The sequence below is a fragment of the Spiroplasma sp. DGKH1 genome (assembly GCF_040940205.1).
GTDB lineage: Bacteria > Bacillota_I > Bacilli_A > Mycoplasmatales > Mycoplasmataceae > Spiroplasma.
In genome coordinates this window covers 1-57,671 of record NZ_JASTWG010000007.1, presented here as the reverse complement: position 1 = coordinate 57,671, position 57,671 = coordinate 1, and the positions used below count along the sequence as shown (strand labels likewise).

Annotated in this window: 56 protein-coding genes and 1 pseudogene (1 of these 57 running past the window's edge); 54 read left to right on the top strand and 3 right to left on the bottom strand. The window is 30.0% G+C overall.

The genetic code is table 4. From position 1 onward, the window contains the following. Window positions 1–152: the 5' portion of an ABC transporter ATP-binding protein gene (locus QPK10_RS05950; RefSeq protein ID WP_368487087.1), read on the bottom strand. Its footprint begins 556 nt before the window's first position; only the first 152 of its 708 coding nucleotides appear in the window; the start codon lies at window positions 150–152; the stop codon falls past the left edge of the window. A 331-nt stretch (window positions 153–483) separates the two neighbouring features. On the opposite strand from QPK10_RS05950, the gene QPK10_RS05945 reads away from it, so the two are divergent. From QPK10_RS05945 to QPK10_RS05845, 21 genes and pseudogenes are all read left to right on the top strand, one after another. Next, window positions 484–2,403 (top strand): hypothetical protein, encoded by a 1,920-nt coding sequence (locus QPK10_RS05945; RefSeq protein WP_368487086.1) that lies wholly within the window; start codon window positions 484–486, stop codon window positions 2,401–2,403. After that, window positions 2,387–4,081 carry a hypothetical protein gene (locus QPK10_RS05940; RefSeq protein ID WP_368487085.1) on the top strand — a complete coding sequence of 565 codons (1,695 nt, stop codon included), beginning with the start codon at window positions 2,387–2,389 and terminating at the stop codon, window positions 4,079–4,081. The genes QPK10_RS05945 and QPK10_RS05940 overlap by 17 nt, the downstream gene beginning before the upstream one ends. Before the next feature lie 23 nt (window positions 4,082–4,104). Further along, complete coding sequence (locus QPK10_RS05935; protein ID WP_368487084.1) at window positions 4,105–4,647, top strand: lipoprotein; 543 nt, start codon at window positions 4,105–4,107, stop codon at window positions 4,645–4,647. A 249-nt stretch (window positions 4,648–4,896) separates the two neighbouring features. Beyond that, on the top strand, window positions 4,897–5,412 hold the full coding sequence (locus tag QPK10_RS05930) for a lipoprotein (RefSeq protein ID WP_368487083.1): 516 nt from the start codon (window positions 4,897–4,899) through the stop codon (window positions 5,410–5,412). 195 nt (window positions 5,413–5,607) lie between these two features. Then, window positions 5,608–5,799: a hypothetical protein gene (locus QPK10_RS05925; RefSeq protein WP_368487082.1), complete on the top strand. Its 192-nt coding sequence runs from the start codon at window positions 5,608–5,610 to the stop codon at window positions 5,797–5,799. A 24-nt stretch (window positions 5,800–5,823) separates the two neighbouring features. Beyond that, window positions 5,824–6,087, top strand: a pseudogene (locus tag QPK10_RS05920) (ribonuclease III domain-containing protein); the annotation flags it as partial. A 3-nt stretch (window positions 6,088–6,090) separates the two neighbouring features. Further along, window positions 6,091–6,255 carry a hypothetical protein gene (locus tag QPK10_RS05915; protein WP_368487081.1) on the top strand — a complete coding sequence of 55 codons (165 nt, stop codon included), beginning with the start codon at window positions 6,091–6,093 and terminating at the stop codon, window positions 6,253–6,255. Window positions 6,256–6,326: 71 nt separating this feature from the next. Continuing rightward, window positions 6,327–6,851: a DUF177 domain-containing protein gene (locus tag QPK10_RS05910; protein ID WP_368487080.1), complete on the top strand. Its 525-nt coding sequence runs from the start codon at window positions 6,327–6,329 to the stop codon at window positions 6,849–6,851. Further along, on the top strand, window positions 6,851–7,027 hold the full coding sequence (rpmF, locus tag QPK10_RS05905) for a 50S ribosomal protein L32 (RefSeq protein ID WP_025317487.1): 177 nt from the start codon (window positions 6,851–6,853) through the stop codon (window positions 7,025–7,027). The genes QPK10_RS05910 and rpmF overlap by 1 nt, the downstream gene beginning before the upstream one ends. A gap of 237 nt (window positions 7,028–7,264) precedes the next feature. Further along, on the top strand, window positions 7,265–7,696 hold the full coding sequence (mraZ, locus tag QPK10_RS05900) for a division/cell wall cluster transcriptional repressor MraZ (RefSeq protein WP_368487079.1): 432 nt from the start codon (window positions 7,265–7,267) through the stop codon (window positions 7,694–7,696). A 4-nt stretch (window positions 7,697–7,700) separates the two neighbouring features. After that, on the top strand, window positions 7,701–8,642 hold the full coding sequence (rsmH, locus tag QPK10_RS05895) for a 16S rRNA (cytosine(1402)-N(4))-methyltransferase RsmH (RefSeq protein WP_368487078.1): 942 nt from the start codon (window positions 7,701–7,703) through the stop codon (window positions 8,640–8,642). A gap of 45 nt (window positions 8,643–8,687) precedes the next feature. Continuing rightward, the gene (locus tag QPK10_RS05890; RefSeq protein ID WP_368487077.1) at window positions 8,688–9,977 is read left to right on the top strand and encodes a cell division protein FtsA; all 1,290 of its coding nucleotides are present in this window, start codon (window positions 8,688–8,690) and stop codon (window positions 9,975–9,977) included. 84 nt (window positions 9,978–10,061) lie between these two features. Continuing rightward, entirely contained in the window at window positions 10,062–11,297 is a 1,236-nt protein-coding gene (gene ftsZ, locus QPK10_RS05885; RefSeq protein ID WP_368487076.1) for a cell division protein FtsZ, read from the top strand. A 2-nt stretch (window positions 11,298–11,299) separates the two neighbouring features. After that, complete coding sequence (locus QPK10_RS05880; RefSeq protein WP_368487075.1) at window positions 11,300–11,722, top strand: cell division protein SepF; 423 nt, start codon at window positions 11,300–11,302, stop codon at window positions 11,720–11,722. A 1-nt stretch (window position 11,723) separates the two neighbouring features. Continuing rightward, complete coding sequence (locus QPK10_RS05875) at window positions 11,724–12,473, top strand: hypothetical protein (RefSeq protein ID WP_368487074.1); 750 nt, start codon at window positions 11,724–11,726, stop codon at window positions 12,471–12,473. Window positions 12,474–12,486: 13 nt separating this feature from the next. Further along, a complete protein-coding gene (locus tag QPK10_RS05870) occupies window positions 12,487–12,882 on the top strand; it encodes a hypothetical protein (protein WP_368487073.1) in 396 nt (131 codons plus the stop codon). Window positions 12,883–13,112: 230 nt separating this feature from the next. Next, window positions 13,113–15,827: an isoleucine--tRNA ligase gene (gene ileS / locus QPK10_RS05865; RefSeq protein ID WP_368487072.1), complete on the top strand. Its 2,715-nt coding sequence runs from the start codon at window positions 13,113–13,115 to the stop codon at window positions 15,825–15,827. 41 nt (window positions 15,828–15,868) lie between these two features. After that, window positions 15,869–16,447, top strand: a complete 579-nt coding sequence (gene lspA / locus QPK10_RS05860) for a signal peptidase II (protein ID WP_368487071.1) — start codon at window positions 15,869–15,871, stop codon at window positions 16,445–16,447. Then, a complete protein-coding gene (locus QPK10_RS05855) occupies window positions 16,440–17,375 on the top strand; it encodes an RluA family pseudouridine synthase (RefSeq protein WP_368487070.1) in 936 nt (311 codons plus the stop codon). The genes lspA and QPK10_RS05855 overlap by 8 nt, the downstream gene beginning before the upstream one ends. Further along, the gene (locus QPK10_RS05850) at window positions 17,368–18,732 is read left to right on the top strand and encodes a rhomboid family intramembrane serine protease (protein ID WP_368487069.1); all 1,365 of its coding nucleotides are present in this window, start codon (window positions 17,368–17,370) and stop codon (window positions 18,730–18,732) included. The genes QPK10_RS05855 and QPK10_RS05850 overlap by 8 nt, the downstream gene beginning before the upstream one ends. A 2-nt stretch (window positions 18,733–18,734) precedes the next feature. Next, a complete protein-coding gene (locus tag QPK10_RS05845; RefSeq protein WP_368487068.1) occupies window positions 18,735–19,223 on the top strand; it encodes a cytidine/deoxycytidylate deaminase family protein in 489 nt (162 codons plus the stop codon). Window positions 19,224–19,233: 10 nt separating this feature from the next. On the opposite strand, the gene rnhC is transcribed toward QPK10_RS05845, so the two are convergent. After that, a complete protein-coding gene (gene rnhC, locus QPK10_RS05840) occupies window positions 19,234–20,121 on the bottom strand; it encodes a ribonuclease HIII (RefSeq protein ID WP_368487067.1) in 888 nt (295 codons plus the stop codon). 82 nt (window positions 20,122–20,203) lie between these two features. Between rnhC and QPK10_RS05835 the strand changes: the two genes are divergently transcribed. From QPK10_RS05835 to QPK10_RS05695, 29 genes are all read left to right on the top strand, one after another. Continuing rightward, the gene (locus QPK10_RS05835; protein WP_368487066.1) at window positions 20,204–20,545 is read left to right on the top strand and encodes a holo-ACP synthase; all 342 of its coding nucleotides are present in this window, start codon (window positions 20,204–20,206) and stop codon (window positions 20,543–20,545) included. Between the two features lie 165 nt (window positions 20,546–20,710). Next, window positions 20,711–21,634: a hypothetical protein gene (locus tag QPK10_RS05830; protein WP_368487065.1), complete on the top strand. Its 924-nt coding sequence runs from the start codon at window positions 20,711–20,713 to the stop codon at window positions 21,632–21,634. A 303-nt stretch (window positions 21,635–21,937) separates the two neighbouring features. Continuing rightward, on the top strand, window positions 21,938–23,050 hold the full coding sequence (rpsB, locus tag QPK10_RS05825) for a 30S ribosomal protein S2 (protein ID WP_368487064.1): 1,113 nt from the start codon (window positions 21,938–21,940) through the stop codon (window positions 23,048–23,050). Between the two features lie 70 nt (window positions 23,051–23,120). Then, window positions 23,121–24,014: a translation elongation factor Ts gene (gene tsf, locus QPK10_RS05820; protein ID WP_368487063.1), complete on the top strand. Its 894-nt coding sequence runs from the start codon at window positions 23,121–23,123 to the stop codon at window positions 24,012–24,014. Window positions 24,015–24,038: 24 nt separating this feature from the next. After that, complete coding sequence (locus tag QPK10_RS05815; RefSeq protein ID WP_368487062.1) at window positions 24,039–24,668, top strand: hypothetical protein; 630 nt, start codon at window positions 24,039–24,041, stop codon at window positions 24,666–24,668. Between the two features lie 137 nt (window positions 24,669–24,805). Further along, entirely contained in the window at window positions 24,806–25,786 is a 981-nt protein-coding gene (pfkA, locus tag QPK10_RS05810) for a 6-phosphofructokinase (RefSeq protein WP_368487061.1), read from the top strand. A gap of 59 nt (window positions 25,787–25,845) precedes the next feature. Beyond that, entirely contained in the window at window positions 25,846–27,282 is a 1,437-nt protein-coding gene (gene pyk, locus QPK10_RS05805; protein ID WP_368487060.1) for a pyruvate kinase, read from the top strand. A gap of 257 nt (window positions 27,283–27,539) precedes the next feature. Next, window positions 27,540–29,462, top strand: a complete 1,923-nt coding sequence (gene thrS, locus QPK10_RS05800) for a threonine--tRNA ligase (protein ID WP_368487059.1) — start codon at window positions 27,540–27,542, stop codon at window positions 29,460–29,462. A 290-nt stretch (window positions 29,463–29,752) separates the two neighbouring features. After that, on the top strand, window positions 29,753–30,079 hold the full coding sequence (locus QPK10_RS05795) for a hypothetical protein (protein WP_368487058.1): 327 nt from the start codon (window positions 29,753–29,755) through the stop codon (window positions 30,077–30,079). Between the two features lie 89 nt (window positions 30,080–30,168). After that, window positions 30,169–31,383, top strand: a complete 1,215-nt coding sequence (locus tag QPK10_RS05790; protein ID WP_368487057.1) for a hypothetical protein — start codon at window positions 30,169–30,171, stop codon at window positions 31,381–31,383. 251 nt (window positions 31,384–31,634) lie between these two features. Continuing rightward, entirely contained in the window at window positions 31,635–32,795 is a 1,161-nt protein-coding gene (locus QPK10_RS05785) for a hypothetical protein (protein ID WP_368487056.1), read from the top strand. A 466-nt stretch (window positions 32,796–33,261) separates the two neighbouring features. Further along, the gene (locus QPK10_RS05780; protein WP_368487055.1) at window positions 33,262–33,828 is read left to right on the top strand and encodes a hypothetical protein; all 567 of its coding nucleotides are present in this window, start codon (window positions 33,262–33,264) and stop codon (window positions 33,826–33,828) included. A gap of 312 nt (window positions 33,829–34,140) precedes the next feature. Further along, on the top strand, window positions 34,141–35,733 hold the full coding sequence (locus QPK10_RS05775; RefSeq protein ID WP_368487054.1) for a hypothetical protein: 1,593 nt from the start codon (window positions 34,141–34,143) through the stop codon (window positions 35,731–35,733). A 31-nt stretch (window positions 35,734–35,764) separates the two neighbouring features. Next, on the top strand, window positions 35,765–37,561 hold the full coding sequence (locus tag QPK10_RS05770) for an ABC transporter permease (protein ID WP_368487053.1): 1,797 nt from the start codon (window positions 35,765–35,767) through the stop codon (window positions 37,559–37,561). Between the two features lie 23 nt (window positions 37,562–37,584). Further along, on the top strand, window positions 37,585–37,911 hold the full coding sequence (locus tag QPK10_RS05765) for an ATP-binding cassette domain-containing protein (protein WP_368487052.1): 327 nt from the start codon (window positions 37,585–37,587) through the stop codon (window positions 37,909–37,911). Between the two features lie 5 nt (window positions 37,912–37,916). Next, the gene (locus QPK10_RS05760) at window positions 37,917–38,579 is read left to right on the top strand and encodes an ATP-binding cassette domain-containing protein (RefSeq protein ID WP_368487051.1); all 663 of its coding nucleotides are present in this window, start codon (window positions 37,917–37,919) and stop codon (window positions 38,577–38,579) included. Window positions 38,580–38,725: 146 nt separating this feature from the next. Then, on the top strand, window positions 38,726–39,946 hold the full coding sequence (locus QPK10_RS05755; RefSeq protein WP_368487050.1) for a hypothetical protein: 1,221 nt from the start codon (window positions 38,726–38,728) through the stop codon (window positions 39,944–39,946). 203 nt (window positions 39,947–40,149) lie between these two features. Next, window positions 40,150–41,703: a lipoprotein gene (locus QPK10_RS05750; RefSeq protein ID WP_368487049.1), complete on the top strand. Its 1,554-nt coding sequence runs from the start codon at window positions 40,150–40,152 to the stop codon at window positions 41,701–41,703. A gap of 325 nt (window positions 41,704–42,028) precedes the next feature. Then, window positions 42,029–42,592 (top strand): hypothetical protein, encoded by a 564-nt coding sequence (locus QPK10_RS05745; RefSeq protein ID WP_368487048.1) that lies wholly within the window; start codon window positions 42,029–42,031, stop codon window positions 42,590–42,592. 352 nt (window positions 42,593–42,944) lie between these two features. Then, window positions 42,945–43,097 carry a hypothetical protein gene (locus tag QPK10_RS05740; RefSeq protein WP_368487047.1) on the top strand — a complete coding sequence of 51 codons (153 nt, stop codon included), beginning with the start codon at window positions 42,945–42,947 and terminating at the stop codon, window positions 43,095–43,097. Between the two features lie 177 nt (window positions 43,098–43,274). Beyond that, on the top strand, window positions 43,275–43,754 hold the full coding sequence (locus tag QPK10_RS05735; RefSeq protein ID WP_368487046.1) for a hypothetical protein: 480 nt from the start codon (window positions 43,275–43,277) through the stop codon (window positions 43,752–43,754). Between the two features lie 158 nt (window positions 43,755–43,912). Then, the gene (locus tag QPK10_RS05730) at window positions 43,913–44,800 is read left to right on the top strand and encodes a hypothetical protein (RefSeq protein ID WP_368487045.1); all 888 of its coding nucleotides are present in this window, start codon (window positions 43,913–43,915) and stop codon (window positions 44,798–44,800) included. 258 nt (window positions 44,801–45,058) lie between these two features. Then, a complete protein-coding gene (gene infC, locus QPK10_RS05725; protein WP_047791509.1) occupies window positions 45,059–45,589 on the top strand; it encodes a translation initiation factor IF-3 in 531 nt (176 codons plus the stop codon). A gap of 40 nt (window positions 45,590–45,629) precedes the next feature. After that, entirely contained in the window at window positions 45,630–45,821 is a 192-nt protein-coding gene (gene rpmI, locus QPK10_RS05720; RefSeq protein ID WP_047791508.1) for a 50S ribosomal protein L35, read from the top strand. Window positions 45,822–45,846: 25 nt separating this feature from the next. After that, on the top strand, window positions 45,847–46,206 hold the full coding sequence (rplT, locus tag QPK10_RS05715) for a 50S ribosomal protein L20 (protein WP_047791507.1): 360 nt from the start codon (window positions 45,847–45,849) through the stop codon (window positions 46,204–46,206). A 1,081-nt stretch (window positions 46,207–47,287) separates the two neighbouring features. After that, window positions 47,288–49,069 carry an excinuclease ABC subunit UvrC gene (uvrC, locus tag QPK10_RS05710; RefSeq protein ID WP_368487044.1) on the top strand — a complete coding sequence of 594 codons (1,782 nt, stop codon included), beginning with the start codon at window positions 47,288–47,290 and terminating at the stop codon, window positions 49,067–49,069. A gap of 50 nt (window positions 49,070–49,119) precedes the next feature. Next, window positions 49,120–49,872: a DeoR/GlpR family DNA-binding transcription regulator gene (locus QPK10_RS05705; RefSeq protein ID WP_368487043.1), complete on the top strand. Its 753-nt coding sequence runs from the start codon at window positions 49,120–49,122 to the stop codon at window positions 49,870–49,872. Window positions 49,873–49,972: 100 nt separating this feature from the next. Further along, entirely contained in the window at window positions 49,973–50,095 is a 123-nt protein-coding gene (locus QPK10_RS05700; RefSeq protein WP_257787408.1) for a hypothetical protein, read from the top strand. Between the two features lie 125 nt (window positions 50,096–50,220). Then, window positions 50,221–51,027, top strand: a complete 807-nt coding sequence (locus tag QPK10_RS05695) for a MurR/RpiR family transcriptional regulator (RefSeq protein ID WP_368487042.1) — start codon at window positions 50,221–50,223, stop codon at window positions 51,025–51,027. A gap of 71 nt (window positions 51,028–51,098) precedes the next feature. Here the strand turns inward: QPK10_RS05695 and QPK10_RS05690 are convergent, their stop codons facing one another. Beyond that, a complete protein-coding gene (locus tag QPK10_RS05690) occupies window positions 51,099–51,764 on the bottom strand; it encodes a hypothetical protein (RefSeq protein WP_368487041.1) in 666 nt (221 codons plus the stop codon). A gap of 178 nt (window positions 51,765–51,942) precedes the next feature. Between QPK10_RS05690 and QPK10_RS05685 the strand changes: the two genes are divergently transcribed. The 4 genes from QPK10_RS05685 to QPK10_RS05670 all read left to right on the top strand — a co-directional run bounded on the left by QPK10_RS05685 (window position 51,943) and on the right by QPK10_RS05670 (window position 57,590). Next, window positions 51,943–53,286, top strand: a complete 1,344-nt coding sequence (locus QPK10_RS05685; RefSeq protein ID WP_368487040.1) for a hemolysin family protein — start codon at window positions 51,943–51,945, stop codon at window positions 53,284–53,286. 242 nt (window positions 53,287–53,528) lie between these two features. Continuing rightward, window positions 53,529–54,986: a lipoprotein gene (locus QPK10_RS05680; protein ID WP_368487039.1), complete on the top strand. Its 1,458-nt coding sequence runs from the start codon at window positions 53,529–53,531 to the stop codon at window positions 54,984–54,986. Window positions 54,987–55,080: 94 nt separating this feature from the next. Further along, a complete protein-coding gene (locus tag QPK10_RS05675; RefSeq protein ID WP_368487038.1) occupies window positions 55,081–55,557 on the top strand; it encodes a MarR family winged helix-turn-helix transcriptional regulator in 477 nt (158 codons plus the stop codon). 95 nt (window positions 55,558–55,652) lie between these two features. Then, window positions 55,653–57,590, top strand: coding sequence for an ABC transporter ATP-binding protein (locus QPK10_RS05670; protein WP_368487037.1), 1,938 nt, complete (start codon window positions 55,653–55,655; stop codon window positions 57,588–57,590). Window positions 57,591–57,671 lie beyond the last annotated feature (81 nt).

Sequence of the window (57,671 nt, the reverse complement as noted above, 5' to 3'; positions counted from 1 at the left end):
CAAATAATTTCAACAAGGGTGGTTTTCCCACTACCATTTGCGCCTAAAATGGCAATGTTTTCACCTTTGGAAACATTTAAGTTAATATCTTTTAAAACTTCTTTTTTTCCATAATTTTTTCTTAGATTATTAATTTCGAGAATTGTTTGCATAGTTGCTCCTTTACTATTGTTAATAAAGTTCAAACTAGTTTTTCATTAGTTGTTAGATAGTCCAAACACCATTATACTATGGAAATTTAGAAATGCAAATAAGAAAAAAATTATAAAAAAATTCAAAAAATAATTAATTTTTTTATATTTAGTTGTACAATGGAGATAAGAGAAGGAAGGTGACAGCTTTTTAAAAGGGAACATATTAAGTATTAACCAATAACTAAGGGTTGTTTTAGAAAAAATTACACTATTTTAAATGATATTTTTCTTGAAAGATGTTATTTAAAAAGAATAGAAAATATTTTGTATTAACGGAGGATATTACATAATGAAACGATTATTAAGCATATTAGCAGCGGTTATTGTGGGTGGTTCACCAGCAGCAATAACTGGTTTTCAAAGTGCTGGCTATCAATCAGCACGGAAAATAACCGAACCAGCTGTTATTGACAGTTACAGCCGCATTGTTAAATTATTAAATAATAAAGATACTACCTTTGATGAATTTATCGTTGAATATCGACAAGTACCACATATTATTTATCTTATTTTTAGTGAAGAATCATTAAATGAATACATGAGAATTGTCGACCAAATGAAAATTCGGATTGATGCCTTAGTAAAGACTAGTGCGCAAGAATATTTAGTTAATGAAATTCGGTTAGCAATTGAAAATGCTAAAAAAGACTGGCAAAATAAGGTCCCAGTTAATAAATTAGCAAGTCAACTAACTGATTTTATTGACCAAGAAAAAGAAGCTAGTGGTAAATTATTTTTTGCCTTTAACCAAGCTTCGACCCAATTGATAATGGATGATATGGCAAAGTATCAACCAATTAGGTTAGCAAATGCTAATGCTAATGCAAAAATTGGTACCTTAAAAAATCAAAAAAATTATTATGAACAATTATTAAAAGAATATGATCGCGCTCTTCAATGACAAAAAAATTTAGCCGGAATTTTTAACAATTGAATTGATAAAGCCAGAGAGTTACAAGAAGATTTTATGAGTATTGCGCGAAATTATTTTGTTAGTCCTGAGCAATTTCATGATTTTATGGAAAAACGGAAAGAAGAGGTTATTAACTGAACGGCGGGTAAATTAGTTGAATTAGTCGTGGGTAAAAACATGGCGGATCCTGTTAGCGTTGATGAAGTTACTGACCAAATTATTAATAAAGTTAAAACCCGTGTTTATAGTCCCAATAATCAAATCGCAGACTGGTTATTACAAGGAGAAACTTCGGTGACGGGTAATCCTGAGGATACGAAACCAATGACAAATGAACAAATCCGGGAAAAAGCCTGAACTGAAATTCAAGCAGAAATAGCTGCTGCTGAAAGTAAAAATTTAGCAAGAGCCTTATCATTTTCTGATATGGTTGATATTGCCAGCAAGGTAGTAGGATCAGTTTATGAACTGGATGATTTAATGTTTGGTCAAATCCAAACTGCAGCCGAAGCTTTCTTTAATTTTGTTAATGATCAAGTACCAAGTATCAGTAAAGATATTGAACAATCATTTAAAGAAAATAACATTCCAGTTGTTAGTGAATTAGATAAAAAAATGGCAGAAATTACCCAAATTATTGCTAGTGTTAGTTCAAATATCCTTGGTTTATTTGATGCAACCGGAGCAGCCGGAGCAATTGTTGATATGGCCTTTGCCACTGTTGAAGAAGTCCAAAAATGATTTACTACTTTTGAAGTTTTAAAACGTTCAGATGAAGCAATTACTGTAATGGAAAGTGTGAGAAACAGGGTCGCCAAAATCCCGGATCAAAATGCTCTTGATGTTCTTGAAGCTAAAAAAAATTTACCAAAAATAATTGCCGAATTAGCTGAAAATGAAAAAATTTTGGCAGAAACTTCTGCAGAATTAAAAAATTCAAAATATGATTTTTTAAATAATAATTTGAATATTTGACAAAGTGAATTTAAACCTTATTTAGACTATTTAGGACTAGATGGTGTATTAGACAATATACAAACGAATATTGATTTTACCTTTCCCTCAGTGGATGTCCATTTAAACATGATTAAATATTGAAATACCCAATTTAAAACTTATGACCAAATTGTTGAACAACGAAAATTTATTTTTGGCAAATTAATTAATAGTCCCGAAGCCCAAGCTATTTTAGGAGATAAACTGGTCCAATTTGGAAAAGATAACCAAATATTAAATGAAATTAATGCCATTGCCTTAAAACATAGAGAGGATTTTAATTATGAAAACATTGCTTAGTATATTAGGATCAGTTGCAGTCTTAGCCGCGGGTGGGGAAGCAGCCGTTGGTATATTATTGAATAATAATTCAAAATTTGATCCAATTGAAAAAGATGAAGTTTTTCCTGAAATGTTTGAACATTTTAATTACATGGAACAAGTTACTAAAAACCCGAACTTGATTACTAACGATAATGAATTAATGCGGGTTTTAATTCAAGCAACTTTAATGTTAGATGAAGTTTATAATAGCAGTTTCTTTTATGCTTTTAACACCAAAATTAGTGAAGTTGCCAATTTATTTAAAAACCGTTTAGAAAAAATTAACTATAATTTTAATGATACGGAAACTAACTTTTATCAGGCAATTATGAGTTATACACAAAAATTAAGTGTTGATTTTAATATTAAATTAGATAATCGCTTTAAACCTGAATTTATTAAGTATGAACAATTAAAACGCCAAGAAAGCCAATTATTTTTCCGCATTTATGACCAAAAAATTACCCAACTAACAAGTAAGTTAGCTATCTTGCAAAAAAATATTAATGATTTAAACCAAGAAAATAATACCTTACAAACGAAACTAGAAGGTAAAAGTAAAGAAAATGAAATTATTAATAAAATTTTATCGATGCTTGATGTTTCAATGGGCTTTATTAATAAAACAAGAGAAATTTTTAATAATGCAAAAGATAAAGTAGTTAGCAATTATAATTCAGCCGCATGGCATGCTAATAATTGAGGTTTAGGTTTTATTCCTTTTTATGGAATGGCTTTTAACATAACATTTAGCAATCGGATGAAAGATACTGTTGATGCTATGCAAACATATGTTGCTACTTTTGATGGCAAAGATCCTACTGCTCCTGGTTGAATGGCTATTCAAGATATGAAAAATAATCTTGATGGGTTAAGAGATAATATTTTAGAGATTGATCCAACAGAAAATGACCTTATTGGGGGCTTATTAGAAGATGCTGGTTTAAGTTCAACCGTTGCCTCTTCAATTTCCGAAGGAATTAGTGTTTTAATTGACATTGGATCAAGTGCCTTTCCAGGACTAGGGCCAGTTATTAATGCAGTTTTAGATTTCTTAGGTTCTGGTTTTAATGCCAGTAAGTTAGCTGAGAATTTCCATGATAAGTTAACGCCACATTATAAAGAATTTAAATCAGCTGCCGATAATACTGAAGGACATCTTAATGATGCCAAAGAATCAATAAGTTATGTCCAACAAAATTTAATTAATAATTACAATGCCAATAATGCACAAATGAAGGAATGACGAGATAAAATAGCAAGTAATACTAAAAAATTAGCAGAATTAGGAAAAGAAATTGAACAAGTCACAACTGAAATTAATAATATCAAAGCAATTTTATCTACTAATTTAGCTTCAACTATTTACGGTGATAATTATTACTATTGATATACTAATGAAATTGCTGATGTTAATAATAATCCAAAGATAAATTTCCAAGCACAAACTTTTTGTGCCACTCCTAAATCAAATTTAGATAAATTAAAAGACCAAATTACTTTAGTTAATAACCAAAAAATTGAAATTTTTAATAAATTAATTAATGAATTAAAACAAAATTTAAGCCAAAATCAATTTGAAGATTTTAAAAATATTTTAGAATATAAAGAAAATTTATCTAATAAAAATTATGATATAATAAAAAATATGTAAATTAGAATAGGAGACATATAGGAATGAAAAAGTTATTAACTATTTTTGGTGCGTTTGCATTAACAGCAACTGGAGCTTCTTCGGTTGTGGCATGTAATAAAAATACAAGTACAACAGATTCTAATATCACTCAGGATTCTTATACATTAGAGCAAATTTTTCCTAATAAGGATTTAGGAACTTTAGAAATTGAATTAACTCAAGATGAGATTGATCATGCTGATCAACATTTATCAGTAATTCGTACTTCAATTTTTAATCATTTAATTGGAGAAATGTATAAGTTAAATAAAAAATCAAATGAAAAAATATTTAGAAAAGCTAATATTCCATATAATTTTGATATGCTTTTTTCAGATTATTACCAAAAATATTTGGAAGAAGTTAATGATCAAGATTATTTAGGTTTAAATTTAAAGTCTAAAACATTTAGTTTACATTATAAAGCTGAAAACTTACGTCAAGAATTTGAAAAAGCTGGTGACAAACACTCTATTGAATATTTTTCAAAAATTGCAGATTCAGATATAACTTTAAACTTTATTATTAATCCTGTGCCTTATTAAAAATATAAAAAATTTTTTTCGAAAGGTATTTTCTAAATTAATTTTTGTTAAAGTTCTTAATTTTAACTAAAACTGAGAACTTAATATCCAAAAATTATATTTTTATAACTAATATCAAAAATTAAGAATTCAAATTTAGTTAATTAATTTTGAATTTAAATAAATATTATATTTACTAAAGTTCTTAATTTTGTCTAAAATTAAGAACTTTTATTTTAATATGTAAATTAGAATAGGAGACATATAGGAATGAAAAAGTTATTAACTATTTTTGGTGCGTTTGCATTAACAGCAACTGGAGCTTCTTCGGTTGTGGCATGTAATAAAAATACAAGTACAACAGATTCTAATATCACTCAAGGTCCATACTCATTAGATGAAATTTTTCCTAATAAGGATTTAGGAAAATTAGAAGGGGTGGAAATTGATCCAAAAAATGATAGTGATTATTCGATTCGTTATGCAATTATTTATAATATTTGTAAAAAAATGTATGAATTAAATCATGGTGAAAAAATTTTTAAAAAAGCTGAGTTATCACCTTCTTTTGCTAGTTTAATGACTCACTATATAGATTTCTTAGAAGAAAGTAAAGAACCAGAATATATGAAATTAAATGTTAATTCAACACAATATACATTACATTATATAGGAGAAAAATTAAGGGAAGAATTTAAAAAAAATAATCAGGAAAACTACTATAAAAGCTTTTCTAAATTAGCTGATTCTGATATTACTGTTACATTTAGTATTCCTACAAAATAAAAATTATATTTATATCAACTAATATCAAAAATTAAGAATTCAAATTTAGTTAATTAATTTTGAATTTAAATAAATATTATATTTGTTAAAGTTCTTAATTTTGTTTAAAATTAAGAACTTTTATTTTAATAAATTACAAAAATATTTTGATTTAAAATAAAATATTTTATTATGAACATAATAAGGAGGATATTAATGGATTGATCAATAGAAAAAGTTAAGAACTTTATGAAGAAATGAAATATTAAAATTAAAAATAAAGATTTATGAATAGAGGCATGTACAACCTCAGGTTATGTAAATGAAAATAAAGATTCAATAAGTTATGAAAGATTAGAATTTTTGGGAGATAGAGTTTGAAACTTAATAATAGCTGATACTTTATAACATAGTTCACAATATCCAGATCCTAAAAAATTAAATGAACAATATGAAAAATTAACAAATAATGAGAGTCAAATAAAAATTAGTACTTTTTTTGGTTTCAATGATTTGTTAAGAATGAATAATGGTGAGTATAAAAATAATCAAAGTAATAGTAATAAACCAGCAAGTGATATTTTAGAAGCTATTTGTGCTGTTATTTTTTTGGAAAATGGGTTTCCAACAGTAAAATCATTTATTAATAAAATAATAAATAATTTTTTAAATGAAAATTCCCTACAGGAGAAATAAAAAATGAAGAAATTAATTTTAATTATAAGTTTAATATCATTTTTACCATTTACCACAGTTACAAGTACAAAATGTAGTTGTACTGGTAATACTACCCAATGTAATGATGGAAGTTGAAGTAATTCTGCTGGTAGTGGGACTTGTTCTCACCATGGTGGGGTTAAATAATTTTAAAAAAAATTTAAATATTGGATATTATAGTTTATAATAATATTTGTTGATTTATGAAAAATAAGGATGTGATAATTATTGTTTTAACAGAAAAAGATCTAATCGCTAACCCACATTATACTATTAATGATCGATTTAAAGTTAATCAAACTTCTTTTAGTTACGAGCCATTAAAAGCGATTACTGATCTTCATTTACAAGGTGAAGTTGATTATGACCAGTCAACAAGAGTGATTATAGTTAATATTAAAATTGTAACTAATACAATGATCGTGGATGCTCGCACATTACGAATTATTCCATACCCACTGGTATTGGATTGAAATGATGAATATTCTTTTGAATTTAGTGAAAATCCTAATATAAATTATTTAAATGAAAATAATTTTGATATAATAAAATATGCAATTGATGAAATTATTATGAATATTCCTATTAATTTTTCAATAAATGATGATACAATAATTAGTGGTGATTCATCTTGACAGGTTATTTCTGACCAGGAACTTGATGAATATCAAGCTAATAAAGTAGATCCACGCTGAGAAGAGCTAAAAGAGCAATATGAACAGAAGAATAAGGAGGGAAAATAATGGCAGTTCCATTTCGTAAGACATCGAAACAAGCTAAAAGAAAACGTCGCACACACTTTAAATTAGCCTTGGCAACCTTAACTACATGTAGTAATTGTGGGGCAACAATTAAACCTCACCGTGTTTGTCGTGAATGTGGGTATTATAAAAATAAAGAAATTGTGAAAGTTGATTAGTTATCTTTCGAATTAATGAGAACATTAGTCTGGTGATTAATGTTTTTTTTTTTTTTTTGCGATTTTTCCTAGTTTCCACCTTTATTTTATGGTGGGAGAAAGTGGGGTAAAATTGCCTTGAAATTAAGCAGTAATCCGGTAAAAAGCGGAAAATAATGTAAAAAAACGCTAAAAAGTGTTGCATTGTGGGAGAAAGTGGAATATAATATGTGTGAAAGTGGGGTGAAGTGGGAGACAATGGCACTTCTAGGAACTTACAATCATACACTAGATGACAAGGGAAGATTAACAATTCCTTCAAAGTTACGAGAGCAATTTAAAGATAATAAGGTCTTTATTTCTCTTGGTTTTGATGGTTGTATCGATGTTCGTAACGAAGAAGAATGAAACAAGTGAACTGCGAAAATTAGTTCAACTGGCCAAGCAACTGCCGAAGGAAGGGCACTAGCGCGGAAAGTAATGTCAATGTCTGATGAAACTACTTTCGATAATGCCGGGCGCATTAAACTTTCTAGTATTTTACAAGAAAAAGTACAGATCGTAAAAGATGTCGTTATTATTGGTAATAATGATCACTTAGAATTATGAGATCCTGCTGTTTGAAACCAATATATTGATGGTGCTCCAGCAATGGAAGATGCCGCGAAAAATTTTGAAGAAAAGATTTAACGCTATGAACTTTGAACACTATTCAGTATTATTAGCAGAATCGATTGCTGGTTTAGATATTAAACCAACGGGAATCTATGTTGACTGCACATTAGGGCGTGCGGGCCATAGTATTGCGATTCTTAAGCAGCTAACAACAGGAAAACTGTATGCTTTTGAACAAGACAGTCAAGCAATTAAAGAATCTCAAACTAGATTACAAGGGCTAAACAAATCAAATTATGAGATTATTAATGCTAACTTTGCAAACATTACCGCCGAATTATTGCTGCGGGGAGTAACAAAAGTTGATGGGATTTTATATGACTTGGGAGTGTCTTCACCCCAGTTTGATGATCACCATCGGGGCTTTAGTTACCGTTATGATAGTGAACTTGACATGCGGATGAACCAAAACCAAGCATTAACAGCAAAAACAGTTGTTAATACTTATTCAGAAGCTGAATTAACCCGGATTTTCTGAGAATATGGTGAAGAAAAATTTGCACGACCAATTGCCAAAGCAATTGTCAGCGCTCGTGCTAATAACCCAATTTCCACTACCTTTGAACTAGTGGATATCATTAAAAAGGTTCTTCCCCAAAAAGTTTTAAAAAAACCAAAACATCCAGCCAAACAAGTCTTTCAAGCAATTCGCATTGAAGTAAACCAGGAGTTATTTGTGTTAAAAACATCCTTATCCCAAGCGGTAAAGTTGTTAAAACCAAATGGCCGCTTAGTGGTAATTACCTTTCATTCAATTGAAGACCGGATTGTTAAACAATTATTTACAAGTTTAACAACTGATCCAAACCAGACTGTCAATCAAAAGTTACCAATAATGAGTAACTACCAAAGTGATTATCAAATTATAACGAAAAAAGCAATTACTCCTTCCGAACAAGAAACGGGTGAAAATCGGAGAAGTAAGAGTGCCAAGTTAAGAATATTAAAACGGGTGACTTAATATTTTTAAAATTTAAAGATATTTTACACAAAGGAGGTGAAAGATATGGAATTTAAACTTAAAGAAATCTACGGGGTGTTAGAAGTTAAAAACTATGAATTAAATTTTATGGTCGGAATTTACCATGAATCACAAATTAAAGTTTTATACAAAAAGAACCTGGAGTATCGTTTTTGCACCGCCGGAACTATTATTGATGAAAAAAATGTTGCCAAAGAACTAGCATACATTATTAAAGATGCCAATAAACAGTTAGGAATTAGTTTACAACGGATTGCCGTTAGTGTTCCCAACGATCATTTGCAAATTAAAACATCAACTAAAATGTTAAATTTAACACAAGATCGGTTAATTACCAAAAATGACATTGATGCTTTAATTAGTCTCGCCAAAGAAGTTCCCGCATTAGACGACCAAACTGCTTTCTTTATCCGTCCATATCGCTATATTCTTAATGAACAAAAAGCATTATCACAACCTCCAATTGGATTTGCTGCACATAAAATTAGCATCAAATCAATTGTTTATCTTACTAAAACAAGTATTATCAAAAGCATCTTTAATATGTTAAAGTATGCTAAGGTAGAAATTATGGGTATCCTACCATCGTCATTTAGTTTAGCTTGAAATGTTGCTTCGCAATATGATTTACAAAACGGGATTATTATTGTTGACTGGGACTATGATGCAATTAAAGCACATGTTTTTGTTCGCGAAACCTTATGTGAACAAGTCGTAATTCCGGGGGGTGTTAAGAAAATTCTTAACAAACTACGAACAATCATGAATTGTGACAACAAGCAAGCCTTAAAATATTTATATAAAATAATAAATTTAAATAATGATTTGCGCGATAATTTAATTATCTATAGTAAATATAATCCGCAAACAAAACAACAAATCAAATTAACCCACGCCGATTTACGAGCAATTGTTAACCAAACAATTGCGGGGGAATTAGAACATTTGAACCACAAGCTAACCACAACCTTAGAAAAATATGACTATCCAATTGTCGTAGTCGGGACAATTTTAAAAATTAGTGGTTTTAAAGAAATGTTATTAAAAATGAATCCCGGTCAACGTCTTTCGGTGTACTTACCAGAAGTTGTCGGCGCTAAGGAAATTTGGTGTACCAGTTTACTAGGGAACATTTATTATCAACATCTCGCAAACAAAGTGAGTGGGGTTAATATTCAATCAGTGGATGAACAATACGTTAGTTTTCCGCCCCACCAATCCCAACCAAGTGTTCCAGCTGCTCGCCAACCAGAATATCGTCAACCAACCTACCAAGGTTATCAAAACCAACCAATTATTAACCAAAGCAATTAAATTAAAACAGCGTGCAAATTTAGCAAGAACATAGTACAATATATTCAAAAGAAAAAATAAAACATATATTATGGAGGTAAAATTATGGCAATCGAAAATTTTGATAATTATGAGCAAGTAGCGTCAATTAAAGTAATTGGGGTTGGAGGTGCTGGTAATAACGCAGTTAACCGGATGATTGAAGCAGGAGTACAGGGAGTAGAATTTATTGTTGCTAACACCGATGCTCAAATTATTAGTGTTTCTAAATCAAGACAAAAGATTGTCCTAGGTAAGGAAACTTCAAAAGGTTTGGGGGCCGGTGCTAACCCTGATATTGGTCGCCAAGCCGCAATTGAATCAACCGATGAAATTAAAGAAGTCTTAAAAGGAGCCGACATGGTTTTTGTGGCCGCCGGAATGGGCGGGGGAACTGGAACCGGCGCCGCGCCAATTATTGCAAAAATTGCCCGCGAAATGGGGGCTTTAACAGTTGGGATTATTACAACGCCGTTTACTTTTGAAGGACGTGCGCGGAATAGTTATGCCATTCAGGGAACTGAAGAACTCCGCCAACATGTTGATTCGTTAATTATTATTTCAAACGATCGCTTGTTAGAAGTCATTGGGGGAGTCCCTTTAAAAGATTCCTTTAAAGAAGCCGATAATATTCTGCGTCAAGGTGTTCAAACAATCACTGATTTAATTGCTGTTCCTTCGTTAATTAACTTAGATTTTGCCGATATTAAAACTGTCATGAAAAACAAGGGAAACGCCTTATTTGGAATTGGAATTGGTTCGGGAAAAGACAAGGCAATTGAAGCAGCCAATAAAGCAATTATTTCGCCATTATTAGAAGCTTCAATTCGGGGTGCGAAAGATGCCATTATTAATGTCACAGGAGGTAATACTTTAACCCTAAACGATGCTAACGATGCCGTTGATATTGTTAAACAAGCAATTGGGGGCGAAGTTAATATTATTTTTGGAACCGCTGTCAATGAACATTTAGAAGATGAGATGATTGTGACAGTTATTGCAACTGGTTTTGATGATGACTACCATAATTTTGGTGCGGAAGGAACTAATTACCGTGCTAGTGAAGAAGAGTATCACCAAGATGATGATGAACCAATTAACGATGAAGAAGAAACTGCCGGTGATCCCGAAGTGGTTCGTAAACGACCAAGTTATTTCAATTCCGAAAGTAATGGTCATGAGAATGCTAATCGTCGCATTAACGCGTGAAGAGAACATGTTTCTGGAAAAGCTTATGAAAATAGTCAAGACGACGATGATGATGACGATGACTTGCCACCATTTGTGAGAAGAAGCTGATAATTATGGGAATTTTTAAAAAGAAACGTTCAACAGTAGTTGACCAACCGGCCAACCGCATTGATTTTTCAGAAAACCCTCAGCGGGATAATAATGATCTTGACTATGAAAAAACCAATGATAATATCGAAACTAGTAACCTTAACCGCGTTGATTTTGAAAATATTGATCAGCTTAGCAAAGCTGATTTGGCAAATGGAAGTAACGATGAACTCCAAAACATTGTGATTCTTCCTGAGAGTTTTCATGACGGAGCCCAATTAGCGGACCAGTTGATTAAAAATCGCCATTTACAGGTAAAATTAACAGAGTTGTCGAAAGAAGAACGGATTCGGTTACTAGATTTTTTAAGTGGGGTAATGTATGCTTTGAATGGAAAAGTTAGTAAGTTAGCAAATAAAACTTACGAATTTGTCTTGCAAGGTTAAGATGGTTAATAAAGAAGTTTTACTAACACATTATCAAACAGAATATCAATTTATTAATAAACTAAAAGGTTGGTGTGAACAGGCAAAGCAAAACTTGGTTGTTCAGACCGATTTTCTTGATTTACGCCAAATTGAAATTCTGAAAGCTGTTTTTAAAAAAGCCGGGGTTACTAATTATTATCAGCATCCCGGCATGGTTAATAGTTTTCGTTCCACAATTACAATCAACACCCCCACACCTAATCTTGTCGTACTGGTTGCCAACCAAAATCCCAGTGCAGTTTTACAACACAATGAACTCCTTGGCTATTTATTAAATGAACTAGGTTTAGAACTCCGTGTTTTTGGAGATTTGTATGTGACTAGCGAAATAATTGCCCTTAGTTGTTTAGCAAAAGTAGCAAATGTTTTGACAACCCACCCCTTAGTAATTAATAACCAGGTTGTTATTTTTCACCCGACCAATGATCAAATTACTATTAATTACCAATTTGATGAATTTACTAAAAATGTTAAAAGTTTACGCCTTGATGCAGTAGTTAGTGCGATTTGTCATCTTTCGCGGGATAACGCCCAAGCGCTGATTCAAAAAAATAATGTTTTTGTTAATTTTTCCGTGATCAACACCAAGACATTTTTAGTATCTTATGATAATATAATATCAATAAGAAAGTATGGTCGTTTTCGGATTGCGGCAATTATCAAAAATAAAAATGATAACTATCGGCTAACAATTGCTAAATTTAAATAGATGGGAGCAGGTTATGAGTCAAGATTTAAAACAAATAATTCAAGAACAAAGTGAAATTATTGCAAAGTTAACAAAAGATAATCAGGAATTAATTCAGCAAATCCAAGAACTCCAGCATTTAGAGCATGTTTCGCGCTATAATGTGGAAAAATCTCGCGAAGCATTTGAAGTAGCCAGTCATAATGCTGGGCGGATTATTATGAAAGCGGTTGATTTTTCTTATGCTTTTAAAGAAGAAATTGCCTGGTTGTTAGATGAAATTGATGCTAATCGTCATAATCCCCAGAATGTTTTAAAAGCAATTGATGATTTTCTCGAACGAAACAAGCGAATTTATGCCTTTTCGATTAATGATGGGGAACGAATTAGTGAAATGATTAAGAAAGAAATTATTAACAAAATTAAATAATTAGTGTATATTTAATTTATAAAGTAAAAGCCACGGTTAAATCAAGTACTTATCTCAGCAAGGTTAGGATGATGGAAGCTAACTATAATTACGATTTAATTATCACTTTTATGAACAATTGCAAAAGGTTTAATTGAGATAAACAATTATATTTGTTTATGAAGTAAGATGGTACCGTGTTTTGAACACTCTTACCCCGCTTACTTTTTTTATTCAGAAAGGACTTCACAATGAATTACAAAGATACTTTATTAATGCCAACAACATTATTTGAAATGAAAGCAAATTTAAACACGAAGGAACCAACCATCCAGCAGGAATGGTTAACTACTAACCTTGTGCACCAAATTTTAACTAAAAATAAAAAACATCATCAGTTTATTTTGCATGATGGCCCTCCTTATGCTAATGGTAATCTCCATGTTGGTCATAGTTTAAACAAAATTTTAAAAGATTTTATTGTTCGCTATTACACCAACAAAGGATACTATGCGCCCTGAATTTGTGGCTGAGATACCCACGGGTTACCAATTGAAAGTGCAGTTGTTAATAGCGGTGTTGACCGGAAAGCAACGCCTCCAGGTGAATTCCGCGAAATTTGTAAGCAGTATGCCCTTAACCAAATTAATAATCAAATTAACCAGTTTAGTCGCTTAGGATTACTAACAGATTTTAATGATAAATATGTTACCTTAGATTTGGACTATGAAATTAGTCAGTTAGAGTTATTTAAAACAATGGTTGAGAAAAATTTAGTTTACCGGTATTTAAAACCAGTGTATTGATCACCAACATCAGAATCAGCCCTGGCCGAAGCGGAAATTGAATATGAAGATGTAACAACCCCCTCAATCTATGTTACTTTTAAAGTTATCAACGGTAATAAACACTTAGCAGTAAATAGTAAAATTATTATTTGAACAACAACTCCTTGAACAATCCCAATGAACCAGTTATTAGCCGTTGGTGAAAAAATTTCTTACAGTGTGGTCAAGGTTGCGGGGCAAGAATATGTGGTTGCTAGTGATTTACTAGCAACAGTAAGCGCCACAATTGGCTGAACAGACTACCATGTGGTGAAAGAAATTAGTGGGAAAGATTTAGTGGGGATTGAAACTGAACATGCTTGGAATCCTAAGCTTATTTCAAAAGTTGTTGCTGGGCACCATGTTACCACCGACAGTGGAACTGGGATTGTTCATATTGCTTCTGGGTTTGGGGAAGATGATTATTTAATTGCCAAAGCTAACGGTGTTGAAATTTATGCTCCCCTTGATGATCAGGGTAAATATAGCGCGGAAATTAATGACCCAAGTTTAGTTGGTGTCTTTTATGAAGATGCCAATAAAATTATCGGACAAAAATTAGAACACACAGGACATTTATTAAAGTTAAAATTTATTAAGCATCGCCAAGGAATTGACTGACGAACAAAAAAACCAATCATTTATCGTGCTACTGCCCAATGGTTTGTTTCAATTGAAAAATTAAAACCCCAATTATTGAAAGAAATTAAAAAAGTTAATTGAAATCCCGAATGGGCCCAAAAACGAATGTTGGATATGATTGCTAACCGGGATGACTGGTGTATTTCTCGCCAGCGATTATGGGGGGTTCCAATTATTGCTTTTTATGATGAAAATAATACTCCGCAAGTTAGTTTGGAACTAATTGACCATGTTTTAAAATTATTTAAACAAGAACAAACAACTAATATTTGGTTTACCTGGTCAGCAGATCAGTTATTACCAGCTGCTTATCAGCATCAGGGTTGGCGAAAAGAACAAGATATTATGGATGTGTGATTTGATAGTGGGGTTAGTAACTTAGCAGTCATTAAAAATCGCCATCTTAGTTATCCAGTTGATGTCTATTTAGAAGGAAATGACCAGTTCCGCGGTTGGTTCAACTCTTCGTTAATTACAGCAGTAATTGATAATAACCATGCGCCTTATAAAACAGTCCTATCCCACGGGTTTGTGAATGATGAAAAAGGACGTAAAATGTCCAAATCGCTTGGAAATACCATTTCTCCGCTTGATATTGTCGATGAATATGGTAGTGATATTTTACGAATGTGGGTGGCCTCGGTTGATTACACCGATGATGTTAAAATTGGTCCTGAAATTATCAAACAATGTGCGGAATCATACCGGAAAATTCGTAATACCTTACGTTTTATTTTAGCTAACCTAAGTGATTTTAATGTTGACAAAGATTATACTGACCAGTTAGCGGAAGTTGATTTATATACTTTGCATTTAACCCAACAATTTAAGAAAAAAGTTGATAATGCTTATGAGGATTATAATTTTAATAATGTTTATATTTTAATTAATAACTTTGTTATTAACACATTATCAAAATTTTATTTAGATTTTATTAAGGATATTTTATATATTGAAAAAGCAAAAGCCCCCCGTCGGCGTGCTGTTCAATCAACTTTATACCATATTTATCGCACTTTAATTGATGTTTTAAAACCATTGCTGCCCCATACGGTCGAAGAAGCGCACCGTTTTATTAACTATGATCACAAAGCCCCATCAGTTCATTTAGAACCAGAACATGAAATTCCAGTTGTTGTGAATGATAATTTAATTGCAAAATGAGATAAAGTCTTAAAACTTCGCGATGATGTTAATAAGGAGTTAGAAGTTCAACGGGAAGCGAAAGCAATTACCAAATCATTAGCTTGTCAATTAACAATTCACTTCCAACCAGACTACCAAGAATTACAAGATATTGAAGATTTACACCAAATCTTTATTGTCAGTGAAATTATCTTTACTAATAATAAGGAAGGGTTAACCCCATATCCAACTAGTTATTTAAAAGTTCAGGAAAAAGTTGGGCTCAAATGTGCTCGTTGCTGGATGATTGTTGATCAATTATCGGAAAATAATGAGATTTGTCAAAGATGTTTTGATGTATTATATAAGTAAAATATGAGATAATATCTTTATCAAATAAGGAGAAAACATTAATGTGAGAAAGAATTAAGCAATTTGGTATCGATCTTAAAGAACATTTTAAAACACGAGATTATCGGTGAAAGTATAAACTAGTTGTCTGCTTGCCAATTTTTATTGGTTTATTAATCATTGATATTGTTACAAAACAACTTGCTTTTAAATATCTTTCCCATGATGAATTTGCCCCCGTGGTTAAGTTTATTGATGGTTTTATTAATTTTAAATTTGTTATTAACCGGGGAATTGCCTTTGGGGCGAACAGCGATAATTTGGCCGGCACCATTACCGGAGCTGTTTTTATTACTTTAATTGCTTTTAGTTTATTTTTATATTTAAATAACAAAATTGCCACGGTGGGGTTAATTATGATCACAACCGGAGGTTTTGGAAATTTAATTGACCGCATGTGAAATGATGGGGGTGTTGTTGATTTTCTAGCATGGGAATTATTCCCCCCCTATAGTATTTTCAATTTTGCGGATATGTGTGTAACATTTGGAGTTGTCGTTTTAGTAATTGCTATTATTGTTGAAATTATTCGCTACTATTATATACGCCATCACCAAGAAGAAGAGGAAGAAAATGAATAACAAAGAAATTATTAGTGATCAAGAAATGCGAATTGATAAGTATTTACAACAATATTTTAGTACCAGCCCCGAGCCAGTATCACGTACCAAAATTCAAACATTAATTAATAACCATCAAATTTTAGTTAATAACAACATTGTTACAAATAATTATCAGCTAAAAATTGCTGATCACATTCAAATTTTAGGATCACTAGCAGAACAACCCCCAGTAATTAAACCCCAGCCAATGGCATTATCAATTATTTATGAAGATGAGGATTTAATGGTGATTGATAAACCCAACAATTTAGTTGTCCATCCGGCTCCCGGGCACTATGAAGATACTTTGGTAAATGGGTTGCTGGCGTTCGATCGTAAATGGTCAACAATTGGGGGTGCTGAACGTCCCGGAATTGTGCACCGGATTGATCGCCAAACAACAGGGTTATTGGTGGTTGCCAAAAATGACTTTGCCCACCAACATTTACAAGAACAAATTCAGCAAAAAACAATGCATCGTCAGTACTTAGCAATTGTGCACGGGGTAATTGCGGTAGATAAAGCAAAAATCACGGCTCCGATTGGCCGGGACCCCAATGATCGCAAGAAAATGAGTGTCACTAGTAAAAATTCTAAAAATGCAGTTACAAATATTGTTGTAATTCAACGATTTAAAGATTATACTTATATAGAATGTAATTTGGAAACTGGACGAACCCATCAAATTCGGGTGCATTTAAAATATATTAACCATCCAGTTCTTGGTGATCCGTTATATGGTTATCCTGAAGATAAAAACATTCCGTTTGGGCAATATTTGCATGCTTACCAATTAGTTTTAACTCAGCCCCACACGGGTGAACAGCTAACATTTACTTCCGAACTCCCGCTGGAGTTTCGCAATAAACTAGCTGAGTTAGCAGAGAAAGGAACATCATATGAATAGTTTTGATAAAGAAAAATTATCGCTAGTTGACTACTTTATAAAAGTTGAAAAGTACAATGTTTATAAGGTTAAACCGCGTAGTAATAATAATGTTTATTTATATAAAGTTGATAATAAACAGTTTCAGATCATTAAAATTGTTGATAATTTTAATAGTGATCCGGGACGTTATCAGATTGATGATGAAGTTGTCCTTTCATTACGTGAGTATTTAACGAAAAAGTTTCAGCGTGCCAAATTGAATGTGTTATCAATTGTTTTAATTGCTAATAATTCTCAGCAAGTCCGCAACGATAATGGCGATGTGACATTATTTGTTGATAATAATAATTATCAAAATAAAGTGGCGGAATTCTTCCCTAGTTTACAGCAAAGCGATAGTGGGGAAGAAGAAAACATCAAAAATATGTCCGCTGAGCAAATTTTAGAGGATATTAAAGACCCCAATAGTAAGTTAACAAAAAATTTAAAACAGTTAAGTGATAAATTAAGTATGAATAACTTAATGGTCACTTGAATTTTTGTCGTGTTATTATTAGTAATCCCGATTATTCAAGTTTTCTTTGGTAATCAACTATTTCAAACCAAGGGTCTGGATGCGGACTCGATCACTCTTGTTTATGGGGGAATTACCCGTGATTTACTTGTTTGGTCCCAACAGTGGTGACGGTTATGAACTTATCCCTTGTTTGATAGTAATATCTTTTTATTAATTTTAAATATCTTTATTTTATTTAATATTTCTCGGTATAATGAAGCAGTCTTAGGACGGTGAAAATTAGCTCTGATTGTTATTATTGGTGTTCCGCTCGCGGGATTATTCTTATCCGCAACAATGCCTAATACGATTTTTTCGGGATCATTTGTCGTGTTAGCAATTTTATGGGGAGCCTTATTTAGTTATAATTTTGGGAAAGAAGATTTAGCTTCTCTCGTTTCTAACCAACGAACAATTATTGTTCCCATTTGGTTAATTATTTTACCATTAATTACTAGCAATTTTCCTTCGTATTTAGTTGTTTTTAGTGGTTTCTTTATTGGGAGTGCACTCGGTTTCTTATTTGAATTTAAAATTAAAAAGATTAACCTCTCAATTTTATACCCAATCTTTATTTTAACAGCGGTTCTAATTATTGGCATTGTCTTATTATCAATTCACCGTTATTCACCACCATTAAATGCTCCGGTCGTCAATGCCTTAATTGTTTACTGAAACGCAGGGTTAACTTCAAAAGGAGCCATCCAGGATATGCTCCTAAATTACTACCACTATCCACGCAATGAATGACCACCGGGATTACGAACAACTGGCACTTTCTTCTCTAATTTGTTTAATCTGTTTGGAAATCGGAAATAATAATGCCGAAGCGCGCCGATTATTTAACTTGGGATGAATTCTTTTTAAGTGTTGCCCATGTTTGTGCAATGCGAAGTAAAGATCCAATGACCCAAGTTGGCAGTTGTGTAGTTAATGAAATTAAACAAATTATTGCCACCGGTTATAATGGTTTACCCCGTGGTTTAAATGATGATGAATTTCCGTGGGATCGCGAGGGGGAGTATTTGCAAACCAAGTATCCTTATGTCGCCCATGCGGAATTAAATGCTATTTTAAGTGCCAAGGTTGATTTAAGTGGTTGTCAAATTTATACCACCTTATTTCCTTGTTCAGGATGTACCAAAATTATTATCCAGGCGGGGATTACGGAAGTCATTTATGATAATGATAAGTATGACCAAACTGAAGATAACCAAGCGGCTAAATTAATGTTTAGCAAAGCAAATGTTAAATTCCGGGCAATTAGTCCCTTAGAAGTAATTATTAAAAAACCACCAGTTTCGAAATAACTCGTGGTTTTTATTTTTTGGCTAAGTTAAAATGGATCTTCATAAATTGGCGGTATTCCGCTGGTTTAAATCGTTTTTTATAAGCATTGGCCAGAAGTTTAACTTGCTCACTAGCTCCTAATGGGAGGGCAATTTGAAATTGATATTCCAACTTCATAATTGCTTCTAAGAACAAATAGCGGCTAATAATAGCACTACATGCAACAGCTAGTGATTTATCTTCACCCTTAGTAACAAAAATAACATTCTGGTTAATAACTTCACCCTGGGTTGCTAAATATTCATAATATTTTTTTTCATTAACAAACTGGTCAATAACAATTTGGCGATATTGGCAATGATATTTTTTAATTAACTGTTTAATGGCATTATTATGGGCAATCGCTTTGATCACATGGGCATTTTGATATTGATCATATCAATCATTATAAGTTTGGTTATCAATAATTTCACTATGGTAGGGAATAAGTTTTTTTAATTGTCCTCCAATTTGCATAATTTGATAATCACTTAGTTTTTTACTATCTTTAATTCCGAATGTTTTTAACTGGGGAATAACATTTTTATCAATAAAGCAACTAGTTACTACTAAGGGACCAAAAATATCGCCAACCCCAACTTCATCATTGCCAATGACATCTGGTTCATAATAATTAAGACTAGTTTTACTTGGCACTGACGGGTGATTATTAATTTGAAAAAACTTTTTAGCTTCTTGCTCACAATGTTCGCCTTGAAAAAGAACTGTTTTAGTGCGATAAATGCTAATTGTAATCTTATTAACAAAATATACTGCCATTTTATTCGGATCTTTATTAGTGATTTGATATGGTTGGTAATAAGCTTGCATATTAGCAATTGTTTTATCATCAACTTTTTTAAAACTACAACTTGTCATAACTTTCTCCCGATTTCTTTTTCTTTATTATATCGTTTTTAAATGTTATAATGTCAAAAAATATCAGAAAGTAGGAAAAAAGATGATTAAAAATGTGGGGATAGATATTATTAAAAATAAGCGGATTAAAGTTAATGATCAGTTTGCTAGTAAAATTTTAGCGGAAAAAGAATTTCAATATTATAGTAGTGTTGATAGCAAAACTCGTCAACGCGAATACTTAGCGGGAAGATGAGCAGTTAAAGAAGCCCTAATTAAGGCTTTAGAATATAACTTTCCACTTAATACTGTTTGTATTGCTACGGGGGATGACAATAAATTAAAAGTCACTGGACTAAACTTAGCGGAAAATGAGTTTTTAAACATTTCCTTAAGTCATGAAGAAGAATACAGTGTTGGAATCGCCATTTTATCTGAAAAATAGTTAACATTTGTTAACTATTTTTATATTTTTATGAAATTTTTTCTAAAAATATTTAAAAATTTTGCTTTTTTTCCTGACTTTAATCCGAAAAAGTTGTAAATTTTTAAGAAAACGATACAATAATAGCAAGAATGAATAATTGTTAACAGTAAAGTAGGTGAGGAAGTGGAGAAAGTTTTCTTAGGAGATATTTTAATCAAGAATATCTTTGATAGCCCTAACTTAGTTCATTGAATTGATAAAAACCGCTTGGAAACCGGAACTTTTAGTTTATTTTTATGAATGTTTGTGTTGGCGGGAATTTTTCTTGTTACATTATTATCATCATGAATCTTTATTTATTATAATTGTCAGTATAAACGTCACCAGTTAGTTTATGCTATTAGTAAAATAATTGCCATTATTTTTGGGTTTGGAATGTTTATTTTTGGCAATGTTATTTGAAGAATTTTAATTAATGTGGCGCTTGATAAGCAGTATTATTTTTCGCTCTTAACTTTTTATTCTTATATTCAATTGCTAATTACCTTTGCAATTTTAGCTAATAACCGCAAATTGGTGCATTCTTTATTATACATAATTTATGGGTTACCCTTTATTATTGTAGTGCCAGAAATAATTAATAATCTTTTGCGCCTTAATTCTCGGCGAATTAACTGAACTTTTGTTTTATGAACGTTAGCAGTAATGGTAGTTTTTGCCTTAATTTTACAATTATGTGGGTGAATTGCTCGCAGTGATGAAAAAAGCAATGTTTTTAAATTTGGTTATTTATTATTAATCACCACCCTGTTTGAAAAACTTGGTCGCATTAATACTTCACCGTTAATGTTTAATGAAATTAGGTTTGCCCATTTATTAAGTGAAGCAATTAGTCTTGGTTATGGAATTGCCTTTATTTATTTCTTATATACTAGCACCATGGCAATTTTAAACAAGCAAAAAGAAAATGAAGAACAACTTAACCACCTGCCGAGCGATCTTGATAATAATTTATTTGGAGAAATTAGTGCGCAAAATATCTTGCTTGTTCCAAATAAAGATATTAAAATATTTGTGAATGGGTGAAAAGAGGCGTTAAATCTATAAAATTAAATTAATATAATTATTTCAGAAAAACAAACTATTTTAAGAAAGATTTAAATAATAAGTCGGACCGAATAATAATATTAATTTAAAAAACAGCCTTTCAAAAAATGCTAACTTTTTAGCATTTTTTATTTTTACTAGGATAATTTGCTTTTTATGTTATAATGAATTTGCTTGTATTCATATATCGGGTATACAATACACATTTATGGATTCATTTACCGAGTGCTTATAGTTGAATTAATAAGTGGTAAATGTTCGAAGTAAATGGAAGTTTTAACGAAAAGGAGAATTAAATATATTATGGTAAAAGAATTGACAAGAGAAATGCTATGAGAAGCTGGAGCGCAATTTGGACATCAAACCAAACGTTGAAATCCAAAGATGAAACCATATATTTATGGTGAAAAAAATAAAATTCATATTATTGACTTGCAACAAACAATTTGACGATTAGAAGATGTTAAAAAATTAATGGCAGTTATTGCCAGCAAAAAAGGAAAAATCCTGTTTGTCGGAACTAAAAAACAAGCAAAATGAATTGTTAAAGATGCGGCAGAAAGAAGTGAAAACTTTTATGTTAACCAACGTTGACTAGGAGGAACTTTAACCAATCTAAAAACTATTCACTTACGGGTAAAAAGATTGTGAAACATTGAACGCCAAGAAAAAAGCGGTGAATTAAAGTTATTACCAAAAAAAGAACAAATCTTAATTAAAAAGGAAAAAGAAAAGTTAGAAAAATTCTTAGGGGGAATTAAAGGAATGAAAGAATTACCCCAAGCCTTATTTGTAGTTGATCCAAAAGAAGAACACATTGCTGTTCGCGAAGCACGGAAATTAAGAATTCCTGTTATTGCAATTTGTGATACCAATGTTGATCCAGACGGAATTGACTATGTGATTCCGGGAAATGATGATACTGCTCGTAGTATTGCCATTTTAACCCATTATGTTGCCGACTTATATGGTGATGCAATGGGTCTTAAAATGCCAGAACCCCAATTTAAACCTTCAGAATTTAAACGTGACTTTAATAATGATAACCGTAATAACAATGATCGCCGTGGTAATTATCAAAGATCAGAAGATCGCAATGGCAATGAACCCCGTAACAACCATCCTGCTGGTAATAACTCAGAACAACCAGCTTTAAAAGTTAACAATGAGCCACCTGTAAAGTCAGAAGTTAAACCAACTAGCGAACCACAAGCACCAGCCAAACCAGCCAATAACCAATTAAGTACAATCACTGTTATTGATAATGATTTAGAAAAAAGTTTAGCAAAATTAACAGTTGCTGAATTAGAAACAATTGGCGAACCGTTTGCTGTTAAAAAAGGGAAAAAAGCTGATATGATTAGTGCATTAATTCCCCACTTAAATCTTGTGGATGGCAAAATCACAACAAAATAATTAACAAGGGATAAATATTGTAACCTTTAACATAATATACAAGCAATTAATTAAGAAAGGAGTTGAAATAATGGCTATTTCAGCACAATTAGTAAAAGAATTACGCGAAAAAACTGGCGCTGGGATTATGGATTCTAAAAAAGCGTTAGAAGCAACAAATGGTAATATTGACGAAGCAATCAAATGACTGCGCGAAAAAGGAATTGCCAAAGCCGCTAAGAAAGCTGATCGGATTGCGGCCGAAGGGTTAACTGGCATTGTTCAAAAAGGAGACAAGGCAGTTATTTATGAATTAAATTCCGAAACTGATTTTGTCGCTAACAACCAAAAATTCTTAGATTTAGTAAAAAAAATCGGGGATGCCTTGGTTAATTCCGATGTTAAAAATATTGAAGATGCAATGCAAATTAAAATTGATGGGACAACTTTACAAGAAGTAATTACCCATGCAATTGCAACAATTGGGGAAAAAATTACCCTTCGCCGTTTTGCGATTGTTGAAAAAAACAATGACCAATCATTTGGAATTTACTGACATTCAAATAAAAGAATTGCTTCTTTAGTATTATTTGATGGGAAAGTGCAAGAAGAACACGGAAAACAAGTGGCAATGCACGTTGTGGCAATGAATCCAAAATTTGTGTCACGAGACGAAGTATCAAAAGAATACTTAGCCCAAGAAAAAGAAATCTTAACCCATGAAGCAAAAAATGACCCTAAAAATGCCGGAAAACCAGATAATATTTTGGAAAAAATGATTGAAGGTCGTTTAAACAAACAATTATCAGAAATGTCATTATTAGACCAACAATTTGTTGTTGACCCTAATTTTAAAGTTAGTGATTTTGTAAAAAATAACGGTGGTACTGTTGCCAAAGTTATTCGTTACGAAGTTGGGGAAGGGATTGAAAAATCAACTGTTGACTTTGCCGCTGAAGTTATGGCTCAAGTAAATAAAAAATAACATTACGAAAGGTGTGAGTAACTTATGCTATATTTTAGCGCATATTTAGATGATCAAAAGGGAATGCTAATTGCCTTAGCAATGGCAACCTTCTTGTTTGTCGCTGTTAGCTTATCAATTGCGGGGTATTTAGTTAGTTTTAATAAACGCGAATTTACCCAAAAATTTATTAACAAAAAAGTATTAATTTTTATGGCTAGTGTGTTAGCCTTAAACATTCCCATTTTAGTTATTAACTATGTCTTTGGGTTTGCAATTGATAGTACAAATCAAGCAACAATGATTGTCTTAATTGTGATTGCCTTTGCAATTACAATTATTGTGGGAATTTATATTTTCTTCTTTTTACAAACAATTGCCATTGGGATTGATGATAAAGAAATTGCTTTTTTAGGAGAACGGATTTTGATTCGTAAAATTACCAAAGTTGAACAAAATAACCGCCTAAAACAAATTATTATCTACTATACTGAAGGTTCGCGTAGTAAAAAGAAATGTAAATTTTCGTTAGCTAGTCAATCTGGTCAATTTGTGTTAAATAACTTAGCGTTATTAAACCAACAATTGCTAGTAACTGCCTCAGAACCAGCAAGTTCACAACCAAGTGACCAACCTAGCGAACCAACCCCACCAAGTGAAAATTCAGAACAATAACCATTAAACCATTTAATTTCTTAAATGGTTTTTTATTTAGGTTTTTCTGAAATATTTTCTTGAAATTCTTTACAAAGTCTTTTTTAAGAATAAAATAATAATTGTGTAAATAAAAAAGATCAAAGGAGATGTAAGAAATGATTAAGAGAATTGGGATTTTAACCTCAGGTGGAGATTCGCAAGGAATGAACGCCGCGATTGCCGGAGTCATTAAAACAGCTCACGCCAAAGGATTAGAAACATATATTGTGCGTGATGGTTATTTAGGACTAGTAAATGATTGAATTGAGAGTGTTGATAATAACTTTGCCGATAGCATCATGCGCTGAGGGGGAACTATTATTGGAAGTGCTCGTTTGCCTGAATTTAAAGAAGTTAGTGTGCGCGAAAAAGCGGTTGCTAATTTAAAAAAACGTCAGATTGATGCCTTAGTGGTCATTGGTGGGGATGGTAGTTATCAAGGTGCCCAAAAGTTGACGGACATGGGGATTAACTGTATTGGGTTACCAGGAACAATTGATAATGACATTACTTCTTCTGACTATACAATTGGATTTGATACAGCAATTAATATTGTGGTAGAAGCCATTGATCGCTTACGGGACACGATGCAATCACACCACCGTTGTTCAATTGTGGAAGTAATGGGCCATGCTTGTGGTGATATTGCACTATATGCCGGAATTGCTGGGGGAGCAGATATTATTTCTATTAATGAAGCAGCATTAACCGAAGAAGAAATTGCTGAACGTGCTAAACAGTTATTTTTAGCCAATAAACGAAGTGTAGTGATTGTTGTCAGTGAAATGATTTATCCTGATGTCCACGCATTAGCGAAAAAAGTGGAAGCAACAAGTGGTTATATTACAAGAGCTACCGTGTTAGGACATACCCAACGGGGAGGAGTTCCTACAGCAATGGAACGCTACCGTGCTTTTCGAATGGCGCAGTTTGCTGTTAAGCAGTTAATTGCCAACAAGGGGGGCTTAGCAATTGGTAATATTGGTGATGAAATTGTGGCGCGTCCTATTATGGAAGCGTTAAATATTCCCCGTGCTAGTCGTAAAGATATTTGGTTAGAATTTGATGAATTAAATAATAATATGTATAAAAAGTAAGAAATTTAATATACAATAATTTTGTAAGTAAATTTTTGAAGAAGGAGATAAAATAAAGAATGACAACAATTGATTTAAAAGATAAAATGAAACGTACTAAAATTATCACAACAATTGGACCAAGTACGCATTCAGCTGAAGCAATTGAAGAATTGTTTAATTGTGGAATGACAACGATCCGCTTAAACTTTTCGCATGGGGATCATGAAGAACAAGGCGCACGGATTGTGTGAGCAAAACAAGTTCGGGAAAAAATTGGAAAACCAATCTCAATTTTACTAGATACTAAAGGACCAGAAATTAGAGTTGGTCAAATGAAAGATGGTAAGCAAGAAATTAAAGCAGGGGATAAAGTAACTATTTATTCAATGCCTGAAGATTACCAAACTCGTCAAGGTACCGGAACTGAAATTACTGTCTCATATGACATGTCCCAAGATTTAAAAGTCGGGGATATGGTCCTAGTTGATGATGGAAAATTACAATTAAATGTTAATGAGGTAAAACCAGGAGTCATCACCACAACTGCTTTTAATCATCATTTAGTTAAAACAAACAAACGAATTAATTTACCGGGAGTTGACTTTACCTTACCATTCTTGGCCGAAAAAGATATTAATGATATTAAATATGGAATTGAACAAGGAATTGATTATATTGCCGCTTCATTTGTAAACACTGCTGCTAATATCCAAGAAATTCGTCAGTTATTAAAAGAAGGTAAGGCTGAACATATTCAAATTATTGCGAAAATTGAATCACAAATTGGAATTAATAATATTGATGCAATTATTGAAGCTGCCGATGGAATTATGATTGCGCGGGGAGACTTAGGATTAGAAATCCCATATTATGATGTTCCATATTGAGAAAAAGTAATTATTCGTAAGTGTCGTGCGGCGGGGAAAATTGTGATTGTGGCAACCCAAATGTTAGAAACCATGACCGATAATCCGCATCCAACCAGAGCAGAAGTTACAGATGTTTATTTTGCCACTGAATTAGGAGCTGATGCAACAATGTTATCAGGAGAATCAGCAAATGGGGACTATCCATTTATTACCGTTAGCACAATGGCCACAATTAATAAACGGGCTGAACATGAATTTTATTCAAAATTATATTATGAAAAACAATTAGAAAATGCTTGTGCCTCAACCAAGGGAGTTCGCGCTGAAATTGCTCGCAAATTAGCGGAAAAATCAAAAGATGGCGATTATGAATATGCGGTTGTTGTTTCCAACACCGGAGAATTGTTAAAAACAATTTCAAAATTCCGACCAAATGTCGTAATCTTAGGAGTTTCACCAATTGAACACTTATACACAGCCTTTGGAGTATGACATTCAATCTTTATGAATAAAGTAGCTAATTATGAAAGTTTTAAAACCGATGATAATGCCATTATGGAAGTTGCCAAAAAATGAGGGGCAAAACCAGGCAGCAAAATTCTTTTTGCTCGGAATGAAGAATTACGCGAAATTACAATTAAATAATTAAACGAAAGGGACACGGAAGTGGGGAAGCTTAATTTACAGGAAGTTAAGGATAATGAGACCTTAGCAATTAAACCCCGTTTTTACTACCCACCACAGTAGTTTACGTTTAAGCACTTTTCGATATTAAGTGTGAAAGATAAATTAAAAGTTAATTTTTAATTTAAGACGGGATGGTACCGCGATAATTCGCTCCTATTGTTAATCGATTGCAGATTTCAATATGAGCGTTTTTTATTAGAAAGGAAAATATTACAATGATTAAAATTACATTACCAGATGGTAGTTTAAAAGAATTTGCTAACCCCCTAACGGTAAAAGAACTCGCCACTAGTTTAGCAATTAGTTTAGGGAAACGAACTTTAGGAGCCATTGTTAATGACCAAATGCGCTCATATGATTATTTAATTACTAGTGATGCCAATGTTAAATTAGTTTTAGAATCAGACCACGAAGGCTGACAAATTATTAACTATACAGCGGGATTATTAACTGCCAAAGCATTAGTTAATTTAGATCCGACAATAAAAATTGCTAAGATTGGTTTAAATGATGATGGTTTTTATGTCGATTTTGATGCTGAAATTAGTGTCAAAGAAACTGATTTGGATAAGATTGCCGAAGCAACTTTTCAATTAATTCAAAACAATATTAAAATTACTCGTGTTTGTTCACCAATTAACACTTTAAAACAGCTTTACCACGATAATTCTTATGTTTTAGATTTAATTAATAATTTACCCCCAGAAAAAGTTGAAAAATGTTCATATTTATTAGATGAGCAAACATATCTTTATAATACTTTTGCCGCTGTTGATGCAAAGTATGTGAAAGCATATAAAATTTTATCGCTAGCAGGTGCCTACTGACAAGATGATAGTAACAATAAAATGTTACAGCGAATTTATGGAACGGCCCATTTGTCAAAAGAATTATTTAGCGAATTTTTAGCAATGTTAGCTGAACGTAAGGAACGTGATCATCGTAAAATTGGGAAAGATTTAGAAATCTTTACCTTTGATAAACTAGTTGGTCCGGGGTTACCAATTTGGTTACCCAACGGGATGAGTTTAAAACGCGCCATTCAAGATTTTATTCGCGAAAAAGAATGAGAGTATGATTTCATTGAGGTTGATACCCCAGTAATTGGGACTAGTGAAATGTATAAAATTTCGGGCCACTGGGACCATTATAAAGAAAATATGTTCCCCCCAATGGTCCAAGATCATGAAGTAAGTGTGTTACGACCAATGTCATGTCCTCACCATATTGCGATTTATAATTCAAAACCGCGTAGTTATCGCGAATTACCATTACGATTAGCGGAACATGCCATTATGCACCGCTATGAATCATCAGGAAGTTTAACAGGTTTAGAACGAGTACGGATGATGCAATTAACTGATTCCCACATTTTTGTTCGTAATGACCAAATTAAAGAAGAATTTAAACGTTGTTTTAAACTAATTAATGAAACTTTATCAGCTTTTAACATTGAAGTTGATTATTATTCATTATCTTTGCGTGATGTTAATGATAAAGAAAAATACTATGATGATGATAAAATGTGGGATCTTGCGGAACGAATGCTCCAAGAAGCCTTAGATGAGTTAAAAATTGAGTATGTTCCAATGCCAGGGGAAGCCGCCTTTTATGGACCAAAGTTAGATATCCAAATTAAAACTGCTTTAAACCATGAAATTACAGTGTCAACTTTACAATTTGATTTCTTATTACCCCAAAAATTTAATTTATCCTATATTGACCAAAATGGGGAAAAAGCAACCCCCACAATTATCCACCGGGGGTTAATTGGAACTTATGAACGCTTTATAGCAATTTTATTAGAACAAACAAAAGGAGTTTTACCACTCTGACTAGCTCCCCGCCAAATAGCTATTATTCCAGTCAATGAAACACATCTTCCTTATGCCCAAGAAATTCATCAAAAATTGAAAGCCTTAAAATTAAGAACTTTCATTGATTTCCGGGATGAACGCTTGAGCTATAAAATTCGTGATGCCCAAGTATCAAAAATTCCTTATCAACTAGTTTTAGGAGATAATGAAATGAACGACAATACCATTACTTATCGCCAATATGGACAAGAAGACCAGATAACTGTTGGCTTTGATGAATTTATTATTTTATTAAATGATCGGATTAATAGCCGTCAGTAGAAAATGAAAAGGAAAACCTCTTCCTTTTTTTATTTTGGGTTATAAGTCTTTTAATTAGAATAATCATCACCTAATAATTTTGCTATTATCCTTGTTTTGAGATTTTTAAATTGTTTAAAAAAAGATTTTTAATAAATCAATATTTTAAATTTTAAAACTTATAATTATATCTAAGAGTACTTTAAAGTACCAAAATTTTAGAATTTAAAATTATAACTAATAATTAAAACATTTAATTAATATCAAAAAAATATTATTTTGAATTAATACGCAGAACAGGAGACATATGAATGAATTCAATACCAAAAGAACTTTCAATACTGGAAAAAAAATATAACATAGTTGATAATTTTAAAAAGGAATATCTTGAAATGTATAATTTCGTGTTTAAAACTCAAAACTTTATTCATCAAAATATTGCTACATATTTAACAATTGGTAATAGCAATATTACCAAGGAAATTTTTATCCAAGTAGAGAATAATCTCGAGAAGCTAAAACACAATATTTTATTACAAACTAAGTCACAAAATCTTTTTAATAAGTTATGAAATACGACATCTAATAATACAATAGCTCTTACATTAATCATTTTTTTCCCAAAGATGATGCTTTAAAAAGTTCATCTCCCCATGCCAAAGTAATTACTGATTGTAATACTCTATTAGCATTTAAATTTATTGCAGCCTATTTAGAATTAGCACTAATGCTTGAAAAAATTAATATCACAAAAATTAAGGAATGACATAGTGCTATTCAAATAGTGACTAAGTTTTTTAGCGATGTGAAAAATAAAAAAATGACTTATGATAAAGAAATAAAAATTAAGGGTTTAAGTTTTGACCAATTAACAATAGAAATCCAAAATTTAAATAAAAAAAGAAACAGCCTAGAAAATAGCTTTCTTTTTGTATTTTTTTCAAAATACGAAATTACTAAACAAGTAAATTTAAATGCTTTAAAAGAACTTGGCTGAAATTTGAGTTATAACTTAACTGCTGACTTTATTTTGAAAATTTTAACTAAAAATAAAGAGAAATTATGAATATTTCAAGATAAAAGTATTACCCAAGATTTTTTAAACCAATTCAAAGCAATTCTTAATTTAGAAGAAAACAGAATTAGTCAACTTTTAGTTGAACCATTTTCAATTAAAGTCAATGAGCTTTTAAATTATCGCAAAAAACTTAATATTTTTTGATATCTTTTAACAACTCCTAGAACTTTCTTGGATAATTTTGAGTTAACAAAAGAAGAAGATGAGTTTATTAATAATAATATCTTTTTTGATTTTACCGTAAACGATATATCTGAAACATTAAATTTTTTTAATCCAATTTTTAATCCTATTAATTCTAAGCATAATTTTTGATTAATTGAACATAATCAAGAAGTTATTTATTGCCAACGTTTTTTAATTGAAAATAAAAAAATTTTTAAGGCTATTGAACTATATAAAAAAAATAAAGACGAGATTTATTGATTATGAAAAGAAATTGTTGACATCGTAAGTGAAAATGATTATTATAACTTATCCCAGCATTATTCACTAGAAAAATGTACACCAGTAAAGATGAGTGCCAGTGATCAGTTTGTTTCAGCATTATTTGATGAAAAACCTAAAAAAGAGTCAAACCCTTTACAAAATCATCAAATTATTTTAAAAAGGAAAGAGATAATTGGCAATATTATTTTAAACTTCGAAAATACTATATATAAGAATAAAAGTTTAGGTTCCAAAGATTTTTTACCGAAGTTACAATTAGAAATTACCAAAGCATGTTTTGACTGATTAGCCTTAGCAATTAAAAATAAAAATGAACAAGATTGTAAACATAATTTAGTTAAACATAAAAAAAATAATCAAATAAGACAACAACAAATTAATGATTTGATAAACAACAGTGAAGATATTCGCTAAAATTGGGATATTTTTTAATAAAATTTTAAAAAAGAAATTAGATTTCTTTTTTATTTTTAAAATTATGATAAAATTAAAATGACTTTAGGAAATAAATAAATTTGTGAATAATTTTTGTTTGAGTGTCAAGAACACCTATAAAATTAATATTTTATAGGTGTTCTTTTTTTAAGATATTATTTTCTAAAGTTTCTTTTAAAAATTATGAAATCTTTTTTGACAGATAAATAGTTAAAGGAGATTTATTAATTATGCCAACACGTAGTGAACAAGAAGAATTATCAACTACAGAAGAAGAACAAGACGAATTTGTTGAAATCGATCTTGATTCTAGTACAGATAGTACTGTTGAAGAAAATGAACAAAATTTAGGAGACCAATCAGCAGCTGGTTTTCTTGAAAAATTTTCTAGTACTTTACAAGAAACATGAAAAACAAGAATTATGAATATTTTTCAAGCCGCAGGGAGTTTAATGGGAACTGTTTATATGGAAAAATTTGGGTTATGAACAAAAACAGCAGAATTTGCCCGAATGCCTGAACCAATTTTATTAATTTGTGATTCAATCTTAAAAGATTACTATAATCTTAACCATGCGACAATGGGGATGAAAGCAAAAATTGCTAACCGGGTAATGTCAGTATTTAATACAGTGATTGGAAACGTGGCGGGAGCAGTCCAAACATATTTTTATAACAAAGGACCCCAATATGATTTAACCCAATTAACGGCCATTAAAGATATTTTCTTTAATCAAATTAGTGGTTATTTTACAACTGCCCAAATCGTTGATTTAGTTAATATTGGAATTGATTACTTATGTCCAACCAATAATGATGATCCCATGTTAAAACAAGCGTTTGATAAAATGAGAAAATTAGCACCGCCAGTATTAGCTATTGTTGGATTTTCAATTCTAACTTACCAACAAATTGATTCATTAGGAATTGAAAATGCCAAAGATATTATTGGTTTAGGAATTGTACCAGCAGCCTTACCAGCCATTTTAGGTGTTGGAAAAGAACTTTATACTACAACCCAAAATTTAATAACTGCTTATTCTAATCATCAACCAGGTAATGATTTAGAAGCTAATAGTTCAATTAACTCGGAACCATCTGAACATACTTCTTTATTAAATGGTCAAACTTCAGTTTCTTCCTATGGAACAGCATCAGCACAAGTACATGCTAGTTTAGAAGAAGACAGCGTAGTAGTAGAATTCCCAGTTGATGAAGAACAGACAGTAATGAATTCTGAAAGTAATTCTAATAGTGTATCATCAACTGCTGAGTTAAGTGCTAAAAAAACTAATAATCAAAAACGTGAACAAGAAGTTCATGAGCAACTAAGCCAAATTCAACCAGAAGCGTCAGAAGAATCGTTAGAAAGTCTAACGCCGCACCGCTAATAGTTTTTAATAATTATTATAAAAATATTTTATTTGTTTGTTATTTTTAATTATAAAAATAACAAGCATTTTTTTAATTTTAAAATTCTTTTGACTACCATTGAAACGCTTTGGAACAATGATTTTTTAAAAATTCTTTCAATTTCCCCAAAAGGTTTAGGACAAAAAATAGGCCAAAATTAAAAGAACAATTTTTAATGTTAATAACTATCAATAAATTTAAAATTGTAAAATTATTTATTATTTCTTGTAATTTTTTATAAAAAATATTATTTTTAGTTTGGGAAGGATTATAATGGGGTTAGAAAGCAAGTTAAAAGATCTCAATTATAATAAGTTTCAAAACATTAGTTTCAAAAAAATGCATTATATTTTGGGTGGGAAAATATCAAACTTTATTAAATAAAATTATTCATATTTTCACGGGCGGGACAGAAAATAAAGATATGAAAGGTAAATTTATATTATGAAAAATTTATTAACAATCTTAGGAACTAGTGTGATTGGAATTAGTAGTGGTTTAGGAGCAGCAATGCATACCCAAGCAAATCTTAATAAAATATCAGTAAAGACTACTAACCAAGAAAAGAGTGATGAACAATTACAAGTTGATATTAACTTTTATAAAGAAGATTCATTTAATGGTACCTCTTCAGAAGCCTCGTATAATGAAACCCATATTATTCTTAATTTTTTAGATTATGCTGATAGTTGGCAAGCCTTTATGGACAAATATCTAACAGCTGTTATTAGTGGTTTTGTCTATGTCCATGCATGAAGCAAGGATGAAAAACTTACTAAAATCCAAACTTTTACTAATGATATTAGTAGTGATGTAAGTACAACTGAAGCCATTTGGGTTGTTTCTTCTTCGGGAGACGGAGGATTTGCCCACCAAGAATTAACTTTTGCACTTGGATTATGACATGATGATCATAACATTTATTGAGGATATTCTGTTGCTGAAGAATCTTACAATAGTGCGACTGGTTGTTATTACGAAGCATCATTTGCAAATATTACATTTAGATAACTAAAATATTTTAGTTAGTAATTATAGTATTTATGTTATAAATAATAGATAAGCAAATTTTTTAAGGATGACTTATATTATTTTGTCATCTTTTTTAATTTTCTTTGAATTCATAACCATCACCTCAATAGTTATTTAACTATTTTTTTTTTTTTTTTATTTTCACAAAATTAATTAAAAATATGTTTTTACATAGTTCCAAATAGGACTTGCAAAAAAAAAAAAAAAAGTATAATGAAATGTACCCTAAATAATAAAGGGAACTATGCAAAATACTATTTATATTTAGCAATTTTAGGAGGCTATGAAAAAATGAAAAAATTACTAAGTTTTTTAGGAACAATTGCCATCAGTGGAACAGGTTTAACAACACTAGTTAGTTGTTCTGCGAAGGCATCAAATAATAATGATAATGGGGAAAACAATAATGATCAAGATATATTACTTGCAATTTCAAAAGAAGTAAAAGCACTATTAAATGATAATTTATTTAAAAATTATATTGATAGTGGTGATGATGTTAATTTACAAATTATCTATGATAAAGTAGATAACATCAATGATTCATACGAATTGGATAATACAGAACCAGATGATCAAAAAATTTTAAATTATTTATCTGATGTAGTTACTAAAACAATCACAGAAGTAAATCAAACAATTAAAAAAGAATACTCAAATTACTATCAAAATAGTAATCCAATTGAATATAATTCAAATGATCTAAAAGCAACTATTAAATACGTTGATTTACAAAGTTTAACAAGTGATTTAGATATCGATATTCCCGGAATTGAAAATACAAAAATGGTTGGGATTGAACTAAACCTTTCATATAAAGTAAATTTGAAAGAACTTAATAAAACCGACGCACTCTATAAATCATCAAATGTAACAAATAACATTGATGCTGCTACATTACTAAACAATAAAATCTACTTAGTTTTACAAGCAGAATTAGATAAATTTATGACTGAAAACACTGAAATAGATTTAAATAAAACAGCAGAATTTCAAAAGATTTATAATTCATTTGATATCTCATCACTTTCAAGTATAAGTGATGCGTTAAAAAATAAATTTCAAAATTTTATTAAAAATTCTGACCTACAAAAATATAAAATTAAATTTAATTCAACAGAATTTTTAGCAAATCCAAAATCATTTTTTGACAATGTAGATAATTTTACAACATGAGTTAAAAATGATGGGAGCATTGCCGCTGGTAAAATGTATCCTTATATTGGACATTCTATGCCTTATCTCTTTTTTGGGACTGGAGACAGTAATAATTTAGAAAATTTGACAGCTGATACTTTTGTAAATAAATATTTAGAAAATAACATTCCTGGTTTTAAGATTGAAGATGGCAAATTTGTAACATTATGAACTTTTAATTTAGACTTAAGTTTTATTAATTTATATGGAATGAATTTGTCAGGATTAATGTCAACTGGTAAAGAAGAAAATAACCAAGTTTTTGAAGGAAAGATTATTTTATCAAAAGAGGATTTAAATCAAAAATTACAAAATTATGGAAAAATAATTGTTGAATTCTATAAAAATTATAGTGCCCACCTGGAACAAAATAAAACTTCATTTAAAGTAAGTACTGAAATTTTTGAAAAACTAAAAAATAGTGACGATAAAAGCGCGAATTTTTTAATAAAAACTTTAAAAGATAGTTTTATTAATAGTGACATTGCCAAAACTTTAGAAGATATTAACATATTTGATATGTCTAACTCTTTTAGAGCTGGAGTTTATAAGTTAAATGATGATGGTTCAATTTATCTTGGATATGCAGGTGGTTGATCAATGGATTTTACTTTTGGATCAAACCAAAATATTAAATACACAAGTAACGTTTATTTTGCTGAAGGTTCTATAACTATAAATAATTAATATTTATTTATATAAAAAAGGGGATAATAACATGAATATAACAAATGCAAAAAAATTGAAATCCAAACATAAAATAAGATTAGCAATAATTTTATTTTCAATGTTTAAAGTCTACAAATCTTTTGTAATGTGAATTATATTTGGATTATCTCTCATTTTATTTGGAACATTATCTATTTTATTATTTGTTACATCAAAAGATATTTATACTTTTTCTGTTAATTTCCAATATGGGGTCTTTATTTTTTGTAATATTTTTTTACTATTTTTTATTATGTTGATAGTAATTAAAATTTTTGGCCGGGAAATTGATGATGGTACTTATTTGTTGCTAATTTCTAAACCTTACTCGCGAAATTCAATCTTTTTTTTAAAACTAATTTCTTTATGAATTTTAATTATTTTATTTTTAGCGGGGATTACAATTTTTTCACTAATAATTGGCTTAATAACTAATCAAATTGTTAATAAGCCAATGTTATTTTTAAAGTTTAATGAATTAGTCGGAAAACTTTTTGCTTATTGTTTATTTCTTTCTTTTTTTGCTGCCAGCGGTATTTTATTTGCTGTTACTTTTATGTCAACCCAGGGTGTTATGTTAATCGTAGTTTGTTTTTGTAGTTTATTTCTATTAGGTGGATTACCATATTCATTAATCATGGCCTTAGGGAATACTATTGAATTATCTTTCAGCAACAGTACAGTTCAAAACTATACAGTCCAACAAATTAATAGTACAATTAATTTCAACGATTATTTAAAAACAGGGAAAATAAAATATTCAAATATAACAAATGCCATTTATGATTTCTATATGGCTAAAACACCTCAAGAAATTGATAACATTATCAAAGCAAAAGATAGTGAACAATCAAAAATTGAACGTTTAAAATTTTTTCAATCATTAGGTTTAACAGAAAAAAAAGAAAATACTTTTCAAACAGCAACACTAACAAAATGAGAAGGGAAATATCGTGAATCACCCTCAAGCAATTTAGTTGCAATTAAAGATATTATTTCTAATAGTGGGGGCAATTATCCAACTATGCAAATAACATTATCAACAGATTACATGTTTAAACCTTTTAAAAAATTAGATCTTAATAATATTTATCAAAAAGAAATTTATGACTTAGTCAACGAAACAAAAACCTTTACAACTTGAGAACAATTATATCAATTACGTAATTTAGAAGTTGCATCACTATTGTATTTTGATCCAATTAACTCTACTTTTAAAATTAACAATGGTGAAAACATGGCAATTAATGCTGATGCGGGCTTTAAAATTTCTGACGTTTTTCTTGATTTATACCAAAAACAAAAAATGGGAAGTACAAGTTACCGTTATGATGGTGGCAATACTTTTAATAATGACTTTTTAACATTTTTTGATAATCCAACTTTATATGTTGTTAAAGAATTAGAAAATAATATCTTAAAAAAAGTTGCTGATTATAAACTAATACAAACTGAGCCAATAAAACAAAATAATAATTGGTTAAAATATCAACAGTTAATGAAAACATATAGTTTAATTTCAAAAATAAATATTATTGAACACTGAAACCAAATGTGAACTTCTTTTATTAACGAAGAACCATTATGATTTGAACCACTAGCAAATAGTAAAATTGATTTTGATGTTCAACAAAATAAGTTAATGAGTTATAAAAGTTCTGAACTTAAATTAAATCAAAATGGCACAATTGATCTCAAACAAAAACCTTTTTTAAATATTTACATAATAATTAGTATCTATGGGTCATTATCAATTTTATTTCTTGTCGGAGCCAAAGTGATTTTAAAAAGAAAAATTATTTTATAAACATTGTAAAGGGGATTAATATTATGAATAAAGTAATTTCACAAACTAAAAAAACCAATCATGATAATGATTGCGCTATTTATGTTAAACAGTTTCGACAATTTTTTAAATCAAATGTTATTGGGCCCTTTAATTTTAAAGTTACAACCGGAAAAATGCATGCCATTATTGGTGCTTCGGGAAGTGGAAAAACAGTTTTTATCAAGTCCTTAATTGGGGGATATGCTAAACATTCTGGGATTATTAAAATTTTGGATAAAGACATCAAAGACCTTGAAGTGAAAAAAAGATTGGTTATGTCCCAGAATTCATTACTTTTCCCGAAAAAATATCAGCCTATAATTTTTTAAAATTTATGGGGTTAACAAATGGTGTTTATGGCCAGACATTAAAAAATCGAATTAGGACACTAATGATGTCCCTTGGTTTATGAGAACATCGAAATAAAGATGTTAATTCTTTTTCATCTGGAATGAAAAAAAGGGTAATGATTATTCAAGGAATCATTCATGACCCTGATATTCTTATTTTAGATGAGCCTGAAGCTGGCTTAGATATTGCTAATCGAAAAAAAGTGATCAAATATTTAAAATTTTTAACCCTTAAAGGTAAAACGGTCTTTTTTTCTTCACACTTATTAGATGAAATTAAAGACTATATTGATGAATATACCCTTGTAATTAATGGTCGGCAAATTCAAACAGGGACATTAGATCATTTAGATATCAATAAAACTTATTATATTGTTGTGGATAATAATGAGAAATTTGCACAGTTTTTTACAGCTAATAATGTTAAAAATTGATATGACAAAGATACTAAGCGAATTAATTTTGTTATTCAAAATCCGCTCCATTTACAATTTGTAACAAAGTTTGCTGAAGAAAACAAAATTAAGATTTTCAAAATCGGACAAACTGAATTTTCTTTTGACTTTTTACTTAAAAAAGATAATTTAGTTAAGTTAGAGCAACAACAATTAGCGATAAAGCAAAATAGCAAGAATGAATCTGATTAAAGCGGAGAGAGATACATTATGAAAGCCAAAGCCACCAAAATATTATATAAAAAATTGTGTACTAATTGTCAAATTAAATTTAATGAAGTAGTGACAGAAATTAATAAGAATAATAAAATTAATTTAAAAGACACTAAATTTTTATTATGCAAAATCAAAAAAATCGCTCTGTACAATTAGACCAAGGTGTAAAACCGTTAGCATTCATTAAATGTGAAAAAGATTCTTATGTTTTTCTCCACAATGATAATTTATATTTTAAAGATGGAACTCTAAAATTACCAATTTATAATAATAAAATTATATTGTCAGCGCAAACCATCAAAAATATGATCCTCCAGTTAGAAATGCAAACCGCTGGATTAAAACCACCTTCACTCGTAAAGATTCCAGCCCCAATGAATAAAAATAACATCCTTCAAATTAATCAAATTCTTGAAGAATTAAATGCCCATTATTCGAAAAAAAATAATAAATTAAAAAGTATAATCATAATTCTTTTTTTACTAATTGCTTTTTTTCTTTCTGGAGCAGGAGGAATTTTAGGATGATACTTTTTAAATAATTCTAGTATCATTGAAAAACCAAATAATAGTTTTAATCCAAATATTGGCACAATCAAAGTTCATGGACCTAATTTAGCAAGTAGTGTTACATCTTTAATACAATTATCAAATTTGAATATTTTGGCTGGGACAACTAACGGTGATATTTTTTCCCTAGATGATAGTGCTAACATTAATTATAAAAAAACTCCATTTAATTCAACAATTACTGCAATGGCCCAATTTAGTAATAACCGCTTATTTGCGGCTGTTAATAAAAAAATTTATGAATTAACTTGAGAAGGGGAAATAAAAAAGCTATTAAATAAAGAAAATAATGACGAATTCTCTTCAAATGTTACTGCAATTACCGAAATATCAAATAACCATATTTTAGCCGGCACTGAAGATGGAACAATTTATGAACTAAACTATGATGGTGAAATTACTAAAAAAATAATTGATCACCAACTAAATTCATCAATAAAGTCCATAATAGAAGAAAATGATTATATTTTAGTTGCCACAACTGATGGAATAATCTATAAGTTAAATAAAAATTGAGAAATAGTTGATATGTTACCATATTACTTATCATTTACAAGTTTAATAAAATTATTATCAGAAAATAACATTATGTTAGGTGGCACTGATAAAGGGTCAATTTACCAAATAAATTTAAAGGATAATGCCAGTATAAAAGTTACGCAACCAAATGGTGAAACAATAACTGGAGCTATATTTGGCATTGTGCAAATTAAGAATGGCGATATTTTTATAGGCTCTGGAAATGGTGATATCTTTATTTTAAATAATAAATAACTTTAAAATAAAATAGGGTTCACGATAGAATAAATTTGGCAAGTACTTGCCCTTTTTTTATAAAATTAATATTAGTAAGTAAAAGATATTATTGATTTTTAATAGATATTACTTAATTAATTAGATAGTTGCTTTTTTTTTTTTTTTTGTAAAATACATTTATTAATTGATATTAATTAATACCAGCATAAGGAGAAAAGACGATGAAGAAATTATTAGCAATTTTAAGTGTGCTAACATTATCATCTGGAACTGCTACTAGTATTGTGGCATGTTCCAAATCACAAAACCATGATACCAACTCAGAATCAACTGTTTCAAAGGATGCGAAAGTACTAAATGATATTAGCAACAAAACTAACCAGTATTTTTTAGATTTCTTAGAATCTAGTCAATTTATTGATACAACCCAATATGGCCCCAAGGTATTTAGTGAATTTTTTAACAGTGTTACTGCAAGTCAACCGACTATAACAATTAAAGCCGATGATCCAAAATTTCAAGAAGGAATTGCTAGTATCAATGCAATTTTTAAAAATTATTTAAACCAAATTAATATAAAAATCGCCCAAGAATATTCCAATGTGTATGTTAACAGTTATCCGTTAACTTGAAATCTTGATAAAAACATTAGTACGTTAAATTTTATTAATTTAGAAGCATTAAAAAAACTTAACCCAAGTGTCCCAACTGATAGTTTATTAGCAGTTAATTACCAACTTAATATTAGTTATACTATTAACTATAAAGAATTAACGGCAGTTAATAATTTTACTTTTAACCATATCGTAACCAATGATCCCGCGAAAATGAAACAATTTCAAACCGAATCAATGGCTAAATTATCGGGAAAGATTGTGCAATATTTTAGCAATGGTGATATTATGATTGATAAAAATGCCAAATTTCAAAAATTATATGATAAGTTTGATATTAACTACACAACTTCTCATATTAGTTTAGATAACATTGTGCAATCAGAATTAATTAGTTTTTTAAATAGTGATTCAGAACTAACTGAAATTATGAAACAACTAACATGAAATGATAGTCAATCAATTTTAACCTTATTATCCGGAGCAATTGACTCCACAACTAATGGAGCTGGTGAAGCAAAAGCAGAAAATTCTTCGGACCACTGAGCAGGGCGGGGATTTCAACCAGAGCAAATTACTCCCGAAAACTTTTTTAAATTTTATACTAACATGTTAAAGGTTTTTCAAATTACCGGTGATACTTTACAATTAGCTAATTTTAATGTAAATTTAGCTAAAATTAGTATTGCCGGAATGCCATTATCGGGAATTGTTGCCAAAGATGGCAAGCCGTTAAATGTTAATATTCTAATTTCAAAAGAGGGCTTACACCAAAAATTAATTAATTTTGGGACAATTATTACCACTTTTATGAAACACTACCGAGTAGAATCAGAAAGTGACCATTGAATTGTTCATTTACCCCCAGAATTATTTAATACAATGAAAAGTAAAAAATATACCGCCGCATTAGGAGATCTGACAAATGATTTTCTTGCCCAAGATGGGGTTGATAAGTTAGTGGATATTAATTTATTTACCCTTGGTAATTGAGCATCCGATCAAACCTGAACTGTTCATGATCCCCATACGATTGGCATTAAAAGATATGGTTATTGAAATTTTGATTTTATGTTTGGTAATCGAAAAGTAGATAATTCAATCTTTTATACACCATTAACTTCTTGACACTTTTACTTAAATTTTAAAGATGATTTATAAGATTACCAAGCTATGTATTAATTAAGAAATTATTGTTTGTTATGTTAAAACCTCATAACAAACATTTTTTCTTGTTAGGACCTTATTTAATGGATTATTATAAAATAATTTCTTATTTTTTGTAATTTTTTATAAAAAATATTGATTTTTGTGACGAAATGTTTATAATGGGCATAGAAGATAAGGAAACAAATATTAATTAATTTTAAAAATAGTTTTAAGTAAGCAACGTATTTTGGATGGGAAAATATCAACTTTTTTAAACAAAATATTAATATTTTCATGGGCGGGATGCAAATAATAATTAGAAAGGTAAACTTATATTATGAAAAATTTATTAACAATCTTAGGAACTAGTGTGATTGGAATTAGTAGTGCCTTAGGAGCAACCTTGAATGCTAAAACAAATTTTCAGACTTCATTACAACAAGTTACTAATCAAACAACAGCCAATGATAGTATCAAAACTGATATTAACTTTCACAAAGAAGAGTGATTTGATGGAACTAATTCACATTCTATATTTGGTGGGGGTGATGTTATCATTAACTATTTAAATTATGCAAATAATTGAGAAGATTTTAAGGCTAAATATCCAATGGCAGTGATGGTTGGCCATATTGAAGTGGCGGGATGAACAACGGATGAAATTAATGAATTCCAAGCTTTTACAAATGATATTGGTAATAGTGTGGATACTACTAAAGCAGTTTGAGTTGCCAAATCTGATGAAGAATCAGGCATTGCTTACCAAGTTATAACTTTTACTCTTAAATTATGACATGATGATCAAAATATTCATTGATCGTACAATGTTTTGGAAGACTCACGTTTTAGTGCAAATGGTTGTTCTTACCATGCAACCATTGAAAATATTACTTTTAGATAAAAGACTTTTTACTAGTTGTTATCAAGATAAAAAAAGTGATAGGTTAGTAAAATGCTTAATAAAAAAAGGTGGACATTCGAAATGAAACCATCTTTTTTTAATTTTAAATAAATTTTAAAAATAATTGCTTTTTTTTTTTTTTTTAAAATAGGGTAATGTAGAACAAATACTTAAAGTATCAGAAAATAATATTTTAATTAGTAATTCAAATGGACGTGTATATCAACTATATAACCAGGGCATTATTCAAAATGATTGAGTTAAAAATTTTCGAATATACAGTCTTTTAAAATTACAAGATGATACTATTTTAGCAGCACATGAAGAAACAGTTGTTAATAATCTTGGTGAAGTGTATCAATTAAATGATGATGGATCAGTTAAATTAAAAGTTGACCAGCCATTAACAAAAAACTTTACTGATCAAGTTACTATGTTAATACAAGCTAATAATGGTCAAATTTTTGCGTTTGGCGATAAGATCTATGAACTAAGTAACCACTAACATCATTATTTTAAATATTTTTTCTTTTTACTGAAAATTATTGTTAATTACCATTTTTATCATTATAGTTAAAAGAAATAAAATAAATTAACAAATTAGCTAGGAGAATCGAAACTTATCAAACTAACATTAAATATTAATTATTAATGTTTTAATAAGATAAGGGAAGTGAAACTAATGAATGTTAATCAAAATTTAAAACCAAAAATTAATTTTAACTCATTACAACAATATTTTAACCAACTACATTGAGAGTTGAACCTGATTGTTTCAACCGAACGATTTGTAAACTCGACCAATCCTATTTTTGCTTTGCAACGTAAAATCAGTAGTTTACGTTCTTCAATTAAGAATGGGAATGTTGATTTTGTTATTAAAAGAGTTCATGATTTATTAAATGATGTAACTAATGTTCTAATGCTGCGAGTAGATACGAAAGTTAATGAATATATGCATTTATATGAACAGCAAACTGGCAAGTCATTTGATTCTAACTATCAAATTGCCATTGTTGATAAAGATGTTGAACATTTTTTAAAAATTAAATACCAGGGGAAATTACAAATTACGATGAATATTTTACGACCATATTGAGTCAATTTATTTTTAACCAAAAAACTAAATGATATATATAAATATTTACGTGAAAATATCTAATTAATAATTACCAACATAAAAAAGTTTATAAAATAATAAATTTTTTTATTTTTTATCTTGAAATTTAAAAATATTTAGATTAGGATAAAAGAGAAATATTTAGTAGTATTTTTGAACGAAACGGGTATTAATTTATATTAAGCAGATAAGGTATTATTATGAAAACAGAAAATCCTGATATTACTAAAGCCGAAATTCAAAGTTTTATTGGTGTTCATTTTTATTTAGCCGATGGGAAGGAAAATAAGCAAGCAAAAGATGAAATAAGCCGGGTTGAATATTATTTTACTGATGTTTCTAACTTAAAGGCTATTGAATATAATTTTAAGGATTCCGAAATCAATGCATTCAATAAGATTAAAAATTTTTTAATGTTAGAAAATGTTAAATGTTCTGCTGAACTGATGGGGGAATGAACCTTTCCTTTTCAGGTTTCCCAAGCAGGAGAAACTTCAAAATTAGATTTCGCTTGGTATTTAAATATTTTAAAAAAATCCAATACCATTAAGCAGTATTTTTCATTTTTATATAAGCAAAAGTATCAGTTTTTAGCAATTAAACTTTTTAATTTTATTGCGGCAAGAACAATTTTTAAAACTAATCCTTTAGAATTAAAAGTTGAAAGAATTTATGATAGTAATTTATTATTGCAAAAAGCCCGCAAAGCAACTGCCAGTGGCAATTATAATTTAGCATTAATTTCAATGCGATCATATATAGCACAATATTTACAACAATGAATAGTAAGTTTATCAATTACATTAGATGATTCGACAAAGGATAATTTACCCGAATTATTGGCTTATTTAAATCAGTATCTTAATAATCACCCCCAATTTAAAACAGGTTTAGTTCCCAAAGTTTGGTCTGGATTTAAAAAAATTTTAAAAGAAGTGCAAAATATTCGAAATCATAACACCGTTGTCCATCCTAATTCTGAAATTCTCTCTGAATTTGAAAGCAAGTTAATTTATAATAGTTTAGAGTATTTATTATGGGCCTTTAATTCAATTAAGGCAAAATTTACAAATGAAGATTATGAATAATTTTTTAAAGTTTTAAGATGAGGTTTTAAATATAAACATTTTTAAGAAAATTAGTCATTTATCTTGATTATTATTATTTATTCAGTATAATTCATTATGAAAAAGAACAAAAGTAGCATTGCTCACCCCCACCCTTAAATGTGGTAATCGGGTTATTTAAGTTCAAGAAACCTAATTCTTAATTAGAAATTTAGGCTTGAAGTTCTAGCGCTACTTTTTGGCGCTTTTTTAATTATTATTTTGATGATGGAGGTCTTAATGAATCAAGCAACTGGAAAAAACCTAAAAACAGACATTGTTAATAAGGATATTCGTGCGCGCGAAGTACTAATTATTAATGAAAATGGGGAAAAAATTGGCCCATTATCACGCCATGAGGCTTTGGCATTGGCAGAAGAAAAGGGACTAGATTTATTACTAGTTTCAATGAATTCTAACCCGCCCGTTGCTAAACTGGTTGATTATGGGAAATTTAAATATGAACAAAAGAAAAAAGAACGCGAATCTAAAAAACACCAACATGTTACTGAAAATAAAGAAATGCGATTACGAACAGGGATTGGTGACCATGACATTGAATTCAAAGCTAAAAAAGTTCGCGAATTCTTAGAAAATGGTGATCGGGTTAAAATTTCTTTAAAATTTCGCGGAAGAGAAGTTGCTCGTCCCGAATTTGGGAAAGAAACTTTAAAAAAATTCTATAGTCATATTGAAGATTTAGCAAAAATTGAAAAAGAACCCCAATTAAACGGTTTGTTTTTAGACATGTATGTCGTACCAAAAAAATAATAATTTTAAAAGTTGATAATTAAGAAGGAGAGGAATCGTTATGCCAAAAATGAAAACAAAAAGAGCTTTAGCAAAACGTGTTAAAGTGACCGGATCAGGAAAATGAAAAAGAGCAAATGCATATACTTCACATTTAGCTCAGAATAAATCAACTAAACAAAAACGTCATTTACGAAAAGCAAGTTTAATCGACAAAACTGATCAAAAAAGATTGAAAGATTTAATTCAATAGAATCGTAGGAAAGGAATAGAAAATAATGGCAAGAGTAAAAGGTGGACCAACGACAAGACAACGTCGGAAAAAAGTAATTAAACAAGCTAAAGGTTATTTTGGAACAAAATCAACTCATTTTAAAAAAGCTAAAGAACAAGTAATGAAGTCATTAGCTTATGCTTATCGTGATCGTAAACAACGTAAAAGAGATTTTCGAAAATTATGAATTCAAAGAATTAATGCGGCAACTCGTGAATATGATTTATCTTATTCACAATTTATGAATGGTTTACACAAAGCAAACATTGAAGTAAACCGTAAAATGTTATCAGAGTTAGCAATTAATAATCCAGCAGAATTCAAAGTATTAGTTGAGGAATCAAAAAAAGCATTAAAAAATTAACAATATCTTTAAACATATTTATTTAAATATGTTTTTTTATTTTTAACAACTTTTATCATATTAGATTAAAGATGAGGATTAACTTACTATGACATTATCTCACACAGCTTAACATAACAATCAAGCTTAAAATATGTATTATATGGATATTTTTAATTGCATTATAATTGGATTTGTTATGATGGGAGTGAGAGTTTATAACCACTCCTAAATTATTGATTTGAATAGTTAGGTAGGTGGTTAAATGGGATTGATACAAGTGATTGTTTTAATTCTGAAAATAATCACTCTACTATTGCAATTATATTTAATTATAAAAAAACTATCCGCATAGGATAGCATAAACAATAGGAGTGGTTAGCTCTCATTTTTTTATAACCATTCATATTATAGCAATAATGGTCAGAAAATCAACCAATTTTTTAGTTTTAAGGAACATTCGTTAAAAAGTTAATTTATTATAAAAAATGCTGTTCTTGCATATTTTAGTTATTCTTAAGATAGGATTTGTTATGATGGGGTTGAGAGTTTATAGCCACTCCTAAATTATTGATTTGAATAGTTAGGTAGGTGGTTAAATGGGGTTAATACAAGTGATTGTTTTAATTCTGAAAATAATCACTCTACTATTGCAATTATATTTAATTATAAAAAAAACTATCCGCATAGGATAGCATAAAGCAATAGGAGTGGTTAGCTCTCATTTTTTTATAACCATTTTTATTATAGCAATAATGGTTAGGAAATCAATTAATTTTTAGTTTTTTCAGTAACATTAGTTAAAAATTTAATTTATTATAAAAAATGCCACCAATAGATCAATTATATCCCCGTTTAGAAGATTTATTAAAATATTTAGTGTTGTTAAAGGTTAAATTAATCATTTTCACGAAATTAATTAAAAATATGTAATTAAATAATATTAGAAAAAAGTTTATATTTTTTTAATTAAAAGATCTTAAAGATTAGTTATTTTAAAACAATGGGAGTAATAAACTATTTATTATTCCCATTTTTTCATGATAATGTTGCATAATTTATTAATAGTTACTAAAATTATATTAGTTAAGGGGGTTACTAAATGGCAAATAATTTATCATTGCGAGAACAAGTCAGCAAATTACCCGACAAGCCGGGTTGCTATATTTATTACAATATTTATAATCAGGTGTTATATGTTGGGAAAGCAAAAAATTTAAAAAATCGGGTTTCATCATATTTTAATAAAGTATATAATTATAAAACAACGAGGTTAGTCAATGAAATTGACCATTTTGAAACAATTATTACAAATACTGAAAAAGAAGCCTTAATTTTAGAACATAATTTAATTAAACAATATAAACCAAAATATAATATCCTCCTGAGTGATGATAAACACTATCCTTATATTGTAATTACCAAAGAACGTGACCCCCAATATTTATATGTCCGTAATATTAGTAAAAAATATGCCCGTAGTTATGGTCCATTTCCAGAAGGAAGTCACGCTCGCGAAATTATTAAAATTTTAGAACGCTTATATCCACTACGACGCTGTAAAGGTAACTTAGGAAAACCATGTTTATATTATCATATTAACCAGTGTTCGGGTGCTTGCTTTAAAAAAGTACCCCGGGAATATTACGAAGAGATGATTCACCATGTTGATGAGTTTTTTAAGGGTAATACAAGCCAAATTAAGGCCTTATTAACCAAGAAAATGCACCAAACAGCTAGTAACCTACAATTTGAAGAAGCTAACAAAATAAAACTGTTAATTCACCGCTTAGACTGAACAATTTCTGATCAAAATGTTGATTTTTTAAATAAAAGTCAAAATGTTGATGTTGTTGGATTATTTAAAACCCCGGAAATGTTAGTAATTACGGTGTTATTTTATCGCCTGGGAAAATTAAGCTATAAAGATAGTGATTATTTTATGTTGGCTAATGATGATGATCCCCAAGAAATCATCCGTTTATATTTACAAAATATTTACCAAAAAAATATTTTACCAAAAAAGATTATCCTTGACCCGCAGGTCGATTTAACAGAATTAGCCTTGTTATATCCTAAGATTGTTAAGCATCCCAAGAATACTAATGATCGCCATGTGATGAAGTTAGCAATTGCCAACAGCCAAGAAAGTTATCTTCAATACCAAAAATATCATCAGCACCGGGGTAGCAAAGAAGATTTATTATTAGAATTAAAAAATTTATTAAATTTACCGGAAATCCCATATTTAATTGAAATGTTTGATATTGCGAATATTAATGATGAATTTGTAACTGGGGGAGTTATTACTTATAAAAATGGGTTACCTTCCCGCAATGATTATCGTAAATATAACATTGAAATTCCTTACCAAGATGATTACCACCGGATTAGTAATCTTGTTTTTCGTCGTTATCAGCATGTCAAAGCAGAAAAACGAGCATTACCAAATTTAATTATTATGGATGGGGGAATTCAACAAGTTAATGCGTGCTTAAAACAATTAGATATTTTGGATTTACAAATTCCGGTAATTGGTCTTGTTAAAAATGAGCACCACCGGACTGACCATCTTTTAAATCTTGATAAAAAAGCCATCAATTTAGATAAATCTAGCAAACTTTTTCATTTTTTAACCAAAATGCAAGATGATGTTCATAATTTTACGATTCGTAATTTTCGAACTCGGCAAACTAAAGCATTAATTACCAGTGTCTTAGACCAGGTTCCAGGACTGGGCCAAACAAAAATCCGTCAGTTAAACCAATCTTTTGGTTCTTTAACTGAAATTAAAGCTGCTAGTGATGAACAATTATATAATATTTTAAAAAATAAAACGACTGTTGAAAATTTAAAAAAATTTTTGGCATCTTTTGGTAAGTAATTGAAATTTTCGGTATAATTTAGTATATACTAATTAAAAGGAGAGATGCCATGCACCGTGTTGAGAGAAAAAACTTATTATTATCTTACCTATGTAAAAATAGTTTTCATGAGATGAACCATGTGTTAGATTTTGTGAATGACTATGAAATTTCATCAACAACAGCCCGCCGTGATTTAAAAGAGTTAGAAAAAGAAGGAATTATTAGTATGTCATACGGGGGAATTCACTTTTTAGGATTAAGTAATAAAGCTTGTAGCATTGACTTAATGCACCGGAACCGTAACTATGACTTAAAAATGATTATCGCTAACAAAGCTAATGAATTAATTGAACCAAATGATGTCTTATTTGTGGGGAGCGGGTCAACTTGTGAGTTATTTGTCAGCCAAATTACTAAACCAGTTAAAATTGTTACTAATTCACTGCGAATTTTACAATTAGCCAAAGACAACCCAAATGTTCAATACCACGTTTTATTTGGTGGGAAGTTACGAGATAAATCGCAATCTTTTTATGGATCGTTTTGTGAAGAAAGTTTATCGTTAATTCAGTTTGCAAAAGTAATTATTAGTGCTAGTAATGTTGATGAGGAAGGTTATGTTTATAAAAGTAACGAAGAAGAAGGCCGGGTTGAACTAGCAGCCCTGGCGCGGGTACAAACCAAAATCTTACTAGTTGATTCTACAAAATTCAATTCAGTGGGGTTCTTTAAATTTACGTCCCTGCCAACTTTTTCAAATATTGTTACTGATAAACCAGAAGTTTTTCAAACAATTGCAAGTCCAGCCAAGGTAATATAGAGTTATTAACTAAAATCATTTTTTAAAATGATTTTTTTATTTTTTAAAGGAAAATTTTCATTGCTTTGGTAAATAAATAGTGAGAGGAGGTTAGTAGCGTATGGACTCAGCCACTGTTCAAGATATTTGTTATCAGATTGAAAAATTTGAATTTGAAGATTTGTTTGCGATTTTATCAAAAATTGAAGAAATCGTTAATGAGCGGACAAAAGTCATTGATTAATAAAAAATTTTTTTCAACCTTCAAATTTTTTTCATTCCATTTTTCCATTAAGTTTACTACAATAAAAAACAAGGGTAAGGGTATGGACTCTCATAGTAACAATTTTGGAAAACATAGGTGGAAACATGCAGATAGAAAAGAACATTATTGAAAAGTTAGAGGAAATTGTCTTAATTAATGACAAAACAGTTAAGGTAGTTATTGCAAAAACAATTTTAAATTTATTAAAAGAGCGTGATGATTTTATTATTAATGATGTTGCCAATATTTCTTTTACCAGCGTATCATCAATTACCAAGTTTTGTAAAAATTTAGGATTTGCTGGGTGAAAAGAATTCTATGCTTTTTTAAAAACTGAAAAAAAGCGACAACTTTATCAAAATAAAGCTTATTCAACGCTTCAAGAAAGTAATACGGATGTAATTATTAATAAGATTATTGAAAACCATTCATTATTGGTATCCAGTACATTAGATCACAATATGGAACCAATAATGAACCTTGTTAAAAAGATTAATAAGGCAAATAAAATTTATGTTATTGGTAATGATCGGTATTTAAATTTATCAAATTATTTTTATCATCAATTATTAATTTTAGGTTATGATACTTATTTTACAACTTATCATTATGTTGCAAAAAAATTATTAGAAAAGGTATCGCCCACCGATTTAATAGTTGGCATTCTATTGCATGATGAAACTAATTATTTATATAATTTAATTCAAAGTAAGATTAATGTTATTCCAGAACTTACTTTTACTTTAATTGACATCAAACCAACTGTTGAGCAGAGAAATAACAATGAGCAACCAGACATTGTGATTGATCCCAACCACAGTATGATGTCACTTAGCGAAATTGCTTATAATTCATTGTTTATTATTATAAACACTGTACTTCAAATGTTAAATGAAAATAGAATTTCTTAATTCTTTTTTTTATTTTTGCCAATAAAAAAAAGATAATATTAATTATCTTTCTTATTATTTTTTTAAGTTAACTAACTTGCTTGATCATGACTAGTATCCCAGTCTTCTTTTACGAGATGTTGAATAAAATAATACATATACTGCTGAGGAGTGGCTCCGCTTACTCAACTACTTCCCATGTCTCCTGATTCAAAGCCCATGTATTGTCCTTGTTTAACATAAATAAACAATGGGGTACCTTTTAATTTTAAACTATCAGCGGTAATGGTATAGTCAATTTCACCGTTAATTTTATGAGCATTTCGTTCTTGGGCAACGACCCAGTCCAGAATTTTTTTGGCTCATTTTTCACCTCATACTTTATTATAATCTTCAACCGAATCTCAGGTACTCATTAAATAAGTATTTTCAATTGTTTTATATTCATTTTCATTGGCTGATGAACGCGAACCATAATAAGTTGCTAAATTATAGTCAGCCCCATATTTTCCATCTAAATAAGCATGAAACTCCGCGTTACCTTTGGCACCATCATATAATTCATTAATTGTTGTTTTTTCTAAAGCTTGACAGTGCGGACAGTTTTGGGCACTAATTAGCATAATAAAACTATCCTTATTATTAACAGCACTCATAAAAGTATTATATAGTCCTAATTCACTCTTACAAGCAACAACACTGGAAACTGATGAACTTATTAATGAAATTGCTGCGAAAGATGCTAGCATTTTTTTCACGGTCATTCCTCCTTGAGAATTTATCATTTATCTTACATATACTATTATATGATACCTTAAATTTTGTAAATTAAAAGTAATTATTTCAAAAAAAATCAATAAATTATTTTTTAAATTGTCTATTAATATTGGTTAATATATAGTATATTATTATTAACATAAAGGAGTGGAAATTTAAATGTTAGATTCCTCGACCGCGTTATTTGTTTTATTGCCCTTAATGATTATTTTATTAATATTTTCTTCTTTTTTTTCAGCTTCGGAAACGGCGATTACTTCAATTAATGTTATTCGACTAAAGCAATTAGCAAAGGGAAAACGAACTAAAGTTCGGAGCAAAAACCGAGAAATTAAAAGTGCCAAGCGGGTTTATAAATTTATTAAGGATTATGATCGGACTTTAGCAACAATTTTAATGGCAAATACCTTAATTAATACCGCCTTAGCAACCATTGGGGCCTTATTTTTTTCGACTTTTATTCGGAGTGAAGCCACTGCCACGTGAGTAGCAACAGCAGTAATTGGGGTTGTTGTCTTAATCTTTGGGGAAATTGTTCCCAAAATCATTGCCAAGCGAAGTCCCGAAAAATTTTCAATTTTTGCTTCTTATATTTTATGAGTTTGAAAAATTGTGTTATATCCGTTTACCTGGTTATTAGTCTTAAAAAAAGAAAAACCCGGGCAAGTATCAACAACGGAAAATGAATTACTGGAATTAATTTCAACAATTGAATCAGAAGGGGTGTTGGAAAAAAACGAAAAGCAGTTAATTGAATCAGCAATTACTTTTGATGAAAAAAATGTTGGTGATGTAATGCGCGATAAAGAAAAAGTAAAAGCTGTTTTTAATGATACCAACTGACGTGATTTACAAAAAATTTACAAAGAAGAACGTTTCACCCGTATGCCAATTATTTCCCGCACTGATGGGAGTGTCGAAGGTATTTTAAATATTAAGGATGTCTTAATTGCTATTATTGATAAAAAAGAAGTTAACATTAAGGAATTAGCCAATGAACCAATTTATATTTCCAAGCATTTAAAATTAGATGATGCCTTAGAATTATTACAACAAGAGCAAGTTCACATGGCAATTGTTACTCCTAATCGGGAAAGTAAAACTTTTATTGGGGTTGTTACGATGGAAGACATTATTGAAGAATTAGTTGGAGAAATTTATGATGAGGATGATGAAACTGGTCAGGTTAAAGAAATTGGTCATCATATGTATTGAATGCACGGAAACACCCCAATTAAAAAAGTTTTTAAAAAATATTTACAATTAAATGTTCCCCCCAAAGCAGAGGGCAAAACCTTGTACCAATGATATGTCGCTCAAACTGGTTATGAGTTCACTCCGAACGCTGATCTGCCCGAAGATTTTATCTACCATAATTTTGCTTTTCGAATTAACCCTGACAAAACCAAAAAATTAAAAACGAAAAGTAATAATGTCAAATCAAAAGCTGTTATTTTTGAAATTGAAATCTTAACTGATAGTAATTCCAAAGACCAGTTTTAGTTTTTCTAAACACTTTTTTTGTTAAAAAAAATAAAAAAAGTGTTTTTTTCTTAGTTTTTAGTGCTAAGATATAAGAGTAAAAGTTATGACCAATTATTATTAATGTTTAAAAGCAATTTCGTTAAACGGAACTTAATTGTTTGGTTTTTATTATGGCCCAACTCTGTTTAATTAAAAATTACTTTTATATGTTTTTAATTCCGGTAGTAATTTTTGATAAAGTAGAGAGAGGGAAATTTTAAATGAAAAAATTATTAGCAGTCTTAGGAGCGGTTGGTTTAACAGCAACTGGTGTCTCATCAGTTGTCGCTTGTAGTAATCATCATAAAACTGAAGAACCAGCTGTTGATCCACGCAATGATGAATTTCATCAAAAGCAAGTAGCACGTTTAATTAAAAAAATTCAAAATTATAATACAAAAAAACCATTACTAGTTGATGGGGACTATAAAAATATTAATTCACAATTAATTGTAACCGCAATTAACCACAATTTTAGTTTAAAAGGGGTAGTTGTCAATGTTAACAAGGTTGAAAAAATTACTGAACCATTTAAAGAACTTGGTACAGCAGTTGTTAATTCAATTACAGATAATGGGGTTGAAGTATTAGCAGCTCCAATTAAGATTAAATATTCAACTGTTCAAATTGCGAATATCACCACAATTAGCAATGATTTAAATAATATTAATCAAGAAGCTAACCCTAAATTAGTAGATGTTAAATTACCAATTCCGGGGGCTGACTTAACCTTAGGGAGTTTATTGGATAACCCGATGGTTCCCACAATCTTAAATTTAGTTCCGACAGATCCCAATTTAGCAAGTAAAGATGATCAACAAAAATGAGATCAATTAATGCAAATGGTTAGTGGGTTAGCAAAGGGTTTATTAGATAAGGAACTAAGTTTTAAGAAAACTATTAACAATATCCCGGTTGTTGGCAGTGCCGATATTGTTTTAGAAAAAGTGACAGTGAAAGAAATTATTGATGCGGTTCGTCCCGACTTAATTAGTTTAGTGAATTATGTTAAAGCTAATATGCAAACAACCCATAACTTACCATTGTTACTCTTTAAATATTTATTATCACCAGTTGATTCAAAAATGCCTCCAATTAAAAATGTCAAAGATGGGGAACCACACAATAACTTTGAACATTTATTAGCGGATTTATTAGATGGTCGTGATGGTGGTAAGGAAATGAAAAAAATTAAAATTAAAACTATTTTTCCTTACGCAATAACTTGAAAAGTTATTAGTAATCAGAATTTTAATGTAGTTGAGTATACCTTTAAATCATTAGTGCAAAGTTTTTTAAATAATGGTCAAGGCGTTGACATGCTTAATGGTAAGTTAACTGTTAAAGTAAAAGGTGAAATTTTAACTTTTAAAATTAATCAAGAAATTCCTATTCCAATGTCTTTATTAAGTAATTTAATTGTTCCAATATTAATCGGGGGGTCGGCTAGTGGTCATTTAGAAAATGCAAATGTTGAATTATTGCACGGAAAATTATTAGTATTAACAACAACCGATGGCACAACCTGACAACCAGCAAAAACAATTGATGATCTTATGCAAGCACAAGATGTTACTGTCAGTGGGGAAAACTTACAATTTAAAGTTAGTGATAAAACCGATGATAGCTTATCAATTACAACTAATGATAATTTAGCAATTGGCTTAAATCTTGGTTAATTAGCAAAAGAACATTATTAAATGTTCTTTTTTTAATCTTGATAATATCTATGTTATGATTTTAGTAAATAAAGTGATAAGGTGGTGAAGCACAGTGAATGATATTGATAATATGGATTGAAAAAACCCCCAAACTTGGAATATTCTGCGGTTAATTGCCTATACCAATAAAATTTGTCGTAGTTATGTTGAAGAACGGTTAAAAAAAGCGGGTTTTGATGATTTTCAAATCCGAAATATGTGATTATTAAAATTAGTTGAACATTATCCGCACCAAACAATGAATGAACTTGCTAATCTTGCCAACCAGTCGCGGGCTAATATTACTATTTTATCAAAGCGCTTAGCAGAAAAGGGTTATTTAGATCGTTACCACCCCGAAGATAATAAAAAAGTTATTTATTTAAAACCAACTGCCAAATGACAAAAAATTCAACCAATTATTATGAGACTGATGGATGAGTTATCACTTTATATTGAACAAGTAATTACCAAAGAACGAAAAATTTTATTGGAACAAGACTTAGCAACATTAATATTAAGTCTGAGCAGGTTAGCACGAGAAAAATAAAAGTTATTTTATTATTGCAACTCTTAAGAAAACAGATATAATCATATTTAGTTAAATGTTTAACAATAATTTAAGAATGATAAAGGAGTAAAAAAATGGAGAAAAAACACCATGAAGGAACCAAACCAGATTTGTCCGGAACCAAACATCCTGACCAACAACATAAAGGTTCAAAAATTGGATTTTTTAAATTAATATCAATTTATTACCAACGTTATTGATTTCGTTGGTTATGTTTAATTATTTTTGTCATGATTACTTGTGGAATTACCGTGGCAATTCCAAAGTTAACAAATATTGTCATGACCAACTTATCAGTGGGAATGCAAAGTCGTCAGTCAATTGATGATCCGGCAATGGCCTGATCAGCTTTAATGTACTGAGCAATTGGGTTTGCGGCCACATTTGTTGTTTCGGGAATCTTTTTATATTTACAAAGTTGAGTTGGTGGTTCAATTTCTCGTAAAATAGAAATTGACATTCGGATCAAGGTTTTAAATAAACTAATTGATTTAGATATGAATTACTACCATGATAAAAAGATGGGGGATATCTTAACTAAATTAATTTCTGATACCCAAATTTTAGGGGACCAGGCTTACCAAGTGCCCCAAAACTTTTTAAATGCGATTTTCACTTTTATTGGTAGTGTGGTGATTATGTTCACATTAGATAATAAAGTGCAGGTTTTTGAAAATGTCCCTGGCGGGGGGATTCGTCCAGTACCTAATCAATATATCAACGGAACCCAAACAGTAGCTGAATTAGCCGGGATTATTTTAGGGGTTTCATTTGGAATTCTAATTTTAACAGCTTTTTGTTTTACTTTTATCCGTCGTTTAATATATAAACAACGAAGAGTTGTGTCAAATGTTAACGGGGATGTGAATGATCGAATTAATGCAATTCGCTTAATTAAATCAACAGGAACTAATGAATATGAAAAACAACGTTTTCATAGTATTCACCGGGATTATTACAAAGTAAGTATGCAAGCAATTCGTGTTCAATCATTAGTAATTGCCTTTGTAATTACGACATTGACAAGTATGAATACCATTGCTTTAATTGTGGGGATTATTTTTGTTAACCAAAATAAACTTGACCCTACTGTTATGTTATCAATTACCATGAGTATTAACTCACTAATTTTTCCCATTATCCAAATTGTGCGATTATTAGGAAACTTAGCAACGGCATCAACTTCGGCAACCAGAGTTAATGAAATTTTTCAAGAGGTGCCTAAAATTAATCCTAACGTAAATGCCGCTCCGCTCCCAGATATCAACGGAAGTATTATTTTTAAAAATGTTGATTTTAAATATAATCCTGATGATCCTGATGAAGAGTTAATTTTGCATAATTTTAATTTTGAATTTAAGCAAGGGGAATCATACGCTTTTGTTGGGGAAACCGGGGTTGGGAAATCAACAATTTCTAAATTATTACTGCGTTATTATGACCCAACTAGTGGTGATATTTATGTTAATAATGACCAAAATCTAAAAGATGTTAATTTAAAATCATATTTAGACCATGTTGGTTATGTTGAACAAGAACCCCAAATTTTATACGGAACTTTTTATGATAACATTCGTTATGGAGCCTTTGATGCTAGCGATGAAGAAGTTGAAGCGGCAGCTAAAAAAGCAGAATTATATAATTTTATTAAAGAACTTCCAGAAGGCTTTAATACTGTTTTAGGAGAACGGGGATTTATCCTTTCGGGTGGTCAAAAGCAACGGTTAGTAATTGCCCGGATGTTTTTACGGAACCCCGAAATTCTTGTCTTAGATGAGGCGACAAGTGCCTTAGATAACATTGTGGAGAAAGAAATCCAGGGTGAACTAGACAAGCTAATGAAGGGGCGTACCACAATTATTATTGCCCACCGGTTAAGTACAATTAAAAATGTTAACCAAATTTTAGTTCTTGAAAAAGGCAAAGGGGTTATTCAAACGGGAACTTTCAACGACCTTAAAAAAGTTGAAGGACGCTTTAAAAAATTATACGAAGCTGGTTTAATGGATTAATTTTTTTATTATGTTGTCGATTTATTAAGATATAAATATATTGTAATAAAAAAATTAATCCATTAAACCAGCTTCGTATAA